The following is a 57671-nucleotide window of genomic DNA, read 5'->3' on the forward strand; positions in this document are numbered from 1 at the left end:
GCATATCCCGCTCCGCGGGATATGCAGCGCTGGCGCGCTGCATAGGACACGGCTCCGCTGACGCTCCGCCAGATTCCCGCGCAAGCGCGTGAATCGAATTCCGCAAGCGGAATTCTGAGTGCATGTCAATTCGCGCAAGCGCGAATTGACGGAATTCCGCAAGCGGGATTCCTGAGGCTGGCCGTAAGGGGGGTGCATCGGGCGCGGGACTGTGTAGGGCTTGGGATTCCCAGCTGCCACCCCTGTAATGGATGTGACGGACCGTCGGCCTGACGGGGTGCCGGCCTCGTTGTAGTGACGGGTTCCGCTGCGCTCCACCCTGAACCCCCTCCCCCACTATCTACCTGTCCCGGCATGTTCACCTAATCGCCCTGTCGGCATAAAGGATAGCCGACTGTTCGTGGGTGAGATTGAGTCACTGTGCCACCCTCGGGTGTGAAGTTGGCGACGGCTGATGCATCACGAGTCATGACTGTGTAGAGTCTGGGATAAGAGGCTACACCCCTACCGCCGCGCACCTTGCGCCTGAATTCTATTTACCATTGCGCGCCGCATTCCGCGAAAAAGGAGAACACGGGGCATGGTTGTGAAGCTGCATGATCACCAGATCGAGGCCGTTGCCGCCATTGTGCGGGGTCTTGATGTTCCGCCGGGCGGTATTCCCTGGGATGGTCTTCGCGGGCAGGTGCACGCGGCGTGTGGCACGGGGAAGACGATGATGGCCGCGGCGTCGGCGAAGCGGCTTGTGCCTAGGGGGCGTGTGCTCGTGCTGGTGCCGACGCTGGACCTGCTGGCGCAGACGGTGAGGGCGTGGCACGAGGCCGGGCACAAGGGGCCGGCGGTTGCGGTGTGTTCGCTTCAGGACGATCCGGAGCTGTGGTCGTTGAAGGTGCGCTCCACGACGAACCCGATCCAGTTGGCGCTGTGGCACGGGCAGGGGCCGGTGACCATCTACGCCACCTACGCGTCTTTGGGTGTTCTGGCGGAGGCGTTCGAGGGTGTCTACGGTCAGAAGCTTGATCGAGTAGACCTCGCGGTGGTTGACGAGGCCCACAGGACAAGTGGCTCGATGGGTAAGGCCTGGGCGGCCATCCACGATCAGAGCGTCATCCCGGCAGCACGCCGGCTGTACCTGACGGCCACCCCGCGGATCTGGGAAGAGCGGCTCAACCGCGAGGTCGCCGAAGGAGTCCGTGACCCGCTGCCGCGGGAGATGGCGGCGAGCATGGATGACGAGAAGGTCTTCGGTCCCGTCCTGTACAAGCTCTCGCTCGCATCTGCTGTCTCCCGGGGCCTGTTGGCGCGGTACCAGATCATCGTCCTGGAGCTGAAGGACCCCGTCGTCACTCCCGAGCGGCTGATGGGCGAGGAGCGGCACACCGAAGAGGTCCGCGGGCAGCGCCTTGGAGCGCTCCAGGCCGCGTTGCTGCACACGATGGCGCAGCACGACCTGTCGACGTGCATCACCTTCCACCACCGGACGATCGAGGCACAGGCGTACGCGGAGGGCCTGGAGCGCGTGGCGGCGAAGCTGCACGCGGACCAGCCGGAGACGTACCCGAAGCGGATCTGGGCCGACTGGCTCTGCGGCGAGCACGTCCCCGAACGTCGGCGGGAGGTTCTCGGCTCGTTCGGGTCCACGGCGCAGCGGGCCGTGCTGTCCAACTGCCGGGTCCTGGGCGAGGGCGTCGACATCCGCGCGGTGGATTCAGTGGCCCTGCTGGATCCTAAGGGCGCGCCGCACGACATCGTCCAGGCCATCGGGCGCGCTTTGCGGCAGAAGCCCGGACAAGGGAAGTTGGCTTCTCTGATCGTGCCGGTCTTCCTCCAGCCGGGGGAAAAGCCGGAGGACATGTTCACCTCGGGGTCGTACCGGCCCCTGGTGAAAGTCCTGGAAGGCCTGCGGGCCCACGATGAAGAGGCAATCGAATTGTTGGCTATTCCACAGGAGCCACAGAAGGACATCGCGCAACCGTCCGTGAACATCGGTGCCGCGCCAGGAGACGGTGAGGAAGAATCCCGGCTGCTGCTCCGTTTCGCGGCCCCCCGGGATCCGGTGATGGTCGCGGACTGGGTCTCCTTCAACGTGATCGACACCGAACGCCAGGACTGGGCCCGCGGCTGGGCGAAGCTGAAGACGTACGTCGAGCGGACCGGGAACGCTCGCGTGCCGTACGGACACCGCGAGGGCGCGACACCCCTTGGACAATGGGTCGCGGAACAACGACGCGCCTACGCAGCCGGGCAGATGACCGGCCAGCGCGCCCGACGGCTCGAACAACTCGGCATGGTCTGGTCCCTGGCCGATGAGCGGTTCCAGGAGAACCTGGAGGCCGCCAAGGCGTACTACGAGCAGCACTGGACCCTGTGTGCTCCGAGGTCCGCCGTGGCCCTGGACAGGCCGGTAGGACAGTGGCTGAGCAATTTGCGCCGCCCCGGTGCGCTGGAGGGCCACCCCGAGTGGAAGGCGGCCCTGGAGGCCGTGGACAAGGACTGGAACCCTCACTGGCCGACGGACTGGCAACGCCACTACGCCGCCCTACGCGAACTCGTCGCCGACGAAGAAGGCCAGCCGGAAGTCCTGCCAGGCGTCACCGTCCACGGCATGGACGTCGGCAAATGGCTCGCCAAGCAGCAGAAGCCGGAGGTCTGGCAGACCCTCATGGACGGGCAGCGCGAGCGCCTGGAACAACTCGGCATCGTGCCGCTCGCCCCGGAGCCGGAGGAGCCCGCAAAGCCGTCTAGGGCACCTGTGAGCGCCTTCGAACGGGGCGTCGCGGCCCTCGCGCAGTACAAGACCCGCACCGGCTCCCTGACCGTCCCACGAGGGCACGTAGAGGCATTGCCGGACGGAACCGAAGTCCGGCTCGGAGTATGGATCACCAACACCAAGACCCGCCGGGCCAAGCTCACCACCGACAAACTCACCGCACTCGCCACGCTGGGACTGGAATGGGCGCGATAGGGTTAAAGAGTGGGCTAAGTTGTTGGTTAAGAAGTCTCGGGTTCTGACGTGAAGGTGCAGGGAAATGGCATCTGAGGAAGAGCTGTTCGCGTCCGTCGACGCTCTGTTGAACGAGGAGCCGCACCTGCCGCCTCCGGCGGAGCGTGCCCGGCTACGTGAAGCCGCGGGCATCACTCAGGCCCGCCTCGCCACCGCGTTGAAGACCACGACCCAGTCGGTGAAGAACTGGGAGAACGGCCGCTCGGAGCCGAAGCCACCGCGCCTGGACGCCTACCAGCGGCTGCTCAACGGGTGGGCGGCGAAGTACCCCGCCCCCGGCGCAGCCCCGGCAGCCTCGGTTGCAGCAACGGCGCCCACGGCATCTACCGAACCGGCTGCGTCCACGGTGGAGACGGCACACGCCCCGCAGACGCCCGCTGTCCCAGTAGCGGGGCCGGCGCGTCCGGCCGCCTGGCCCGCCGCGGCAGCGCGGCGTCCGGCCTCGAGGAAGGCAGCGCAGCCGGCAGCCGATCCGCGGTTCCCGCATGGCACGCTCGCCGTGCTCGACGGTGACGGCTGCGCGTACGGCGTGGACGGCATCGTGCTCGACTGCCCCGCGACCACGGTGGTGGAGCTGGTGGAGTGGACGCTGGGCGAGTCCGGCCTCGGTGCGGCGCGTCTGCACCGCAACGGCAAGGACAGCGACCCTCTGATCGTCCTCACCGCCGCGGCCGCCGTGAAGCTCGGACTCCCCGAGCGCCTGGAAAGCCACGAACAGCGCCGCTCCCTGCGCCTGCCGGAGGACCACCCGGTGGTCAAGCAGGTGGTGAAAGCGAAGTGGCGGCTCACCCAGCGCGGGTTCGGCCCGTGGGCAAGGATCTACCGCAAGATCCAGGGCCGCGAGCGGCAGTGCGTGCAGCTGGCGATCCTGTCCTGGGACGCCCTCGATGAGCGGTCCTGGCCCGGCGTTACGCAGATGGAGCCGGCCGACATCGCCCGCGTCCTGGGCGTCTATGCCCAGCGGGTCATCACTCCGCGCGGCTCCACGGCCGTGTCCGGGCTGGAGCTGATGACCGCGCTGCGCCCGCCCACCCGGGCGGTGCGCGACGAAGCGAGCGGGAACTGGGTGCCCGGCCACAACCCCGGCTCGCTCGGGACGGAGCCGATGGACCCGGCACCGCCGGAGGCCACCCCGGAGCACCCCGTCGTCGTGGACAGCGGCTGGAGCGGCGGGTTCCTGAACGAAGAGGCCTACCAGTGGGTGCGCGACGTCAGCCTGCTCACCGATGAGGAGTGCACGCTGCCGTACGCGGTCGGCCTGGACCTGAACACCGCCTTCCTCGCCGCCGCGGCCCGCCTGGTCGTCGGCCTGTCCGCCCCGGACCATTTCCGCGCCCCGACGTTCAACCCGAAGATCCCCGGGAGCTGGCTGGTCGACCTCTCCCACGTCGAGGTGGACCCGCGCCTGCCCTCGCCCTTCACCCCGGACGGCAGCCGCCCGACCGGCCCGGCCTGGTACCAGACGCACACCGTCGCCTACGCCCAGGAGCTGGGCTACAACGTCGCTCCCGTGGAGGCGTACCTGCGCCGTGAGACCGGCGCGTACCTGGACCCCTGGCACGACCGCCTCAAGAACGCCTACGTCGACACCCTCGCCGACCTCGGCGTCACCAAGGAGCTCACGGACGTGGAGTTCCTCGCGGCGATGGAGCAGCACAAGGACGTCGACCCGGCGATGGCGGCCGTCCTCGCCGCCATCAAGGCCACCGTCAAGGGCGGCATCGGCAAGCTGCGTGAACGCCCCCAGGGCAGGAAATACAAGGAGGGCGAGCGGTGGCCGGCCCTGCAGCGGCCGACGTGGCGCCCCGACATCCGGGCCGCCGTCATCTCCAAGGCCCGCATCAACATGCACCGCAAGCTGCGCAACATGGCCACCATGACGGGCCTGTACCCGCTCGCCGTACTCTCCGACTGCGTCGTCTACCCCTCCCCCGGCGACAGCCCGCTCGACTTCCTCCCCTACGCCGCCAGCGGCAAGCCCCAGCCCGGCGCCTTCCGCCTCGGACCCACCCCGGGCCTGGCCAAGCTGGAAGGCGTCCAGTCGATGCTCTGGGCGGTCGACCTCATGGAACAGGGCTACAACCCCGCCCGCCACATCAAGGGCGGCGACGCCGTTCTCGACGAAGGAGAGTAGGCCGTGGCCGGAGAGATCGACGACGCCATCGAACGCGCCGACCGCGAAGCGTTCACCCGCCAGCCGCCCAAGACCCTCCAAGCACGCATCAACTTCCTGATGAAGCAGCTCAAGACGACCAAAGCCGTTGCCCAGGAGATCGGGGTCAGCCAACGGTCGGTGGAGCGCTACCGCAAGGGCGAACGCAAGCACCCACCCCGGGCCATCGCCGAACGGATCGACGACGCCGTACGGCAGCGCTGGCAGCCCCAGGTCCGCAAACGCCGCCAGAAGCAGGCCGCCACCACGCGCGGCATCACCGTGGAGACACGGGCCCGCTTCGGCTACACCGCGCCCATCGGCACTACCGACGACGGAAGATTCCGACGACTCACCGTCCACCTGCCCCCCACCTACGCACAGCGCCTGTTCGACGCCCGTGACACTGGAGCCAGCGACCAGCAAATGCGCCAGATCATCGCCGAAGGACTCAAAGACATCTACTTCCAAGACGGCGGAGCCCGCGCCACAGGACTCTCCGATGTCACCCTCAACGACATCGACTACCTCGACCTCGACTACTAACCGGACGCGGTCGTCTTCGCCGAGGTGGTCGCCATCGCGGACGCGCTGCTGGATCCGGCCACATGGCCGAGCTGGTGTGGAGGGACACGGGGCCGGGCGGCCGCGGCCCGCCGACGGTGCGACAACAACCCGTGGTGGCTGTGCTAGGAACATCAGCCCGCCACCAGCCGGGCAGCTGCGCTGGGCAAGGAGAAGACGGCGCCCGGCTCGGGGAGGATGTGGCGGGCGGCCGTGCCCGAGGAACAGCTCATGCGTGTCCGCTGTTGCGGTCTGCACCCGACCTACGGTCGGGTGCTACTGACACCGAAGGGCGGCATCCGGGGCAGGATCGTGTCCGCCGTCATCGTCTAGGTGGGCGCCATCGTTGTCGGAGTCGACTCAGCAGCCCGGGCTTTCCCTCGCTCACAGCCTCGATGAGGTGGCGGCGGTCCCGTTCACGGTTTTCAACGATCTCTACCGAGGAGTACCGGCGGCTCCAGTGCACCTTGCCCTGTCGGATCCAGTAGTGCGCCTGGCATGGAAGCGCCCAGTTGCCGATGGACGGTGCCAAAGAGATGCTTTCGCCGTCGTAGGTGATGGACCACTGTGCTGGTGACAGTGGCGTGATGACCTCGTGTCCGCATCCGCAGGCGCACAGGTGGCCGCATGTGCCGTAGGGGATCGAGACGTACAGGATGGCCGGTTCCATCGGTGTCGGGAAGGTCTCGATGAACACCGGGCGCAGGTTGTTGACCGGGGTCATTGCCGGTCCTCGTTGGCGATCTCGTTGGTGATCAGCGAGTAGGTGGAGAAGCCTTCCTCGGTCAGGTCGGCGTAGACGCCGATAAAGCGCTTGAAGCGGTTGACGGCCAGGACAGCGTTGAGCGCGTTCAGGTCGGCGGTCTGGATGTTGCGTGCGTAGGCGTCGCGTTCGGGTGCCGGCTGCGGGATGCGTCGGCGGGCTTGTTCGCGGCGTCCCGGCAGGCTTGCGGTCACGCGCAAGAGTCCGCTGAGTCGGCCGTCGATTTCTTCGATTCCCATACCTACGTCGATGAAGGGCACTTTGTGGGATTCGAGCCAGTCCATGACGGCCGGTTTGCTGGCTGCGTCGTCGGAGGCGAGGAAGACGAAGGTGGCTCCCTCGAGGAGGGCAAGGTTGTCCTCGTCCAGGTACTGCTCGCAGGAGGTGACACCGCGGTGCATGTTGGCGTAGAGCGAGGCGAAGTAGGCGGCCTTGTTCGGGCGGTTGCGGAGCGTCTCGACGGTGGGGGCGCCGGGTGCCCTGAAGGCGTTGTGGTTGTCGAAGGTGTCGCCGTCGATGAGCAGGATCGTGTCGACCTCGGTCTTGGCGATCTGGTCGAGGATGTAGCTGCCGCTGCCGCCGAGGCCGACGATCACGATGTGGTGGCCACGGTAGCGGCGATTGACGGTTGCCAGGCCGGCGCGTGAGGTGGCGGTGTCGCGGTAGACGAAGGGGCTGCCGTCATCTACGTCCTGCCAGGCCGCTCCTGGGGTAGGCGTGAACGACGGGTCGATGGCCTGTGCCTGGTCGGCGAGGATGCGCGCGTATGCCGTGATCTTTGTGTACTCGTCGGGATAGCCGTCGGGGCCTGGCTTGCTGGAGAGCATGAACTGCGCCTGTAGTCCCTCGGCGATGGCGCGGGACTCGGGGTTGGCCAGCCCCAGCGGCCGTCCGTGCTCGTCGCATGGGGCGGACCCGCCGAACCAGATGCGGTGGTCGGTGTCGGAGACGATGCAATCGCCGCTGACCGTCACGGGGTAGGCGAGGAAACCGTGATTGACGGCGCGCCCTGAGGTGACGTACGGGATGTGGCGGACGATCAGGTGCCCCGCTTGCAGGACGACGTCGTAGCCGTCGTCGAGGAGGCGTGAGAGGTCGGGGTCACGAACGAGAGGTGCGGTAGACATCGAAGACCATCCCCTTCTTCACTCGCACGCTGTGGCCGGCCGTCAGGCTGCCGGAGCCGTGCCCGTCGTGTCCGCGGCTGTAGCGGACGGTGTAGGTGTCCTGCTCGGTCGGCGGCTGGCCGGGGAAGGCCAGGTCGACGACCTGCTCGAAGGTGATCTCCTTCGCCTCCCACGGGTGCGGTCGGGTGTTGACGATGATCGTGACGGGCTGAGGCCCGTGGTCCTGCGGCATGGGTGCCTCCAGACGTGCGGAACGACCTGGCCGAGACAGTCCGAAAGTCGACCAGTGCTCGAAGTTTCGAGCAGTTAGACTGTAGCAGAGGTGATCGACAAGTTGAGCGTTGCGAGAAATCAGGGACACCGATGAGCGAAAGCCCGACCGTGGACGTGCAGGCTCTGCATGCGGCTCTGGACGCCGCACGGGAGGAAAAGGGGCTGTCCTGGCGGCAGTTGGCCAAGGAACTCGGCGTGAGCGCATCGACCATCTCACGGATGGCCAACGGACTGAAGCCGGACGTCACCGGCTTCGCCGCTATGACGACATGGCTGCGCATGCCGGCGGAGACCTTCTACGTCGCCCCCGAAGCCACCTCCGCCTCTCTCTCGCAAGAGGAGCCCGAGCTGGTGGCATCGCTGGTGCCCCTCCTGCGCGCCCGCAGCGATCTCAGTGAGGGGGACGTGGCCTACCTCCAGGAAGTCATCGGAGCCGCCGCCCGCAGATTCCGTGCCGAACGCGCGTCCGGGAGTAACTGAGTGCGCTGGACACAGGCGCTGATGCGCGAAGTGGCGCAGGAGGAACGCGCCGGACTCGGCCTGGGGCCGCGCGACCCGCTTGACCCCTATGCCCTCGCCGAGAAGCACGGGATCAGCGTGTACACCCTCAGCAACCTGCGTGAAGCCGACATGAGCGACGAGGCGTTCCAGTACTTCACTAAGCACAGAACATCGGCGTGGTCCGCCGCACTCGTCCCCTTGGGCACCGCCAGGGTCATCATCGAGAACGAGTCACACCAACTGGAGCGCCGCCGCTCGAACATCGCCCACGAACTCGGCCACCACCTCCTGGAACACTCCTTCGACAGCGTCATCCTCGGCGAGGACCACAAGCGGCAGTTCAACGAGCAGCAGGAGAAGCAGGCCGCCTTCATAGCCGGCGAACTCCTGGTACCACTGGCCGCAGCCGAACGCATGGCCTTCAATGGCTGGGACAACGAACGCGTCGCGGCCGCCTACGGGGTGAGCAAGCAGTTCGCACAGAACCAGATGAAAGGCCAACGCGTGCGAGCCAAGCGCGCCGCTCAGAAATACGGGTTCGGAACCCCCGCCTGAAGCACCCGCCGGCTCCGGGGAAGCGAGACCCACGGCCCGGGGAAGTAAGCAGATGACGGGCCGAGGACCGGACGGCTACTGCGAAAACGCCCGCCCGGATCGGCGAATACGAGACCGTGGTGGAGTGACCCATCATCCTGGTCTGTTGCGGACAGTCCCCCTGCAGGGGGAGACGACCTCGTCGCTGATCTGCCGCATCGCCAGCCGCTACGGGATGGAAGCGACGGTGTTGCGGTCCTGCTGGCAGTGGCGCAACTACCCGCCGGGGCACGAGGGCGGAGGCGCACGGGCCGACGCCGAGGTACTGCTGAACGCAGCCGGACGCCAGCTGCTGGCCGGCCTGTGCGGCACCGAAGAAGACGTACTGGCGCGGGCTTTGCCGTCCTGGGGACAGGAGGACACCGAGTTGTCGGCCGGAAAGAACGGGGTGCCAGCGGCGGCGTGGCGGACCGGGGGCGCGGTCGCCGGGCCGGTGGCGTTCGGCTGCCGCCTGTGCGCTGCCCGTCGCACGGGGACGGTCGTGCGGGTGGTGCGGTACGCGCCGCGGTGGGAACGGGCGTGTGTCCGGCACGGGCGGTGGCTCCTGGACGCGGACGCCCACCAGCCGCTGGAGCACCTCAACCTGCGTGGGCTGCCGGAGGTAGTGGCGGCGCAGCGGCGGTGGGCCAAGGTGGCGCGGCGGGCGGTGCGGGCCGGAGTAGAGCCGGAGCGGGTGTTCGCGCTGGCGTGGGCGGTGGTGGTCCGGTGGTGGGAGCAGGCCCTGCAGTGGGAGCGGGAGACGGTCTGGCCGCGGCGTCTGCACCAGGTGGCGGGCGGGGATGCCGGTGGTGATCTGGAGCGGTGGCGGATCGTGGGGCGGGACGCGGCCGTCTTCCCGGAGGTGGTGGCGGTGGCCGAGGCGCTGCTGGACCCGGCCATGGCCGAGCTGGTGTGGGCCGACAGTGGTGCTGGGCGGCCGCGGGCGCTGCCCGCCGACGGGTTGTTCTGCCGCAGGCTCGGTGAGCGGCTGGGTCGGGAATGGCTGGGGCCCCTGGCCGCGACCGACCACGGGGGGCCGCTGATCTCCTGGATGGGCAGCGTCATCCGCCTTCGCCGCGGCGCTGGCGGGCCGCCTGGGTACGACAACGACCCGTGGTGGCTGCGCCAGGAACACCAGGCCACCACCATGGCTGGCCAGCTGCGGGTGCTGGGCAAGGAGAAGAAGGCGCCCGGCTCGGGGACGATGTGGCGGGCTGCGGTGCCCGCCGAGCAGCGCAGGCTGATCACCAGCGCTATCGACAGCGCCGAGGAGCAGCTGCTGCAGCTGCGCGGGGTGCAGACCGGGCCGACCGCCGAGGTCGCCCGGCGGCTGCTGCGCGGGCTCGGTCACAGTGCCGGTCTGATCGAGAACGCCTGGAAACGGACCGCGGTGGCGGCGGTGAACGGCGGGGTGCCGCTTGAGGAGGTGGCCCGGTGGGTGGACATGCCCGTTGAGATGCTCAGCCAGATACTGACGGCGGGCAGGCAGGACGGCGGCTGACAGCCGATGCGCCGACGGACGGGTCGGCTGTTAGCTGATACGGCACTCGTTCGTGGCAGAAACACTGAAAACGAAGGCCTGGACCGACGGGAGCAACTTGGCTAGCGCGGGTGACCAGCACAGAAGCGGCCCAGCCCAGGAGCCGGGCAAGGCGAGCGGCCGTGGACCAGGGCGGCGGGTTCGAGGCGGTGTTTCTCGACCCGGTGGGGCAGGTTGTGCAGCAGCGGTGGGCGGATGCCGCCATGACCGTGGCGTTCGAGGAACTGCCACCAGTGTCGGCGTTCCCGGTCGTCCCGGGGCGCCGCTGGGGGCCGGGCCTGTGGTGGTCGGCGACCACCGGGCGGCACGTGACCGCGGGGTCGAACGCGATGCGCGCCCAACTGATGGTCCTGGACCGCGACCCGGACGTGACAGGCCTGGCAGGGCGGCCCGTGCGGCTGCTGTGGCGTAACCCCCGCGGGCAGGTGCGTTCCTGGGTGCCGCAGCTCTTCGCCCGCCGTGCCGACGGCACCGCCCTGCTTGCCGACTGCCTCAGCCACCCGGACTCGGGCGGGGAACGCGCGAGGAAGGCCGCCGAGGCGGTGTCGCAGGCGTGCGCGCACATCGGCTGGACCTACCGGCGCCTGACACCGCTCGACGACGTCCTGGCCGCCAACCTGAAATGGCTGGCCGGCTACCGCCACCCCCGCAACGCCGGCCGCCTGGGCCTGATGGCGGCGGTCATTGAGGCGTTCACGCGGCCGCGGCCGCTGATCGAGGGCGCAGAAGCAATCGGCGACCCGATCGAGGTCCTCCCGTGCGTCTTCCACGCCCTGCGGCACGGACAGCTGACGGCCGGCCTGGACACGCCCCTGCACGAACGCGTCCCCGTCGGCCCGCAGGGCTGGAGCGGCCCCGAGATGGGAGATGCCGGATGAGCGCGCGGCGCAATGCCCGGCCGGCCGTGAAGGTCGGTGCTCACGTCCGCTTCCGTGGCGTGACGTGGCAAGTGGTCGCCCTTTCCGGGCAGGACATCCACCTCGTCGGCCCGGACGGCGGCGGTGAGGCCGTGCTCGCCGGGCACCTGTTCGCCGACCCCGGCTTCACCGTCATCGGGGCCGACGTACCCCAGGCCGCCCCGCAGTGGGGCCTGTTCGAGACCGCCCCCGCTGCGGCGCGTGAGAAATCGCTGGCGTGGCAGCGGCATATCAGGGAAGTCGAATGCGGCCTGCCCGGCGGGCCAGGCAGCGACGGGGCGGTACGGCCGCAGTACGACCCCGAACAGCACACGCTGGCCCAGCGGGAGCAGGCCAAGGCTCAGGAGCTGACCGCGCTCGGGTTCGGCCGGGTCTCGCGCACCACGGTGCAGCGCATGCGCCTGGCCTACCGCAAGCAAGGCCTGTGGGGGCTGCTCGACCACCGCACCACCCGCGCCTCCAGCCCCACCGGCCGGGCCGACGAACGGGTCGTCGCCGCCGTCCGCGAGGCGCTGCGCCGCCGCCGCGGCCGCTCCAAGGGCACCATCAACGGCCTGTTCCCGCTGATCAACCAGATCCTTCAGGACCGGCACGGGCCCGGCACGGTGCCCGCGCCGTCCCAGGCCACGCTGTACCGGCTCGTCACCACCCTCGCCCGGCCCGGCGAACTGCCCTCCGGACCCGTCCGGCAAGTACCGGCGAGCGTCGACGGGCGGGCGTTCACCCCCGCCACGGCGCTGCGGCCCGGCGAGCAGGTCCAGGTCGACACCACCCGCCTGGACGTCCTCGCCCTCTTCGACGACGGGCGTCTGGCCCGGCCCGAACTCACCATCGCCGTCGATGTCGCCACCCGCGCCATCCTCGCCGCCTTGCTGTGCCCCAGCGCGACCAAGGCCGTCGACGCCGCCCTGCTGCTCGCGGAAATGGCCGTCCCCCACCCCGCCCGGCCCGCCTGGCCCGACATCCTGCGCATGGACCACGCACCCGCACTCCCCCACCAGCGGCTGGCCGCACTCGACGAGCGGCTGGCCGGCGCGGCGGCCCGGCCCGTCGCCCTGCCCGAGACGATCGTCGTCGACCGCGGCAAAGTCTTCGTCTCCGCCGCGTTCACCGCCGCCTGCGAACACCTCGGCATCAGCGTCCAGCCCGCCCCGCCCCGCGCCCCCACCGCCAAAGGCATCGTGGAGCGGACCTTCGGCACCATCAATGCCCTGTTCTGCCAGCACCTGCCCGGCTACACCGGATCCGACGTCACCCGCCGCGGCCCCGACACCGAGAAAGACACCTGCTACAGCGTCGCCCAGCTCCAGGACCTCCTCGATGAGTGGCTGGTGCACTACCACCACCGCCCCCACGAAGGCCTGCGCCACCCGATGATGCCGAAGAAGGCCCTCACCCCCAACCAGATGTGGGCCGCGCTCGTCGCCGTCGCCGGGCACGTCCCCGTCCCGCTCACCGGCCACGACTACCTCGAACTGCTCCCCGTGCGCTGGCAGGCCATCACCCCCGCCGGCATCACAATCCACCACCGCACCTACGACCACGATCTCCTCGCCCCGTACCGCGGCCAGGCCTCCCCCGTCGCAGGCCGCGGCGGGAAATGGGAAATCCACTACACCCCCCACGACGTCCGCCAGATCTGGATCCGCCTGCCCGACGGCGAGCTCACCGAAATCCCCTGGATCCACCGCGACCACGTCCACCAGCCGTTCAACGACCACACCTGGCAGCACATCCGCACCCACGCCCACCACAACCACGACGACAGCCAGCAGCATGAGGCCGGCCTGGCCGACGCCCTCGACCAGCTCATGCGCCGCGTCCACAGCGGCCACGCCACCACCACCGAACAAGCCCTCCTCGCCCGCGCCACCACGCTGCCGGTTCCCGCCGCACGGCACCCCCGGTACGGCACCGGCCCCACAACCGGCGAGTCGGCGCAGCACGGCGAGGACGACAGCATCGACGACCTCGACGACCTCCCCGAGGACGACACCCGCCCCGCCGCGGCCGCCGGATTCGGGATCTACGACGCACACGAGGAAGCCGACAAGTGGTGAACAGCCGCCCCCACCCCGCAGCGCACCAACCGTCCAGCGCACCCGCCGACGCAGGCAGCGGCAACACGGCCGAGCCGTCCTGGCCCCTGACCACCTGGCAGGGCTGGCACCGCTTCGCCACCACCGACCCGCCCGCACCTCCCCGACCCGACGACCCGCCCCGCAGCCGCGACGAACGCCTCGCCTACCACTCCGCGTTCGTCACCATCCGCACCCCCGCCATCAGCAAGCTCGCCACCCAGGTCCGCACCCTGATGATCCTCGGCCGCCACCAGCAGACCACCGCACGGCCCTCCCTCATCGTCACCGGACCCGCCGCAGCCGGGAAAACCACCGCCCTGCTCAACGTCGGCCGCACCTGCCACCTCGCCCACACCCGCAAGAACCCGCCCCCGCCCGGGTCAGCCCACGCCACGGCACCCGTGGCGTACGTCCTCGTCCCGCCCGGCGCCACCGCGAAAACCCTCATCACCGAGTTCGCCCGCTACCTCGGCATCCCCGTAACCGCCCGCATGACCCAGACCCAGATCACCGACGCCGTCTGCCACACCTACACCCAAGCCGGCGTCCAACTCGTCCTCATCGACGAAATCCACCGCCTCAACCCCCGCACCACCACCGGCGCCCAGGCCGCCGACCTCCTCAAAGACCTCACCGAACGCCTGCCCGCCACGTTCGTCTACGCCGGCATCAACGTCACCGACACACCCCTCTTCACCGGCACCCGCGGCGCCCAACTCGCCGGCCGCGCCACCCTCATCACCTGCGGCCCCCTCCCCGCCCGCCACGGCACCAGCGAACCCTTCCGCGACGTCCTCACCGACATCGAGAACGCCCTCGACCTCACCCACCACAAACCCGGCACCCTCCCCCGCCACACCGCCTACCTCCACCAACGCACCGCCGGCCGCATCGGATCACTCACCCGCCTCATCCGCCAAGCAGCCATCACCGCCATCCACGACGGCACCGAACGCATCACCAAAACCGCCCTCGACGCAGTACAACTCGACCACCTCGCCGAACAACACAACCGCCCCACCCGCAGCCGCTAACCCCCACCCACCGAACAGGAAAAACAGCGCTGACCAGCACAAACACCAACCGGGCCTTTACACGCTAGCGAAACCCACAACCAACCCGGTCCCACTCAGCACACACGACACAACCCCAGCTCACACCCCGAACTGCCCGCTGGAACCGTGCACCCGGCCTCTCTCAACGAACCCACAACACACCAGGCCAGTAAGCCCGCGATACACCAACAAGCCCCCTCCGAGCGTTACGGGCGTCCCGGATGAACGTGCTCGCGGCCATCGCACACGAGTGAGACGTCCGTGAGCGGGACCGGCGGGGCGGCGAGCGCCGCCCCGCCGGTCGGGGCGCCTGGTCAGAACAGGGTCACGCGCAGTAGCGTCCGTTGCCGTCCGGGCCACCAGCGGGGAACACGATCAGGTTGCACGGGGTGAAGTAGTTGACGAGCGGGTTGTACCCCTCGGCCTGGAGCACCACGTGGTCGGCGGACACCCCTCCGGAAGTGCCGTAGGGCACGTTCCAGGTGTAGGTGTAGCCGCTCCTGCTGATCGACACGGTGCCCATCGGACTCCACGACCACTGCGAGTCCGCTGTGCCGGTGTACTTGTACAGGGTGGTCCCCTCCACCATGTAGTAGCCGCAGACGTACGACGCCGTTTGGTAGTTGATGGTCCAGGCGAAGGCACCGCAGCCGGTGAAGTCGGCGACCGGGGTCCAGAAGTAGAGACGGCGGAACGAGTACGGGACCAGGAAGTCCGCGGAGATCGTCGCGGTCGTCGCCGTCGCGGAGACCTTGACGTTGCTGACAGTCTTTCCACCGGGCAGCGACAGGGTCGTCACCGTGACGGTGTTGCTGGGCGCCGACTCCGTTCCGCCGGAGCTCTGGGCGAGCACCTTGATCTGGTAGCTGCTGCCGCCCGGCGTCAGTCCGCCGACCGTCGCGGTCGTCATCGAGCCGGGGACGGTCGTGATCACGCCGTTGACACTGATCTCGTAGCGGGCGGCGCCTGCGACGCCCGTCCAGCCGAGCGTCGCCGAGGTGTAGTCGTACGACTTCACAGTCAGACCGGACGGTGCGGCGGGCGTACCGGTCGCGCCGGCGTAGGGGGTGGGGCCCGCGACGGTGGGGGTGCCTCCGTCGACCGCGTTCTGCTCGGCGTTCCAGTAGCTGTCGGCCGGAAGCGTGTCGTACGGGTTGGCCATGACGTCGTCGGTGATCTCGACGTACCCGGCGCCGCGCGCCTTGGCGACCGCGGCCACCTCCGCGATGTGGTCGGCGCTTACGCCGTAGATGATGTGCCAGATCTCCGAAGGGCTCTTCGGATTCCAGCCCAGGTCCTTGTAGTTCAGGGCCGGGTTGGAGTTGGTTCCGACGTAGCCGGTGTAGTCACCCTCGTAGGTCAGCAGCACGTCGGCCGTGCCCTCGTAGCACTGCGGCACCACCGTGCCGGGGTTGAGGACGGTCAGCGCGCCGGGGTGGGTGCGCTTGACGTAGTCGTTGATCTCCGTGTACCAGGACGGGACGACGTTGCCGGCACCGCACTCGTTGTAGCCGTCGTCGAAGAAGATGCCGCCCATGGAGCTGCCGTACAGGCTGTACCAGGCGTTGACGTCCTCCTCGATCTGCTGCGTCCAGTCCGCGGGGGCTGTCGAACCGAGCCGGGTGGCGCGATTGTCGGCCAGACCGAAGTAGCCGGTGTCGACGTAGCCGAGCACCTTCTTGCCGGACGCCGCTGCCCTGTCGATCACATCGCCCCAGGAGCTGTCCTTCGCGGACCCGGGGCCGTTGAGCACGTTCGCCACTACGACGCTGGTCTTGCTGGAGGGCGAGTTGATCAGCCGGGTCCAGGCGCTGTCGGTCGGGTAGATGTACGAGGCGACCGCGATCTGCTGGTTGGCGACGGTGACCCGGCTGCGGATGGCGTTGACGAGTTCGATGTCGAAACCGTCGAGGGTGCTTCGCACCAGGTTGAGCGGGTTCGCCCAGGCCTTGAACTTCGTTATCAGGTCCTTGAGGTAGGTCTGGATACTACTGGTGATGGCCCGGCTGTTGCCCTCGGCCCAGTTGAGTACCGCACCGCTGGATCCGCCGATGGCGGCGCCGAGAAGAGCGACAGCGAACGTTTCGGCCAAGACGGAGCGGTCGGTGATCGGCCTTTTGTCGAAGACCACGTTCTGCATCAGTTCACTGGCCATGCTGCCGAGGAAACCTCCGGCCGCTCCGCACAAGGGGGCGGCCACCACGGACCCGACGTTGAAGAACGCCAGGCACCCCGCGGTGACGATCACGCCGACCGCCCAGCCGACGACGCCGGCGACGACCTTCTGCCAGAAGTTCGCCGTGGCCGAGACCTGCGCGGCAGGCACCACGACCACCAGGCTGTTGCCGACGGCGTACACGTTCCCGTCGAAGGTGACACCGTCGGCGCTGGTGGCGCCGTCGTACAGGTGCAGTGAGTACTTGCTCGCCCGGGCGTCAAAGTACTGGCTCAGGGTCTGCCCGCCGGCCTGGGCCGTGTGGAAGGCATCGACCTCCGCCTTGATCTCCGCCGACGCGTCCCCGCCGGTGTAGTCGGCCGTCATCACGACGTCCTTGCCGCTGGTGGTGAGCGCGGCGATGTCCGAGGGGGCGTCGGACGCGCAGCCCACGCGGCTGGTCACGGCGAAGCCGTCGACCTGAGTGGACGTGAAACCGGTCGCCGAGTCGACGTCGATCCCGCAGCTGCTGGTCGCCGCCGTGGCGGCGGGGGCCTGCAGGCCGAACACCGTCAGAGCGACCGAAAGGACGAGCAGAACCGCGCGTATACCGTTTCTCCGCCGTCTTTGGCGCAGGCCCAACGGCCGTTGAGTGTGTGACATGGAGCCTTTCCTTTGTCGGCAGCACAGGTGCCGCGGCCAGGACGGGGAGCGCAGATCGAGAGTCCCCGCCCGCCCCTTCGCTTGGGCGTGACACGGGGAGGGCGGCTCGAAGCGCCGCTCCCGGCGGTCCCGGACGGGGGTGCACCGGCGCTCACCGCGGAACGCGGGCCCCACTCACCAGTGCGGCTCAAGAATGAGGCCGGGCCCGGAAGTTTGCAACTTCAACGAAAGTGGGGGGGGAGGACCGGCCGGGCACATCGCGCCCGCCCGCGCCGACTTGGCTGCTGCCTCCCCGCGCAACTCCGCGACATGCACACCGAATCCCTGCAGGCGGACTCGGCGAAGCATCCCGACTTGTCGTCAGCAAGGCCTGCCCACCGCCTACTTGGGATCCGGGCAGGCAGGGACAGTACACCGCGCGGCCATGGCCGGACCCGCGGATCACCGCGGGGACGGCTGCGTTGATCCCGGGGGACTGCGCCCCCGGACTCCACCATGTCGTCCTGCACGGTGGAGTCCCCGGGCCACCAGCACTGCCCCCGAGGACACCGATGGCCCCGACACCTGCCCTTGAGGGCAGGCGTCGGGACGGAGATCAAGTGGCGGGGCAAGGTGGGTCGAAGTCCGCCGCCGGGAAGTGACGTGCCCATTCGGCTCTGGTGATCCGCGGGTATGCACTGTCGCAGATGCGGGCGGTGACCTTGTCCAGGCCAGTGCCCCACAGCCGGACGGTGAAGTCGTTACCTGGTAGGGAGCGCATGCCGCGTCCCGCCAGGGCTGAGGCGGTGTCGGAAGGGACCCGTCAGGGACAGTTCGGCAGTGCGAAGAGGTTGTTGGCGGGGTTGGTGTCCGGGACGGTCTGCAGATAGGCGGGGCGCCCATCCTGCTGGACAATCCGGACGGCTGCCCGTGAGCCGCCAGGCGCCACCGATGTGAAGACGGTCCCCGTCCTGGCCGCGGCGATGGCCTCGTCAATGCTCATCGCCCACGGCCGGCCGTTGGGCAGCAGCCCTCCGACAGCGTCCAGGCGGGCGCCGGGGTCGGCGGAGTCCTTGGTGGTGCAGGAGATCTCCAGGACTGCAGGCAGCCGGGCCGCAGTCAACGTGATCACCAAGTCTTGTCGGCGGGTGACCGGGAGGTCGTCGACCGCCGCGTCCTCCTCCGCGCCGGGCTGGTTGAGGCTGAATCCGGCGACGGTGAAGTCGACGCCGCCCGGGATGGCTACCTCGATGGGGTCCTGAGAGGGCATTTGATCTAGGCGAATTGCCCTTTATGTTCTAGTAGGCCCCTCGCCAGGTTGGTGTCGTCTCGTCTGTTATGCGCTTGGCGAGGTTGTCGATCGAGGCGACGTGGATCATGGCCTCGGAGCTGGCGGGAAGGGTCTCGTAATCGCGAGAAAGGCGCCGGTGCAACATAAGCCAACCCAGACTTCGCTCGACTACCCAGCGCCTTTTGACGACGTGGAAGCCGCGAACTCCTGGGTTTCTGTTGACGACTTCGACGTCGATTCCGAGACGTGCGCCGTGCTCGATGACGGCGTTCTTGAAGCCGGTGTCGACCCAGCTCTTGGCGATGGTTGGATAGGTCTTCTTGGCTTGGTCGAGGAGACGTATTCCTACGGCGTTCTCGGAGAGGCTCGCGGCAGTGACGGTCACGGCGAGGATCAGTCCGATCGTGTCGGTGAGGATGCCTCGCTTCCGCCCGACGATCTTCTTGGCGGCGTCCGTTCCCTGGCTGGTCAGGGGCACGTTGGTGGAGGTTTTCACGCTCTGGGTGTCGATGACGGACCCTGTGGGTTCGGGCTTGCGTCCCTCCTTCACGCGGGCGAGCACGGTCAGGTCGTAGTTGAGCTGGGCGAGGATTCCCTCGTCGCGCCAGGCGGCATAGTAGGCGTAGACGGTGCCGTAGTTCGGGAAGTCGTGTGGGAGGTATTTCCAGGGGATTCCCGTGCGGTTGATGTAGAGGAGTGCGTTGAATACGTCGCGCAGGTCGACCTTGGCCGGCTGCCCGGTGGGTCTGCGGTCGAGCCGGGCTTTTCTCCAGGCCGTCAACGTCGGCTCGATCAGGGCCCATCGGGCGTCGGAAAGGTCGCTGGGGTACGGCTTCCGCTGGCTCACCTCCCAGAGGGATCATGGGCGGGACGGAAGATCAGGTTCCGCTGACCATTGGGCGGTTCTGGGCCATCTCTACGTCAGACGTACTTCGAGGATTGAAGCCGCGCGAAACGGGCGGGCAGGTCTGGAAGTCTGGAGGTGATGAAGCGCATCGATCCACTGAAAGGCCTCAAACTGACACAGCGACAGAACTCGCATACCGGCATGAGGCATACCTGAACGCCCACTCAGAGGACGTTCTGCGAGCTTTTCGCCGCGCTCTAGGTTGAGGCGGACTATGGGGCGGGTCGAGTGGATCTCAGCAGGGTGAAGAGGCCGGGCTCGGGTTCGCTGAGGATGCCGCGGTTGACCAGGCTTTTCAGCTTGGCCCGGGCACCTTCGACGTGACGGGGCTCCGTCCCGGTGCCCAGCGCGAGTGACCAAGGCCCGGACCAGCGGTGACGTGCTTCGCGAGTCACGTCAGAAAGACAGCCGCGAGAAAAGAGCGAAGGTCCTGTCTACGGTCGACAACATGAGGGCCGAGGGCGACCCGATCACGATGCTCGGTGTTGCCCGCGCAGCTGGCGTCTCGAACTGGCTCGTCTATCAGCCAGAGATCAAGGAGTACATCGAGAATGCCCGCAAGGGCCAGACCCGTAAGGCTGCCCGGGGCGAGACCGGCGGACCACGGGCGAGCGCAGCCGGCCTGGCCGTCGACCTTGAACTCGCCCGCGGTGAGATCCGCACGCTCCGAGAGGAGCGCGACCACCTCAAAGGAGTCGTGCGGCGAAGCCTCGGACAGCAGTTCGACCAGGCCGGCACAGGCGATCTGATCACGCGGGTGAACGAACTCCTGGCTGCCAACCGGCGGCTCGAGGACCAGCTCGCCACAGTGATCGCCGTGCGGGACGAGCTGGAGCAGAGCCTCGAAGCGGCCATGGAGGAAGTGGCCACCGTTCGGATGGCCATGACACAGATCATGCGAGACGCCAACCGCTGACAGCATCGTCGGGGGCCCTGGCCGACGAGGCGGCGGCCAGGGCCTAGGCGCATGCGTCAGAACGTGCGGTCGCTGCGCCAGGTGGACTGGCTGGACGGGTTGTTCAGGTCGACGGTGAGGCCGGAGAGCCGGCCGTCCGCGCCGCGCGTGCCGGTGTAGCGGCCCCTGGGGCCATGGTTCCACTGGACGACGAAGTAGATGTCGTTCCCGGTGACGGCGCCCTCCTGCAGGGTCCCCACGGTGTTTCCGGACGATGTGGATCCGAAGAGGTTCCCGGCGGCGTCCTGCCTCAGATCCACCCGCACGGTGGCGTTGGTCTGGAAGATGGTCCAGACCCCACTGGCATTGAACGCCGCCGCCCGGGCCTCCCGCACCGCACTCGGCGAGCTGGCGGGGGCGGCGTTCGCGGGGGCGGTGAGCGCCCCCGCGACGGAAAGGATCAGGGCGGCGGCGGACGTGGTGAGGAGCTTGCGCGTACGGCGTGACATGGACATCTGCCCTCCAGGGGCGGCCAGGACGATCGATTCCGTTGCGTGATGCACGGAACCTCGCGGCTGGACTACCCATGATCAACTGGGCCGAGTCCTTGATTCACTCGAACGAGAATCAGGCCGCGGCCAGGAGCGTTACGCCGCGCGACGTCGCGTCGTAGCGGCGCAGGAGCAGGCGGGCCAGCTCGGGCGCCGCACCGAGGACGCCGGACACCAGATCCGCCCCGGCCGCTTCGGCGCCCGCGGCGATGCGGTCCAGGAGACGCCCGGGGACGATGACGTACGGGGCCATCACCACGCGCCCTCCGGCACCAGCCGCTCAACGATCCCCTCACGGTCTTCCCGGGCTCGTGACGTGGGGCTGACCTGCGGTTCTTTGAGCCGGATGGGCGTCCGGGTCCGGGCTTGGAGGGTCTGGGCACGTCGGCGGGACGGGCGGTCTTCGCGCGGAGGTGGCGGAACCCCCGGCGGACCCGGGCAGGGGTGAGCCGACGAGGCTGCGCCGGCCGTTCCCAGGGGCGGCGAAGATCCTCGGCGAGGGGCCGGGCAAGGCGGAGTTGGGTGTGGGCGGCGATGATCAGCCACGTCCACAGGTCGGCGGTGTGCGGATCGCGGACCTTGGGGACGGTCCAGCCCAGGGTCTGCTTGAACAGCCGGAATGTGTGTTCAAGATCGAATCTGCGGAGGAACGCCTGCCAGCGCAGATCGACATCTGCGCCGGTCATCCCGGTGCGCGAGGACCACAGCCACACCGGCTTCGGGTCGCGGTCACCGGGCAGGTGCTCAACCTTGAGCCGGATCAACGTGCCGTGGATCAGCGGGAGTTCACCGCAGTGGTCGAGCCAGGGGCCACGGGCCTGCAGTCGGGGGTGCATCCGGTCCCAGGCGAGGGCTTCGGCCGTGCCGTAGCGGGTGGTGTCGCACGTCGTGGCCTGGTCGGGGGTGTGCCAGGACTCCGGCTTGGAGAAGGTGAGGACGCCGCCGTGCTTGCGGGGCTGCCCGCCGCGTGGGGTGGAGCGGCGTGGGCCGGCGTCCCGGAGCATGACGCGGTCCGAGCGGAGCCGGCCGACCAGCTCGACGGGCAGGTCGGCCAGGACGTGGGCGAGGCGGGTGACGTCGTAGCCGGTGTCCATGACGACGAGGATGTCCGCGTCGCCCGGCCGCCACTGCCCGGCGTGGACCAGCCGGGTGACCACCTCGCGCAGCTGGGCGGCGGTCACCGCAGTGGCGTCGTCGGCCGGCCCGAGCCGGATCGCGTCCAGCACAGCCGTCCAGGACGTGCGTCCCGTCTCCAGCGCGGCGACGAAGGAGTAGGGCCAGCCGGGGATGAACTGATCCGCGCTGCGACCCCGCCCGTAGACGTGGCAGAACAGCAGCTCCGGGCTGGTGGGCGCGTCGGGACGCAGCCAGTTGCTCACGTCCACCGCGAGCACGATCCGCCCGTCGGCGGCACGGGGCAGTGGCGTGGAGGCCAGCAGCCTGCGCAGGCGGCGCGGTTCCAGCCAGCCGTGGTTGACCGCGTCGTACATCGCCCCGTGCCCGCGCCGGTGCTCGGCCGTGAGCGTCAACTCGACCAGCGACGTCACCGGGCCGTCCGAGCACAGCACCGCGTCGGTGAGCTCGAAGAGCGCATCCGCACGGGAGTAGAGGCAGTCGTAGAACTCGACACGAAAGTGGGACAGGACGCCCAACGCGGCGTCAGCGGACTGTTCAGCGGCGAGACTTTTCACCAGCGGCCGTTCCTTCACGCGACGTTGCTCGACACCTCGAAGCGTGAAGAACGGCCGCCCTGCTGTCCCGGGAACGAACCAAGATCAGCGGGTCAGGTGAACGGCCGAGGTTAAACCCCAAGCTCAGGCCGACGCCGCCATCGCCAGTGCGGATACCTCCGATGCCCAGGCCGCGCAGCTCGCCTCTCTTCGCAGCGCGGCCTCCACCCTGTCGCCGGACGTTGCGGACAACCTGAGCCAGCGGCTCCACCGGCAGCAAGGCCTTCAGCTGCCCGATGCCGTGCACGACTTCGTCACCGCCGCAGACGTCTCCGTCCCCGCTCTCCTGCTGCGCATGCTGCAGTCAGGAACAGGGCGATGACACGTCATGCGGCCCCAGCAGCAGCTCCCGACGGTCCTGGCTCACTTCTCTGCTGGCCCACACGGAATACTGGGACCATGGTTCAGCAGCCACGCCCTGGTGCCAGGCCGCCCGTCGCCGCGGTGCTGTACGAGCGGTATGCGGGACGCCTTCCCGACACGTTGGAGGCCCTCGCCGGACCAGAGCACGGCTTCGTCGATCTGCCGCTCCACATCGCCTGGTCAGGACTGCGCACCTACGACCTCGACCGGCCCCGCCAGCGTATGAGCCTCTACCGCTCCGTGCTCACCGAAGGGCAGCGCGAGGACATCACCTGCTTCCTGAACCGCGATCTCCTGCTCGCGCTATGGCCCACGATGAGGACCATGATCAGCAGGCACGTCCGCGACGCGTGGGAGACCGCCTTCCCCGAGCTTGAGAGCTGGGCATCCGGCGCCGGGTGAATGATCCAGCACCCCCAGACGACCACCGATACGAGCGTGGATGCGGCGGCTGACGCCGTTCGGGCCCAGAAGCGTGGCGCCGCCGTGCGGCACGTCGCACCAGACTGCGAGCGTGACGTGCCGGCATCACGACAACGGGCTCCACCGCCGGGAATGACGCCTTCCCATCACACAGCGGTACGTACGTTCCGCAGTAGTGCGGCGGTCATCGCCAAGAGCGTCTCGGCCTCGGCCCGGTCGTATGCGAAGTCCCTGGTGACCGCGTCATTGTGCAGAGCGCCGCATGTCTGGCCGTACAGGGCGTCCTGGATCCGCCACCACCGCTCGGTCTGGCTGCACTGGCTGGGGACCTTCCTGCCGGGGTTGTCCCAACCCGCGTTCTCCCGGACCCACTCAAGTGCCCGCCTGATCTGCAGGATGGACGCGGGGATCTCACCCATGGTCAGCAGACGCTGCGCTTCCCGCAGGGTCCGGCCGACGTCGTCCCTCTCCGGGTCGCCGAGCGGATACGGCACGGCCATCTCGAACGCCGCGGACGGCCCCAGCTGCGCAAGCTGCTGTTCCCACCGGCTCTTGGCGATGGTGATGTGCGCCGTGTCCTGGGCGCTCCCCGGGTAGCCGGGTGCCTGCGGCAGCGTCGCGTTGAGGTCGATCTCGAACCGTACGTCGCCGGTGCGGCCTTCCTCGATCGCATGGACCTGCAGTGATGTCAGCGGGAAGGACAGGTTCACGCGGTGGACGGTGATCTTCGGGGTGTACGCCAGGTTCGCCGTGGTCCGGGCGAGCCGTTGGCGCTGCACTGTCGTGTCGAAGCCGAACAGGTCCGTCTCCAGGGCGAGGATCTTCCCGGCCTCGGTGAAGGGCGACACTCCGACGGCTAGTTGGACGCTCAGCTCGTGGGCTCCCAGCGCACGCTTCAGCCACGTCTGATCGCTGCTGACCGTTGCGGTGAACCGGATGTCGTCGTCGAAGCGAAGTTCCTGCATAGCTCCCCCAAAGGGACGTGTCGATCACCCGATTCTGCCGGGCTGGACGTCCCGCCACCGCCCCTTTTCCAACTGGCCATGAGCCCCGCCGCGCATGCGAAGGGCCCCGTCCATGAGTCACGGACGGGGGGCCGGTTGGTCCTGTGAGGTCTACCGGATCGTGCGGCGGCACGAGGATGAGCTCTGCCACCACCGGGGCCGTGCTCAGCGCTCTTCGGGACCGCACCACTGACCGGGCGGGGCCTCACGGCCCGGTCGCGAGCCATGATCGAAAACGCCCCGACAATGCGAGACGCCTGCCGCCTCTCAGGACGGCCGCCCACGAAGCAGCAAACCACCCCTGCACTCCATCAGCTCCCTGACCTGCGCAAACGCCGCCACATTCACAGGAGTTCCCGAGGTATCCGCGACATTCCAGATCTACCACGTATCAGCAGGTCACAGACTCATGCACCTCTAACCAGAGGTCAACACTCCGCAGTTCAAGCTGGTCAGATCAGCACACCAACACCTCATGAGAATCCAGATCTGCCCCGACGCCCCAGCTCAACGCCCCCTCAGACACAGCACAAAGCCGGGAACTCACACTGGCCAGGGACTGCGCCCGCTGCGCGACCCGAACACGCCGGAGCCGGACGAGGACGATGCGGATCTGGACTGACTGGGCTTTCCGGGGGACTCACGTGTGTCACTGTGCGCGGTCTCGCCAGGGGCGTGATGATGGGAAGAGGACGACGCCCTGCGGGGGCCTGGGAGTGTCGTGCGGGCTTCCCCGCCAGCCCGCCTGGCGGACGCGACACCTTTTGCGAGGAATACGGCCGGATTCGACCTGCTAGCGGCCGAGTCAACGCCCACTTGCACGCCCACGCGACGCGCCTCACCCGAACAGCACGTCGGCGCTGCAGTAGTCAATGACGAGAGCGTGATCAGGCCGTGAGCGCAGCCTGGCGGGCATCGGGGCGCCAGCGGAAATTACATGGACCGCGGGACGCGCTCGATACCGAGAAGCGGCGATCTTTGCTGACACGGAGTTCGATTATGAACCAGACATTGAATCCGCGCATTGTGGGGACTGCAGAGACCGTCGCAGACCTGCAGTCGATGCTCGGGGCGTTCAGCATCAACGACGAGGCCGATGTGGCCGGCTACTACTCGGCTCGCGACGGAGGAGGAGGCAGCTTCTTCTTCGAAGGGACGCCGCTCCCGTCCGCGACGCTCACGAACGCCACGTTGGCCACAAAGGAGATCACCGGCGTCACCGGCGGCAGTCCGATTGTCATCACCGCCGTGGGGCACGGTTTCACCACAGGTCAGAGCGTCCGCATTTCAGGCGTAACCGGCATCGCTGTGAACGGCCCATGGCTCATCACCGAGAGGGATGACGATAACTTTGCGCTCAATGGTTCCACCGGCAATGGCACGTGGGGCGGGAAGCCGAAAGCGACGAGCGTTACGGTGACGACGTCGGCACCGCACGGCTTTACGAGCGGTGTGCAGGCGATGATCGCTGGGGTTCGGGGTATGCCTGGGATCAACAGGACATGGGGGCCGATTGGAGTCATCGGGTCCGACACCCCCACCTTTACGATTCCGGCTTTGGAATCGGATGGGGCCGGCACCTACATGAGCGGCGGCCTCGTCGGGAATGGCGGGGTAACGATCCCATCGGCCGTCGTCAACGGCCGATGGCTTCGCCGCTTCGACACTCCGGGGCACTACCATTTTCAAGATTTCGGCGGCGTGCCCGATTGGAACGGAACCAGCACCCCCGGAACTGACAACCTCGCCGTAATGAACACCGTCCTCGCAGCCATCCACGCTGAGGCAAACAAAAGTGCAAAGATCATCCTCCGCGGCTGGCTCTACTTCTCGGACACCATCATGCTTACCCGTGGCGTCGTCATCGAGGGCACCGGGATGAGCGACCCAAACATACACCTCGGTGGCCCCGGGGACCGAGTATCTCCTGGTACGTGGCTCGGCTTCCCGAGGAACAAGATAGCCTTCCGAATCAAGGGCGGTAACCCCGAGCCCGAGGGCTACACGTCGACTGCATGGTTCACAACCTTCCGCGATCTCACAATCTCCTGCGAGGATTCCGGGACTTCAAGTGGGTACGGTGTCCACGCCACGGCACCGATCTACATGTATAACGTGATCGTCGGCAAATTCGGAGGCGCCAACGTGTTCCTGGACGGCGTCAGCCCGTCGCCGCAGTCGGCCAAGAACCCGGGCGGAAGCGTCTTGACGAGTTGCCTGTTCTGGCTTGGCAAGAGCGAAGGACTCCTCCTCGCCGGGGCTGGTGCCACGGTGTGCCTCATCCAGGGGTGTTACGCGATAGACAACTACGTCGGCTTCCACGACATGAGCCCGAAGAACGTTTTCGTCGCATGCCACGGCGAAGGGAATACAACATACAACTTTCATTTCGAAAATGATAGCAATTCAAGCCTTCATGGATGCTATTCAGAGGGTGAAACACGCGCAAGTCTGACGAGTTTGAACAGTGTCTTCGGCGGAAGCATCAACTCTGGGCCGCATTTCGATATCCTCAGCGGCGTCATGCGGGGGAGGCCGCTCATGTACGAGAACAGGCGAGGCGAGGCTCATCTTGTAACGCAAATAGGTGAGGACTATAAGCTTAACCAGCTCGATATGATCTTCGGCGAGATGGCTGTATATACAAAGGCGCCGAATCCCAAAAATGATGTCCATAAAGACTCACTGCGGTGGCGGTTCAAAGGGTTTTCAAACCCGTGGATCAATCTCGAGAGTTGGGCTACCAAACTCGAAGTGTTGCGACTCCCGACGATAGACCTGAACCTGCGTCGAAGTGCGCCGTACTTCCCGAACGGCATCTACCTAGGAAAGCCGCCCCCGGTCGAGCAGCCACCCAATCAGATGGTATTTCAAGCGGGTCCCAGCCCTGAGCAGGCGGCACCGAGTCCGAGTAGCTATCCTCAGAGCTACGAGGTTGGGGACACGATCTGGAAGAGTAATCCAACCGCGGGTGATGGCATCTGGGCGCAGCGTTGCGTCGCGGCAGGAACCTTGCACGCCGCTAATGCCCCGGCGACGAAGCCGAAGGGGCACGTTAGCGAAGCGGGAACATTCGTCGTCAGCTCGCCGTGGAACCTGTCCTACTTGGCCGTCGGGCAGTACATCTCAGTCGCTCTCCTCGACGGCGGTGCGACCAAAAAGATTACCGATGCCAATAAAGTTCAAAAAACTGTAACCTACACGCCGGCGGACGGTACCGTAGGCGAGACAGAGATTACGTTCGTCCCACCGGTGTTCGAAACGCTCTACGCAGCGAACGGTCCCAGCGTCACGACGGGCACGAGCGCAATCCTCAGGACCGATCAACGGTTCGTCACCGTCACGGCGGGACAGTGCCTGATCACCCTGCCGGAGTCGCCGTTCGATGGCGAGACACACGAGATCAAAGGCAGGGGCGATTTCACCGTCACCATTGCCGGTCACGGCGCGAACATCGACGGAATGGCCACCTACGCGCAGTCGACGCACCGAAGCAACACGCGCGTCCGTTTCAACATCTTGACCGGAGAGTGGGAAATCAGGTGAAGCTCGATCATTGAATTCTCCAGCGGCGGTGTCGGGAGCGCGTCTGTGGCTGGCCGGTGACGCTGCCCCGGGCAGGTGAAACGGCACGTCTGGCGGCACTCGTGCGGGCCGGTTGTAGCGCGCAGCCACATCCGGTCAGTCTCTCAAAAATGACCAGTTGCGAGAGTTCTGCGAACACCCCGGAGCCGCACACGAACCCGCAGGTCGCCGTTCGCAGAACCCCTCTCAAAACCGGCGCGTTGTGCGAGACTGTTCTGACACACTGTCCGAGTGGACCTGACGCCCGATCAAGCCGCAAACACGGTAGAACGAAACGACTGTCCGAAGTGTGAAGCCCCGGCCGGGAGCCCGTGCCGCACCCGCAGCGGGAAGTGCGCGACGAAGTACCACACCGCACGCTTCATCCTCGTGACCGCGCTCCGCGAGGAGCTGGAGGTACTCGTACCGGAGGACCGCGGCCCCGGGCGCCCGTGGAAAGCGGGCCCACCCGCCTCGGCCCTGCCGGCCGCCGCCGCGGCCAAGCCGATCTGGATCGGGTACGCCCGCTGCTCGACCGCCCAGCAGGAACTCGCCTCCCAGCTCGCCGCGCTCGAACCGGTCTGCAAGCGAATCTTCTCCGAGAAGATCTCCACCCGGATCAAGACCCGGCCCGAGCTGGAGAAGGCCCTCAAGCTGGCGTACGACATCAAGGAGGCCGCCCCCGACCAGGAGGTCATCCTCACCGTCCACGAACTCAAGCGCCTCGCCCGCAACGCCGCCGAGCTCATGACCCTCTCCGGCCATCTCCAGGACGCCGGCGTCCAGCTCGAACTCCTCACCGGCCCGCTCACCGGCATCTACGACCCCAATGGCATGGGCGCGATGTTCTTCGCCGTCCTCGCCGTCGCCGCCCAGCTCGACCGCAACTACATCCGTGAGAAGACCCTCGAAGGCCAGCAGACCGCCGCCGCCAAGGGCAACCACGGCGGACGCCCGAAGGTCATCGACGACGACTCGCTGCTGTTCGCCCGCGCCCTGAAGGACCGCGGCGTCCCCGTCCCCGAGATCGCGGGCAAGCTCACCATCAAGACCGGCAAGAACGCGGGCAAGCGCCCCTCTGTCGCCTCGCTGTACCGGGCGCTCGCCGAAGCCGAAGAAGCCACCGGGTCCGACGCTGCACAGGTCATCAGCCCCCGCCGCCCGGTCCGCGCCCGCATCCCCGGGCCCGGCATCGGCACCGACCCGGGGCCGATGGAACGGCTCACCGCGCAGGTCCTCGACGGCGACACCGTGCTGGACGACCTGGCCCGCCAGACCGAAGGCGGCTCCGACGACCTGGTGGCCCAGCTGCTCGCGCAGGCCCGGAACGGCGACCGGTAGGGGAAGCCCAGCAAGATCAATCTCACCGGGATTTCCTGTACCTCAGCTACTCACACCCGGCACACCTCGCCCGCGCCCTGCCCCGCCGGCCCCCACCCGCCGCCATCGGCACAGCCCACGCCGCCACCGCCCGCTGGCAGCCCGCCCCGCCCGCGATACAGCCGCTGCCCGCATGCACCGCCTGCACCATCCGCCGCAGCCCCCACCAAACCGTCCCCGCATGGATCCACCCGGCACCCGACCTGCCCAGAATCATGATCTGCACCCGCCACCAACAGGCCTCAAGCGACCCCCGGCATCCCGCGCCCCTCGACATCCGAGCTGTCCCCGAACTCACCCAAGCCCACCTTCGCGCGCGGCGCCCGGCGACACCGGTCTCCCTGAGCTGGGCATCGACGATCACGACACGCTGGTACGACCACCACCAACACCTGCACGAACGCTGGCACACACGCCTGGGCCGGCTCACCACCGCCAACCCCCACATCCCCCCAGGCCCAGCCACCCCCACACTGACCTGCCGGAACCTGATCACCTACCCCGAAACCCTCACCCTCGCCACAGCCCTCGACCGCCTGCCCCCCCAACTCGCCAGCCGCCTCCAACTGCCCCGCCTCGCACCAGCCGACCACGACCTGCTCTGGAAACGCCTGCACACCCGCTGAACCACCCACGTACCCCTGCAGCCCTGTCCTCAGCACACCGGCCGACCAGGCCCCGTACCTATAGACGCGCCAACCTCCCTGCGCAAAAACCGCTGCCCCACCCAGCACACTGCGCAACACCAAACAACCAGCTCAGCACACGTATCCACCGACGCCGGACACCCCGGCTTCGCGTAGACCTCCCCCACGAAACGAACACACCGCTCAGCACAACTGAGCAACACCAGGCCACAACCAAGATCAATAAGCAGACGCGTCAGCTACGCCACACCAGTCTTCCGGGGAGGATCCATGTCAGCTTCTCGAAGAGCGATAATTCTCGGCGCCGCGCGCCGGGTACTTGGCAGGATCGGGCGCGTGAAAGCAGCTCGCATAACCCGGCAACAGCACGTCGTCTCCAAGGTCCTGCTCAAGCAGTTCGCCATGGACGAGCCGGATGACCGAGGACCCCAGGTGCGCCCCGTCGACGTGCACTTCCCGGATCGCTCGAACAAGCTGAAGAGCGCCAGGGCGTGTGGGTGGGCCGACAACTTCATCGCCTTCGACTCCGCTTCTGCCGAAGATCTGTGGAACTCCGTGGAGGTGCGGGCTCCTGCTGCCTTCAAGGCTGTGCACGCTGGCACGCCGTTCGCTGACCCCCTGCACGTGGAGACCCTGCGCGACCTGATCGTGCTGCACTACGTGCGGTCACATCGCTACCGTGATGTGTACGCCAACGCGTTCACGACCGTGCGCGCGAAGATCCCCGGTGAGCTCGTCGAACGGTTCCCGGAGCCACTGCGCCGTGAGGCGTTGCGACAGACCGGGCTGCACCTGACAGGCGCAGATGCCCTCAACGCCTACGCCGAACGGCTCGTCGAGCAGTCTGAGGTCACCCAGGACTTCGGATCGGGCGCACTGTTTCGCACCAGCATCGAGAGCATGTTCCACAAGGTGCGTGCCGAGTCCTCGAACTGGCACCTGGAGGTGCTGAGGCCGGAGAGCGGGCAGTTCCTGATCGGGGACAATCCGGCGCTGTCCGTGCGCACGGACACCTCACCTTGGCTGTGCAACATGGCCTTCGGCGACGCGCACTCCATCGTCCTGCCCATCACTCCCCGCCATCTGCTGGCCCTGGGAAGGAAGAACGCCGTCGGCGCCATCCCACGCGCCCTCATGGACAAAATCAACACCGTGCAGATCCTCGCCGCCGACCACTACGTCTACATGCATCCCCGGAGCACGAGACTGGAGGCGTTCGCGAGGGAGACGGCCAAACGGTGGCGACCGGACCCCGTAAGCCCTTACCGCGCGTCGACGTCGGCCACGGGAAGCAAGAAGTCGTAGGCCGGGCGGCCGGGGGGCCCTCGCTGTCCGGGGCCAGCGGCATCGTGCACAGTCCCTACACGCACCGAGGTGCGATGCCCGGGGGTTCTGAGCCGCGGCATCGCACTGGTGTGCGTGTAGTCCCTGGGATCTTAAGCCGCTCCCCCCGGCGAACTACGTTGCAGCAGGGGCGGGATCGGTGAACGAAATCGGCTTGCCGGTGGCGCGGGCATAGTCGATTTCCCTTCTCGTGGACTCGCCGATGTACCCACCAGGGTTGACGACCAGAACCCGGTCTGCCAGGTCGATCTTGCGCAGGTGGAGGGCGTCCAGCGCCGTTTTCTGCTTGTCGGTGATCAACTCGTCTGCTTCGCCTGGCGCAACAACAATGACCCCGGCGAAGGTCAGATCACGATTCACCGCACGCATCTCGTCCACGAACCGGGTAGAGCCGCAGATGCAGACGATTTCAGGTCGGTCGGGCACAGCTCAGCCCTTCACTCGAACGGGACACCACCAGCGTGCGCGTTGGTCCGGCCGGTCATCCGTCGGCTCGTTCCTTCTCGATCGCATTCATCCTGCGGACCATGTCGATCTGCGCGCGGATCATCGTGTCGAACAGGCCCTCCGGATCGCCGTCGGGTCCGGCGTTCGCAGCCAGCAGCGAGGCCACTTGGCTGGCGAGGACGGTGACCACGTCGGCCGTCCCCACCGGGCCGCGGACCTCGATCAGTTTGCGCACGGCGTCGTCGATGCGGTCCATGGCCTCCTCGCCCTGGAGGAACAACCCGAGCCGGTCGGCGAGGAACATGCGGACGACCGCCACACCGTCGGCCAGGGCGGTGTCCACGTTGAAGTCGGCGCGGGCCTTCTCCGACTCCTTGAGCACGGCCGGAATCGTGTACGTCCGCTGCTCCGGGATGAGGCCCTCCTTTCGCCACTTCGCGTACGGGATGGGGCCGACGGCGTCACGGCGTGCACGGTGTTCGTTGGTCGGGCGGCCGCCCGCAGTGCGGCAGGCCCGCCCTGCGGCTGCCTTGCAGGTCGGGCATTCGACACGGCGCTTCCACGAGCGCACGAGATCCCTCTCGGCATCGGAGCGGAGGTGGCGTCGCCACTCGCCGCCCCACGGGATGCTCTGCGATCCGTTCTCCACGCCCATTGCCCCCTGGGTCCGGTGGTGTGTGCCGTCGTCGGTGCCGTGATGATGACCGTACCTGCGGTGGCTCCCCTCAGCGGTCGATCGGGAGAATGCCGTCCAGGCCGCTCTCGGAGAGGATCTGTTGGACCGTGTCGTCCAGGGTGCTGGCCACGTCGACAACGGTCTCCAGGCCGTTGGGGAGCAGGTCCTTCTCTCGGTGCCAGTCGCGTAGGTGGCCCTCATTGACGTGCGCGAGGTACTCGGCATCCGGTTTCGTCGCGTGCCGGAGCACTGTCTCCTCGAAGGGCACGTGGAGGTAGTAGCACCGTGTGACGCCCTGGTGGGCGCGCACCAGGTCCTGGAGCATCGTGCCGTAGCGGTCGGCGTACAGGATGCCTTCGACGACGACATGGAAGCCGTGGTTCAGGGCGTAGCGGGCCGTGAGGTCGATCAGGCCGATGTTGGCGCCGCCGGGCCGGTCGCGTTCGCGCAGCACGATGCGGCGCAGGTTGTCCTGGGCGACGATCGCGAGGTTGCGGCCGAACTTCTCGCGCAGGCCGGCCGCGACGGACGACTTGCCCGAGGCGCTGTTGCCGCGGAGCACGATCAGGCGCGTGTCGCTGGTCCCCACGGTGCCGTGCGCGGCCTCAGTCACCCGCGGCTCACCTGGATGCGGTTCTCGTGGAAGTGCTCCCAGTCCATGACCAGGCGGAAGCGGCGGTGGGCCTCCAGGCGCTCCGCGTCTGCCGGCTCCTCGCCGCGCTGGACGCGGGCGTCGCCGGATTTCACGAGTTCCGCGAGAGCGAGCCGGACGTCGTCGACGTCCTGGCCCGTGGCTGCCGCCAGCCGGTCCAGGGAGGTGAGGGTCTCTGCCGGTTCACCCAGATCGTTGACCAGGTGGTCGATGAGGGTGTCGAGGAGCGGGCCGGTGCGCATCGTCCAGCGGATCCCGTCGAGGCGCTCGGTGAGTTCGGGGTCCAGGGGCAGCAGGTCGCCCGGCAGTGGCAGCGCGGCGGGCATGGACCATCGGGTGCCGTCCGGCGTCTCTTCGCGGCGGGCCAGGCCCCACGTCAGGTAGAGCTCGGACAGGTCCCGCACGGTGGTGGGCACCGGGTAGCCGGCGGCCGTGAGCATGGCGCCGAACGTCTCCCAGCGGTTCGCCTCGTTCGCTTCGCGCCCCTCCGGCGCCTCCTCGTAGTCCCACTCCTCATCGGGCCAGGAGAAGGTGAGCGCGCCGTCGAGGTTGCCGCCGATCATGTCCCAGTGGCCGTCGAAGAGCTCCTGAAGGAGGCCGTCCAGGGAGCCGGTGACACCGGGCTGACTCGCGGTCCCGATCAGCATGGTCAGCGGGAAGCCCTGTCGGGGCAGAACATGATCCCAGCCCGAAGCCCACCAGTCGTTGTGCATCGCCAGGTCCCGGCGCGGCCCGGGCACAGACGGGTTCTCAGTCATCCGCAGCTCTTCCTCGCAGAACGGTCAAACGCTCGCAGCGTACGCACTGTGGTGCGCGAAGCGTTGGCGGCCGAGCAGGACACCACCGCGGGCTACGGAGCGGCCGGGACGGGTTCGGTGAGGCGATCCAGCCGCGTGTAGAGCGCCCGTACGAGGCGGACGCGGTTCTGGACGCAGCGGGCGGTGCCTTCCAGCGGGGCGGACAGGCGTCCGTCGGCTTCGCGGAGGACGACTTCGGCGAGGGCGCCGCGGCCGTCGTCCTTGGGCAGGGCCGCGGCGTGGCACCGGACGTCGGCGGCGACCGCGCGTGCGTGTCCGGTGAGCTGGAGGGCGATCTGCTCGTAGTCGCGGGGCGCGAGGTCCGGGCTCTTCCACGCGAGGACGGCGGTGACGAGTGCCTCGTGCGGGGCGCGGTCCAGGGGGAGTTCGGCCTCGATCAGGCCGCGCGGGTCGTAGAGCACGGCGTGCCTGCCTCTCATCGGGCGCCCGCCGCGTCGTCGTCCTGGCCGTGGTCGCCGGTGGCGGCGTCCGGGGCCTGGACGGCGAGGAAGCGGGCGTAGCCGCGGTCGGCGCGGGCCAGCAGCGCCGGGGAGGGCCGGCCGATGGCGGGCGGCTGGAGGTCGGGGCCGTGCGGTGCGGGTCCGGCGGGTGTGGGTGCGCTCATGGGCACCGCCTCCGTGTGCTGGGTGCGTCGGTGTCGTTCGACGCTACGGAGGCGCCCGCTCCGTCCTCAACGACATTGCGGGTAATTGCGGAAGTTCACTCCAGGGAGTCGATCGCGGCCCGGATGAGCGCGCGGGCGGCGTCGCCGTAGACGGCCATCTCCGCGAGTTTGGTGAACGCCTTGGCGTAGTCGGCGAGTTCACGCGGCTGCGTCACCTTGATCTCCGCCGTCAGGGTTTCCACCACGGCCACGTCGTCGTCGTGGAGGTAGAACGCCTCCAGCGGCCACACGGTGCGCTGCGCGGTGAACGGGATGATCCCGAGCGAGACGGAGGCGAGCGGCATCACGGCCAGGAGGTGGCGCAGCTGCCCGCGCATCGTGTCGGGGTCGGCGGTGCGGTAGCGCAGGACGGACTCTTCCATGAGGACGACGTAGCGGTGGCCGCCTTCGTAGAGGAAGCGGGAGCGGGCGACCCGGGCGGCGACCGCTTCGGTGACGTCGTCGGGGGTGCCCTGGAAGGCGGTGATCTGACCCATGAGGGCGGTGGCGAAGCCGGGCGTCTGGAAGAAGCCGGGCGGCACGTTGGAGACGTAGACCCGGCAGAGGCGGGTCTGCTCGTGCAGGGCGTACCAGCCCTCTTGGACCTTACGCATCCCGTCCTTGTGCAGGCGGCGCCATTCCAGGTACATCGAGTCGACGGCGCGGGCGGTGGCGATGAGGTCGTCGGCCTGGTCGTCCGCGCCGCACGCCGCGCACCAGGCCCGGATGTCGGAGTCGGAGGGCGGGGCGTCGCCCTTCTGGATGCGGGTGGTCTTCGCGGGGTGCCAGCCGCACCGGGCGGAGAGGTCCTTCCCGGTGAGGCCGGCGTCCTTGCGCAGGTGCTGCAAGCGCACGGCGAGCGCTTCACGGGCTGCTCGTGCGCTGGACGATGGGGAGGTGCTCATGGGGCTTCTCAGGGGGCCTGGACGGTGTACTTCTCGTGCGGGATGCCGCGCTCCCAGACCGTCTCGAACGCGGTGGTGCACAGCGCGACGGCGGCCGGGGCGGTGGTGCGTTCCCTGCCGTCCGGCGCCCAGTCGCCGGTGCCGGTGAAGTGGTGGAACTGCACGAGGCGGCCGTCCAGGAGCCAGAAGTCGTTGCCGGGCAGCGGGATGTCGGAGGCGCGGCGGCGGGGCAGCCAGCGCACGTCCTCTCCGGCCTGGAGGTTGAGCTGGGTGATGGCGTGCTCGTAGCGGATGTAGTCGGTGACCGGCTCGGAGACGATCCGGGCGCGGCGCATGACCACGCCGCGGGCGACCGCGTCCTTGACGAGCGGCATCCACTGGGGCCAGAACGAGCGGGCCGGATCGAGGTTCGGGACGCCGGTACGCAGGAAGGCCGTGTAGTCGTCCGTCTCGTCACCGACGGCGTAGACGTCGCGCATCTCCAGGTGGACCGCCATCTGGTGGGTGTCGGCGAGCAGCTCAGCGAACGTCGCGGTGTTGAGCGCTTGCGCGTTCAGCGGCATTGCAGGCCTCCCTCAGAATCGGCACCATGCGGGCCGGAATCCGGATCACCCGCTCGTGCGCGGGGATCCCCGTCTTGTGGCCGGCCACCCACTCGGTGGAGCCGACCAGGGCCTTCAGGAGTTCGTCGGCTTCCTCGCCCTGAAGGACCAGGTCCGCGCTCTCCTCTTCCACCCACACCGTCGGTGATCCCTCGCCGCCGGTGTTGGGGTCAATCCCGACGAACCGTAACGTCATGACGGCCTCCCCTGTCGAGCTGGTTGCGGATAGTTGCGCACCGACCGTCCCGCGCCGACGTGACGACGGTCAAGCCCCCGCAACGCGTATCGCTTGCGCGAAAGCCAATGGTGGGTTGCTTGTTCACTGATGTCCGTCCGGGAATTCTGAGGCGGTGCAGGCTGAGCCTGTCTCAGCTGGCAGACGCGCGTCGAACCCGATGGCTGTCAGCCTCCCGTCCACGGCGGCTAACGGTCCTTTTGCTGCTTCGGGGAAGTGATCAGTCGACAAACTCCATCGCGGGGTATTGCTCTGATGGTCCTCTCAGCAGTCGGCCGGAGCGTCCGCGTAGCCAGTGGTCGAAGTACGCGGACACGTAGGCTTCGTTGGTACGGATCGCCGTGGCCGGGTCGATCGTGCCGATGTCCTCCGTCTGGGTGGCCGACGGCAGGCCCAGCTGCGGGAGCAGCGCTTCGGCGTCCGTGAACGACGCATGTTCCGAACCGCGTAGTGTGAGCTGGCGTGTCCAGCCGGGGGTGTGCGCGCGGAACGCCTGCCAGCCGGGGCCGGTGTCCGTGATGCCGTCCTTTCCCAGGAGCAGGAGCGATCGTGTGAGGCCGTGTTCGGCCACGGGCATGAGGGTGCCGTCGAAGTTGGTCAGATTGCCGTCCGTGTTGATGCCGGCGCTGATCCGCGGGTCGGCGTCCATGGCCGTGGCGGCGGCCGTGCCTCCCAGCGAGCTGCCCACCATGCCGACCTTGCACAGGTTGAGTGTTCCGGTGAGACCGCTGGGCAGTGGCCGGCCGTCCGCGTCGGGGTTCTGGCCGGCGTTCATCGCTGCCAGCTGGTCCAGTACGAAACCGGTGTCAGCGGTCCGGACTGCGAGGGACTTCTTGATGAACGCGTCGGGGTCCGTCAGCGAGACCATGGTGGCCAGCGAACCGTCGGGGAACTGGACTTCCGGGGATTCGTAGGTGTGGTCGATGGTGACCACGACATAACCCCGGCTGGCCAGATCCGCCACCAGCGTGGTGCCCCAGGTCCGGGGCTCGCCCAGTCCCGGGGAATAGATCAGCACCGGCCGCTTCCCTTCGCCGCCGGCAACCGGTGCCCCCTCTACCACGTGCGTGGCGGTGGCCGCCCAGTCGACCTGTCCGGTCGGCAGGTTCATCCCGAGGTAGTCGTTGGTGGTCACCGAGTCGAAGTGTGTTGCCGCGCGGGGAAGCATGTAGGGCGCGGCGGGGTGGCCCGCCGCCTGCCTCGTGGGGTAGAACACGCTGGCCATCAGCTCGCGGTGGTTGTGACCGGTCTGCCAGGGGTCGGGCCGGGAGTGGTCCACGAGATGCACAGGCACTTCGCCGACCATGTACGGGCCAGTGGGGACGGGGAGACTCAGCTGGACCGGGCCTGAGACCGGCTCAACCGCGGCGGTGGCCTCGGCGGGCAGAGCGGCAGTCGGAGTACTGATCGAGATGGCGGCGCAGGCGACGGCGGTCCGCAGGCCGCGCCGCAGGGTGGTTCGTCGCTTGATCGGTTGTTCCTTCGTCATGTGAGCCCATGCTGCGAACCGTGAGGTGCCCGTACCATCGGCGCGCCCCCATTTCGCTCCGAAGTCAACCCGTAAGTGTTGGTCGCGGTCGGTCCTCGTCCCCTCTCAAGGAGCTGTTGCCAACCGCGGACATCTCGGCGCGCGTGCACATGGCCGTCCTCGTCGTTCACACCACTGAACCCCATCTGACCTGGTCTTGGCCCGCTACCCACCTCAAGCGTAATCACATAGAGTATCACTCTCATTACTGAGTGCTTAGAGTCGTGTGAGTGGACGCACAGTACGAGTACGGGATCCTTGGACCGCTTGTCGTCGCGCGCGACGGTCTGCGTGTGAGCGTGGGCGCCGCTCAGCTGCGCACGGTGCTGGCAGCGCTGCTGATCGACGCCGGTGATGTCGTCTCTGTGGACGCCCTGGTGGGCCGGTTGTGGGGGGAGTATCCGCCGCGGGGGGCGCGGAACGCCGTACAGAACTACGTTCTGAGGCTGCGGCGGGCGATCGGACCGCAGGCTGTGCGGACCGATCGCCGCGGCTATGCGCTGGATGCACAGGCCAGGAACGGGCTGGACGCGCACCGGTTTGCCGTGCTCGTGCGAGAAGGGCGGGCCGCGCTCGCCGAGGACCGGCCGGACCGGGCGGTGGCGCTGCTGAGCGGTGCCCTGGACCTGTGGCGGGGCGAGCCGCTGGCCGATCTGCCGCCGGAGCGGTTCGCGGATGTCGTCCCTGGCCTGTGCGAGCAGCGGCTGGCGGCGCAGGAGTCGTGGATCGACGCCCTGATCCGGTCGGGACGGCCCGCGGAGGCGCTCCCGGAGCTGCGCCGGCTGACCATGCTCCATCCGTTGCGCGAACGTTTCTGGGCGCAGCGGATGTTGGCGCTGTACCAGCACGGCGGGCAGGGCGAGGCTCTGCAGTGCTTCCGTGAGATCAGCGGGCTGCTCGCCGAGGAACTGGGCATCGATCCGGGCGCCGAGCTCAAGGCCCTGCACCAGCGCATGCTCACCGCGGCGCCCGATCTCGCCCCGGCCCTGTCCCGGGCATCCGGTGCGGGGCCGTGCGGGCTGGGGAACCTGCCTGCCGAGACCACATCCTTTGTCGGGCGGGAGAGGGAACTGTCCGAGGCGCAGCGGCTGCTGGGCCTGTCCCGCCTGGTCACGCTGACCGGTGTGGGCGGGGTCGGCAAGACCCGGCTCGCGCTGCGTACCGCGCGGCGGTCGACGTCGGCGTTCCCGGACGGGGTATGGCTCGCCGATCTTGCAGTGCTCACCGATGCGGCGCTGGTGGGACGGGCGGTCGCCGAGTCACTGGGATTGCGTGATCAGTCCACGCGGTCCGCGGCCGATGCGGTGGCCGACCATCTGCGCGAGAGACATCTGCTGCTTGTACTGGACAACTGCGAGCACTTGGTGGACGCCGTGGCCGTGCTGGTGTTGCGGCTACTACAGGCCGCGCCGGGACTGCGGGTACTCGCCACCAGCCGCGAGCGACTCGGGGTACCGGGCGAACACGTGCTGTTGGTCCCCTGTCTGGCGCTTCGGAACGGGCCGGACGGCACACCGTGCGAGGCGGTACGTCTCCTGAACGAAAGGGCGACGGCCGCCGCGGCCGCGGGCGGGCGCCCGGCATGGCGCGGCGGCAGCCGAGCTGTGCCGGCGTCTGGACGGTATCCCGCTCGCCATCGAACTTGCCGCGGGGCGGCTGAGCTCACTGACCGTGGAAGAGGTCCTGGAACGACTGGAGGACCGCTTCCGCCTGCTGTCCGCTCCTCGCTCAGCCGCGCGGACAGCACCCAGGACGGGACCGGTGCCGTCACCCGCCGCCGGTCGTTACCTGCGCACACTGCGCGGCGTCATCGACTGGAGCCACAGTCTCTGCACGCCCGGGGAGCGTCTGTTGTGGGCCCGGTTGTCGGTATTCGTCGGCTGCTTCGACCTCCGGGCGGCCGAGGCCGTGTGCGCGGGCGACGGCATCGAGCCCGAGGACGTGCTGGACCTGATCGACGGCCTCGTGCACAAGTCCGTCATGACGGTCGAGTCCCTCGGATCGGGCGGCCGGTACGAGAGCACCACCCGCTACCGTCTATTGGAGACCATCCGCCAGTACGGCACGGACCGCCTGCGGGCGGAGGGAAACGCCACCGGACTGCTCATCCGGCACAGCGACTACTACCAGGCGCTGACTGCCCGCGGCGCCGCCGAGTGGTGTGGGCCCGACGAGGTGGGCTGGCTGGTGCGGCTGCGTCGCGAGCTGCCCAACCTGCGCTCCGCGCTCGACTTCTGCCGTGTTCACCCCGGCAGGGCGCTGACCGGCGCCGCCATCGCCGTCGACCTGATGCGCACGCGCTGCTGGTTCTTCGGCAGCACTCTCGGTGAGGCCCGCCACTGGCTCGAGAGTCTGTCAGCGCTGCTCGACCCCGCCCTCGGTGAGCCGACGGCCCTGGTGACGGCCATGAAGGCGTTCGTCGCCATCATCCAGGCGGACCATCCGGCAGCCGACGTCTTCCTCGACGAGTGCCGTGCCGCATCCGCGTCCCCGAAAGCCGCGCCCCTCGTCTACGCCGAGGGCGTGTACGCACTGCTGGTGCGCGGAGACCCTGCCTGCATCGGTCGGCTCGCCCATGCCCGGGAGGCATTCCTCGCCGCGGGACACACCGGTGACGCACACATGGCCACGATGTTCTGGGCCCTGGCCGCCGTCTTCCTCGGCGATCGCGCCACCGCCCGCTCCGCATGCGACACGTATGTCGCCGAGGCCGAGGCGGCCGGCGCGCCGTGGGCACACACCTGGGCCCAATGGTGCACCGCCCTGGCCGAACTGCTGCACGGAGAGCCGTCCCGCGGTCTCCTTCCCCTGTGCGACGCACTCGTACGGCAGTGCGCCGTCGACGACAACTGGGGTCCCGCGTGGACGCTGGAGACCCTCGCATGGACACTCGGCGCCCTCGCCCACCACGACCGGGCGGCTGTCGTCCTGGGAGTGGCACACCAGTACCGGCAGGTGACGGGAGCCGGAATCACCGGGCTACATCCCGTCACCACGCTTCACGCCCGCACCCAGAACCTTGTCCAGAAGCACATGACGGCCGAGGCCTACACCGAGGCATGGGAGCGGGGCGCGACGACCCGCGACGGCGTCACGCTGGCACTCGCAATCGCGCGCGAGGCCCACCGGGAGACGGGCACGCAAGCGCCGCGCGACCCGTCGCGAACGCAGGCGGACTGTTCCGGGTGAACCGGCACGGACGGCGTGACCAAGGAGTGACCGGGATGACAGCGCCGGCCGGAACGGTGGATCGCAAGACGCCGACCGGCCTCCGTCCTCCCCTGGAAGGGATCTCCCCGATGAACCGTGTCCGAACCGTCCTGCCCTCCCGTACGACCTCTCACCTGTTCGCCGCAGGGCTCACGTTCGTTGCCCTCACCGCGGCGAGCCTCGGTGCGGTGGAGGCGGCACCCGGGGGCCCCGCGGCCCCGTCCGCCCGCACAACGGTCCTCGCGCCGCGCCAAACCTTCCAGAACGACGCGACGAAGCGCTGTCTGGACGACCACGGGGGCCTGGGCAACCTGCGTACGTTCCCCTGCAACAACACCGACTTCCAGAAGTGGGAGGTCTTCACCGTGGGTGACGCCCGTGTCCTGAAGAACGTCGCCACCGCCCGCTGTCTGGACGACCACGGGGGCCTGGGCAACCTCCGTACGTTCCCCTGCAACAACACCGACTTCCAGAAGTGGCGGCCCGCGCCGTACGAGGGCGGCGCCATCCAGATCAGGAGCGTGGCGACCGACCGGTGTATGGACGACCACGGAGACCTCGGGAACCTGCGCACGTTCCCCTGCAACTGGCAGCACTACCAGGCCTGGCGCTGACCGGTTCACCCGGACCGGACCGCCGAACCGCGACTCCCCATCGACGAAAGCCGAGCAGAACACATGCGTCACATCACCGTCGCCGCCACCGCGGCCGGATTCCTGGCCCTGACCGCCTGTCCAGCGGTACCGTCCGCCGCAGCGGCTCGGGCCGCATCACCCGCCACTCTCGCAGACAGCGGCTGCGCCGTCCTCGCACCAGGCGCTGCACCGGTCGCGGAACGCGCCGTACAGGCGGCCTGCGCGCAGATCGGCGTCTGGTACAGCTGGAGTGGCGGCCACGGTCCGCAGCCCGGCCCCACCTACGGCAAGGTCGACCCCAACGACCCGGGCAGGAGCTCCCATGACCCCGAACGGCGTGGCTTCGACTGTTCTGGGCTCGTTCGCTACGCCTATGCCCAGGCCACCGGGCAAGACATCCTCAACGGCAACTCACGCAGCCAGTTCGGCACGAGCCACGCCTCGGCGCGCTTCGGCGCCGACCAGGGCACCGGTCCGCTTCTCCCAGGGGATCTGCTGGCGTGGGGGCGTTCCGGCAGGATCCACCACATCGCCATCTACCTGGGCGCGGGCAAGATGGTGGAGGCCCGGGAATCCGGGACCCGCGTCCAGGTCAGCAACGTCCGACTCGGGGGCGACTACGCCGGCGCGGTACGGATCGCAGCGGGCACCGGCCCGGAGCCCGGGCCCGGTCAGGGCGGCACCTTCAGCACCTGGGGCACCAATGTGTGGACACACACCGAGCCGTCCACGACCAGCCCCAGGGCTCACAAGTTCACCGGACCGACTTCGGTGCGCATCGCCTGCCAGAAGCATGCCCAGACAGTGACCTCCGAGGGCATCACCAACGACGCGTGGTCCTACCTGCCCGACCACCGGGGGTGGATCACGAACATCTACATCAAGGGACCAGCCTGGCTCGACGGCGTCCCCACCTGCTCCTGATCTCAACGGCGTCGCTCCGACCACTCGAAGAAAACCCTCCCGGCAGGACGTGAGCTACAGCCGGCCGCAGCTCACGTCCTGCCGGGGAAGCCGCCCCGTGGCCAGGTAGGCGTTGACGGCCTCGTCCGCGCACAGGCTGATGCCGTAGCCGTACACCCCGTGCTGGTCCGCGCCCCGCAGGGTGACCAGGCGGGAGCTGCGCCACTTGCGGTGCAGCAGCAGGGCGCCGTCGTAGGGGTCACGCGGGTCGCCGGTGGCGTTGACGAGCAGCGCCGGGAAGTCGTCCGTGACGGTGGTGGGACGCTCGCGCGGCGGGGCCCAGAAGGCGCAGGGGGTGATGTTGTGCGTGGCGGGGCCGAACAGCGGGTCCAGGGCGCGGGAGCGCTGGACGTCGTGCCAGTAGACCTCCGGGTCGCGCGAGTCGGGGACGTCGCCGCACAGGATCGCCGTCTGCGCGCTGCCGTAGGGCGATGAGGCGCCGGTGAGCAGGAGCGTCAGCATCTCCGTGAGGACCGGTGACGGGGTGACCTGGCCCCCTTCGGCGGCGCGGCGCATGCCACGGACGGCCTGTGCGAGGTTCCCGAAGGCCGTGTCGTTGTCCTGGGAGAGGCCGCCCATGATCAGGGGCGCCACGAGGTGTTCGTCCATCCGGAACTCGCCCAGTTCCAGCGGCCGCCGTGCAGCCGTGGCCTGGATGTGGTCCACGACGGCCAGGACCGCGCGCCGGGTGGACCCCAGTCCGTAGGTGGCGTCGCGGGCGGCGGCCCAGGAGGCCCAGTGCTCCAGCGCCCGCCGGTTGGCCGTTTCGCTGCCGCGCAGCAGCCGCGGGGAGTAACGCGAGGCGTCCATCACGCCGTCGACGACCATGCGGTCGGTGCGGCCGGGGAACATCGTGACGTAGACCTGGGCAAGGTAACTTCCGTACGAGTAGCCGAGGAAGGAGATCCGCCGCTCGCCGACCGCGGCTCTGATGACGTCCATGTCGCGGGCCGTGTCGCGGGTGGTGACGTACGGCAGCACGTCGGCCGCGTGTCGGCGGCAGCGGTCGGCAAGGTCCCGGGCGAAGGCGGTCATGCGGTCGAATCCGGCACGGTCGGCACCGGCGCTTCGGAAGAAGCTGCCGGTCGGCCAGTGGCAGTCCAGTGGGGTACTGCGGCCCACGAAGCGGGGGTCCACGCCGATGATGTCGTAGCGTGCGCCGACGTCTTTCATGGTCCGGCGGATCCAGGGCGCGTCGCCGAGGGTCTCTCCGGCGGGGCCCCCGCTGTTGAGGAGGAGGGAGCCGACGCGGTGGGCGGTGTCGGTGGCCCGGATCCGGGTGATGGCCACCGTGATCGTACGGCCGTCGGGGCGGGCGTAGTCCAGGGGCACTCTGACGTCGGCGCACTGCGCGTCGGCCTGCGCCAGTTCCCCGCCCAGTGTGTCCTGCGGGCCGAGCACACAGCTCTTCCAGGTCAGGCGCTGGTGGTGGAACGCGGCAAGGACGGTGGCCCCGGAGGCCGTAGAGGGCGCCGTGGCTGTCACATCCGTCGCGGTCAGCAGGGACAGAGCGAGCGCAGCGGCCAGAGCCGGGGCGGCTGTACTGCGGAAACTCATCACGGCCGGGTCCTTCCGGGAAGCGGGTTCGTGCAGAACGCGGTCTGTACGACGTCGAGGTAAGCCAGGTCGGCCTCGAGCGTGGCGGGTACCTCGGTGAGGACGACGGTGACCGTGCGCCCGCCGGGTCCGACGGCCATGAACGCGCGGTGGCCGCCCGGCACGGTCCCGCCGTTGCCCCACCAGTGGCCGCCGCAGCGCAGCGGCGTGGAGATGACACCGAGGCCGTAGCGGGCACCTGGCCACAGACGGTCGGGATCGGCTGTCACCGTCTGCCGCATCGCCGCCAGCTGGGCCGGGGGCAGCACACGGCGGTCCATGAGCGCTGTGGTGAAGCGCCCCAGGTCGTCCAGGGTGGACACGAGCGCGCCGCCCACTCCGGCGAAGGTCATGTTCCACTCCGTGCCGTCGACACGGCGGTCGTACGCAGTGAAGTAACTGCGGGAGTGCGGGCCTTGAATGCCGGTGTGATCACCGGGCCAGTAGGTGTCGCGCAGCCCGAGCGGGCGCAGGACGCGGCGCGTGATCTCGTCCTCCGGTGCGTGGCCGGTGACGGCCTTGATGATCATTCCGGCAATGATGTAGTTGGTGGTGGAGTAGTACCAGGACGTATCTGGCGGCGGCAGTTCGAGGGCCCGGACGACGAGTTCGTCCGGTTCGAAGTGGCGGTAGCGCTGGTGTTCAGGGTGTTGCCACTCGGGGGCGCTCGTGTGATTGGGCAGACCGCTGGTGTGCTGCAGTATCTCTCGCCCAGTGATGCGGCGGCCGTCGTAGCCGCCGGAGCGGATCAGTCCGGGCAGGTAGCGGTCGACCGGGGCGTCCAGTGACAGGCGGTGCTCGGCCGCGAGCTGGAGTACGACGGTCGCGGTGAACGTCTTGGTGGTGCTGCCGACGCGAAACCGGTCGGTGGTGTTCATGGGGCGGCCGGTGCCGATATCGGCCGTACCGGCGCTCGCGGACCAGTGTGTGCAGGCGCCTTCGGCGCGGCTTTGGCCTCGCCTGGTCATTTCGCTGCCGTCCGAGGTATCCCCCGGCCTCTGGGTGACCAGTACAGTGGCTCCGGCGATTCGTTGTTCTCCCACCAGCTCGCGCAGCTGCCTGCGCAGCACCTGACCGGCTTCGCAGAGCGTCCTGGTTCCCGACGCGGAGGGCTGCGGACGGGCGCCGACCACCGGGGCTGTGGCCAGTACCAGGGATGCGGAAAAAAGTGTGGCACCCAGGCGTCTTGACACAAAAGGTATGAATGTCATGTCCACCGACGTTAGGCAGGAAGCCCGGACTGCACCGGCATGATGCCTGGCGTGTCGTGCGGGGTCGTCCTCATGGGCGCACACGGGACAGCCATCCGTGATCGGAACCACACACCGATCGACCGGGGCTGCGCCTTGCGCACAGCGGCCATCAGGGCAGGGAGGCCGGCCCGGGCTGGCGGTGAGGATCCGAGGAGGAGATGCGCGGGCCCGGTACCTGGAGCGTGTCGGCAAGTCGTTGTTGCAAGCGGGCGTGACGGAACTGGTAGACAGGGCCGACCTGACGGAGAATCCCCAGGCGGTGGGCGTCGCCGAGGAATGCTTGAAGCCGCCAGGGGAGCCGTCCCCGGGCGGCAAGAAGCAGCCGGGCGGCCGTGTAGTGCGGCCACGCGTGCGCGGCCAGCGCGAGGACCAGCCCGGTCGGGCCCACCTTCAGCAGTGCGCAGAGCAATGCCGTGAACAGGGTGTCGTCCGGCTGCCACGACGCAGGCGGCTCGGACACCAGGACGAAGCTGAGGTTGTAGGGCAGCGTGACCAGCAGGGATCCCACGCCGCAACCGACCAGGGTGACGAGCCGGTCGGCGCAGACCGTCGAGACAGGATCAATGACCTCCTCCCTGCCCGTCGTGCCGCGCGTCCAGCACAGCACGACTTGGAGCGCGCCGAAGAACGCGCCGAGGATCAGACCGTCCGTCCAGGGCAGTTCGACCGGGTGCGCGTGCCGTCCCGCGGCATCGTCAGAGGGAGCCAGAACGAGGGCGTAGAGCCGGAACGCTGCCGCGGCAAGGGCCGTGGTGCCGAGGAAAACGACCAGGGCGAGGATCAGCCGACGAGGCCAGTCTCTGGGAGTGAGTGTGCCTCGGCTTGGCGCAGACGGCGGGGCTGGAGGGCCGGCGGGGAACAGGACCAGAAAGAAGGCAAACCCCCAGAAGAGCACACACGCGATCGCGTATGCCTCGGCCAGCGGGGGGTCCTCCCGGTAGACCAGCCCGGGAATGGCAAATGCGAGAGCCCCGCAAACGGCGGTCAGGACAGTGCTGATGAGCCGACGAGTGTCAAATCCGGGTCGCGCGGCGATCCACGCAGCCAGCATGCACATACACGCCAGCGCCACGGCAAGGGATCCCGGATACCACTCCAGACCGGCCAGTTTCTCCGGGGAGTATCCAGGGAAAGCGCGGCCTGTGGCGTAGCCCAGCAGGGTGAGAACGAACAGGGTGACAGTCCAGGCGGCGCAGCGAGCCCAAGTACGGGCCACGGTCGGCACCCAGCGGTAAAGCTGCCACCACGCCAGGTCGTATGTACCCTCTCGCTGCATGCTGCAGGCGATCTGGGTGAGGTAGCGGTGGGCGTCATCCGGATCGCAGGAGCGTCCCGCAGGGGCGCGGCGCCCGGCCGCGGCGTAGACGCTGGGGACGAGGGTGTCGAGCAGGTGGTCCTCGATGGCTTCTCTGGTTGCGAAGTCCCGCAGTTCGCCCGGGTCGCCAGTGCCTTCCGCATAGACCGTCCTGGCGAGGGCCACAGTCAGCGGGCTGGCGAACGCCTCGGCGACGACTCCCTGGGGATTGTCGTTCAGGTGGTCGGCGAGCGGGTCCCAGCGCCGTTGCGCCGGGCCGGGAGCCGTGGCCAGCCGGAGAAGTGCGAGTGACTCCCGCGCCGACAGGCCGGAAGGTTCGACCACCGCCGCGCCACGCAGGACACCTGCAGAGACCGCCGCCGCAGTGTATTGGGCGGTGCGGCAGGTCAGGACCAGCGGCGCGTCGGTGTCGAGGGTCTCGCGGAGCGCGGTCAGGACGTCCGCGTGAATGTGTTCGGGAAGTTCGTCCAGGCCGTCGATGACCGGGAGCACCCGGTGTCCGGCGAGGAGGTCATCGATCGCGCTGGGGCCGTAGGTGTCCGTGTCGGCCAGGGCCGGATAGTCGGCGGCGATACGACGCCGCAGCCAGTCGTGGATGCTCTCCCGGGCAGGATCCCACGACGCGGCCGTGAGCAGGACGGGCACCGGTTCGTCGTCCTGAGGAGTCCGCAGCAGGGCGAGGGACAGCAGCACGGCGAACGTGGACTTGCCGGACCCGGCGCTGCCCAGGACGACCAGCCGACGGCGTGGCAGCCGGCGGAAGGCCTCCGCCAGTTCCTCCACCTGGTCGGCCCGGCAGGAGATGGTCCCGCCGACCAGCTCCACGTGGTCGCAGACTCCAGCCTGAGAAGAGTCCGACCACGACACGGGCAGCGGGACGGGATGGTGAAGCTGCCGTAGCCCCGCCTCGTGGCGCCACTGGCGTTCCACCAGGCGCGCCAGCATCTTCTGCGCCTCCGTCAACTGGTCAGTGGTGGAGCGCTCCTGCCGGGCAGATCGGCGCCAGACCCACGCCGACAGTACGCCGAGCAGGCTGATGACCGTCGCCGCAATCGAGTTTGCCGCCGCCGTGACATCGTCACCCTTCGTAAACCGAAGGATCACCAATACAAGCACCAAAGACCCGCAGAGTGCCCATGCCAATACCCAACGCCCGCGCACGCCGCCCCTCCCCCTGACATAGCCCACTGTTGCTTCGCAGCACTCAACGAAGCCGCCGAGGTGAGGAAACGGCGAGCGCGCGTAGCGCGAGCGCCGATGCGACGATGGTCGAGCCGCCGCAAGGGGGTACGCCAAGCAGTACAGCGACGCCAAGCGGCTGGAAGAAGTTGCGCACCGCCCGCGGCCGCGAACTGGTCGTCGGCGGTGACACCGCCTACCGCTACGACCGCTGGCCCGGCTGGCCCCGCCCCGGTCTCACGCGCTGCCGGGGCGGGTGAGACCGAGCACGACCGGGGCGTCCCCTACGGGACCGTCTTCGACCCAGAACCGGTGCGCGGACAGGATCGTGCGCAGCGCCTGGTGCATGGCCGCCTGCTGGGCGTGGATCAGCTCATCGGGCAGGTGGAGGACAGCCGTAGCGTCCTGCCTCCACAGCACCCGCAGCACATGACGACGGCCCGGGACCGGGGCCAGGCCCACCCCGGTCTCCTCACCGTCCGCTGCCGCCTCGAGGTTGTACGGCGGCAGGCCAGCCAGCAGCACGAGAGGTCAGCTTGACCCGAGTGACCTCGTTCGGTGAACGCGGCGCCTTCCGCCACAACGCGATCATGTGGTGGAGGACCCGCAGGAAGGGGTCACCAAGATCAGACCGTAGTTCGTCCAATGCAAAGGACGCAGCGGCAGTCAGCGCGATCCGCGTGTCTTCGGTGAGGATGTGAGGGACGTGTGTGGTGAACCCGTACGAGAATCCGAAGGATCCTGCGGGGGCCCCGATGCGCGGGAGTGAGTAGAGCACTGCGCGGGGATTCTCCAGTCCGAACGAACTGGCCCCGTGTTCCACCCACTCCCACATGGGCCACTGGCCGTCCGGGTCTTTGGCCTGCTGAGTGCCGATGGTGGCTAGCAGCTCGCATTGCCGCTGATCGAGTTCTACTTCCGTCAGGTCGCGCACGGACATCTTGTCGGAGTCCCCCGGTGTGCCGAAGTGGTGGTATGCCCACGGACGCTAGCGGAAGGAGCAGCATCAGGACATTTGTACTGCTCAAGGGCGTACTGGTGACCGGATGTTGGCACAGGTCCGGCTCTTCAGACGGGAACCCGACGCGAAGGTATCCAGCTTCAGCAAGATGGCCATGTCGGGCCCGGCCGGGAACGGAACGGCATGCTCACAGCTGCGTGTGCCAGATCGGGGAGGGGATCTTGTGCCTACGGGAGTAGCTGTCGTCTGCGACACCGATGGCTGTCTTGCCGTCTACCTGGCGGTGGAGACCGGCGACGACGAAGACGCACGGTCTGCCTCCGAGGTCTCGCAGGTGGCGCGCGACGCCGCCCAGGGCGACGGGTGGGTGGTCAGCTTCGGCTTCCGCCAGCCCGTGATGACCTGCCCGGGCTGCGCGGACGGCCGGGGCCCGGTCCGCGAACGCGGGCAGTGCCGACGGTGCATGGGCCGCGTCGACGAAGCAGGCAGGTGCGTGTACTGCCTGCACAAGGCGGAGCCTTCGCTGCCCGAGGCAGGCTGACCGCCCGCACCCGTAACGTCGGCCTCGCGCCGCCGTTGAACAGTACGACTCATGCGCCGGGCCCCGGGGACGTCTTCTCCCCCCGGGGCCTGTGACGTGTCCGGGCCCGTGTCAGCAGGCGCCGGTGGCCAGCCCGAGGGCTTCAGGGTCGGTCAGGGTCAGCACCTGCGCCTGGTGGACGGTCTCGCCGACCCGCACGACATGGACGCGGCCCCGGTGCAGGCGCGGGCGGCCCTTGGGGGCAGCAGGACGGACTCTTCCGTCTGCGTTCCTCCACCCCCATGGCGAGCTCATTTGCGGCTCGCAACAGAAGTTCAGCGGCCGGCGCACTGTTTGGCGTGCCTTGATCGGGCGGTCAGACAATGCGCCGGACGCGCTGGCCCGTGCCTCCCCCTAGCCGAGCTTTACGTGACTCACTGTGCAGACGCAGGCTTCGGAGAACCTTCGGAAAGTCTTGAATCGGGCTTGGATGGCCTGGTCAGCGACCTGTACACAACAAGGGTGACGTGGTCGTGACTGGGGGTTGTGTGCGGTTCGGTGTGCTCGGCGTCATCGAGGCCTGGCAGGGCACGATGCTGATGGATTTGGGGCATTCGAGGCAGCGGCACGTACTGGGGGCACTGCTCGTGGATGCCGACCGGGCAGTGCCAGCGGATGCGTTGTTGGAGCGGGTGTGGGGTGAACAGCTGCCGCAGCGCGGCCGGGAGGCGCTTTATGCATATCTATCCCGACTCCGCCAGGCGCTGCCGGGGACAGACATTGTGCGAGAGCAACGCGGTTATCGGATCGCGGTGGATGCGAAGGCGGTGGATCTGCACTGGTTCCGTCACCTGTCGAGTCGGGCACGCGAGACGGATACGGATGAGCGTGCGGTTGCTTTGTGGCAGGAAGCGCTGGAGCTATGGCGCGGTGAGGCCTTCGTCGGCGTCGACACCCCCTGGTTCAACGCCCAGCGCGTTCGCCTGGAGGCGGAGCGACTGGCCGTGCAGCTGGATCTTGTGGACGCGCGGCTACGGCTTGGCCTGCACACCCGGATCCTCGCCGAGTGCTCAACGCGAGCGGAGTCGCTTCCTCTCGATGAACGCGTGGTCGGCCAGCTGATGGTCGCCCTGTATCGGAGTGGGCGCCAAGCCGAGGCGCTGCGACACTTCGACATCATCCGGCGAAGGCTGGGTGACGAGCTGGGCTGCGATCCCGCGGTGACTTTGCGGCAACTGCACCAGCAGATCCTCACTGCGGACCCTGCTGTCAGTTCGAACGGTTCAACAACCGATGGAAGCAGAGCCGGATTGGCGCAAAGTCGTCCACAACGCCTGCTACCGCCGAGATCTAGGGCTTCAGATGGCGAGCAGGCTGAGGAGACGGTGGCTTCCGGCCGTAGCATCACTCCTGGTTTCCCGACGCGAAGCCCGGCCGCTGCGTCGGGGCGTAACTGCCTCCCTCGTGGCCTGCCGGATTTCACCGGGCGCGAGAAGGAGCTCGCTCGTCTGGTGGCGTTCGCCCGCAACGGGGCGGCGGTCCACGCGGTGGATGGGATGGCCGGGGTCGGTAAGACCTCACTCGCCGTTCAGGCCGGGCATCTGCTCGCCGACCGGTTTCCGGACGGTGCGCTCTTCGTAGATCTGCAGGGCCACAGCCTGGGCAAGACACCGCTGGCTGCGGACGAGGCGCTGGAGACGCTGCTGGGTCAGCTCGGGGTAGCGGCGCCCACCGACGCACAGGCACGATGGCGGGCGAAGACCGCCGCCCTGCGGCTTTTGGTCGTCCTGGACAACGCCGTGGACGAAGCGCAGGTGGCCCCGTTGTTGCCGACCGGTCCCAGTCAGGTGATCGTGACCAGCCGGGCCAGGATGCCGGCCCTCGCAGGAGCACAACCCCTGTCTTTGGGGGTTCTGCCGGAATCTGAGGCCACGGCATTCTTCGCCCGGATCGTGGGGACCGACCGGGCATCTGCAGAACCGGAAGCAGTGGCACGCATCGTCCGGTTGTGCGCGGGTCTGCCGTTGGCGCTGCGGCTGTCCGGGGCCCGGCTCGCGCACCGTACAGCCTGGCCGGTCGCCCATCTGTCGGCGCAGCTGGCCGATACCCGGCAGCATCTTCCGAAGCTTTTCGCCGACCGGGAGGTGGCACTGGCGTTCCGCATGTCCCACGAACAGCTCTCGCCCGGCGACCAGCGGGTGTTCTGTGCTCTGGGACGGCATCCCGGCACGGACGCGGACGCCGCAGTCATCGCCGCGATGACAGGCATGCCGGTTGCTGGGGCCGACGACGCGCTGCAGAGGCTGGTCGATGTTCATCTGGCCGAGGAAGCCGCCGTCGGCCGTTACCGCCAGCACGATTTGCTGCGGCAGTACGCCCGCAGCCTGTCCGACGACCCGCTGGTGACCGAGCGCATGCTCAACCACTACCTGCAGGCTGTGACGCATGCTGCCGCACACCTTGGGGGTGCGGGACACCAGGATGACGCGGCGCAGGTCTGGCTGATGACTGAGCGGAGCAATGTCCTGGCCGCGACCCGGTGCGCCGCCGCAGAGGGACACACCGACTACGCCTGGCAGCTGGCCATTTCCATGTGGCACTTCCTGGCCCGCAACCTTGCCGGCGATCCGATCGAACTGCTCGAGAAGGGCCTGTCCGCGGCACAGGACGCAGCCGACGGCGGCGAGGCGATGCTCAACACGCTGCTCGCGTTGGCCCACTGGTCGGCCGGCCACACCACCCTCGCCCACAACCTGCTGGCCATCTCGGCAAAGCAGCACGAGAACACCGAGTCCCACGCGCACACCCTCGCCCTGCTCGGCCTGATGCTCCTGCAGCGCGGCGATCACACAGCGGCCTACGACCACGCGGAACGGGCATTCACTACACTCACGCAGCTCGCCGGGCTGTCCCCTCTGGGACTCGACGCAAAGATCATCACGCACTGGACCCGCGGAACCGTCCAAGGACTGCAGGGCGAGCACGAGGCAGCCCTTGCCCACCTCCGAGCGGCCTACACCGGCTGCCAGGAACTCAGCCAGCTCAGCCCCAACGACCATGTACTGACCGCCCTGGCCCGATGCCTCATCGCTCTCGGCACCCACCCCGAGGCCCTCAGCCACCTTGAGCAAGCCCGCAGCCTGCGCCAGCGGATCGGCGACAGGGAAGGCGAAGCCGAGACACTCGTCCTCACCGGCACAGCCCTGCGCGCCTCAGGACACCCCAACGAGGCGCTGACACCACAACGCCTGGCTGTAACGATGCTGGACAACGACACCCGGCTTCAGGCACACGCCAGAATCGAACTCGGCCGGACCCTGCACACACTGGGGCACGAAGCCGAAGCACTCAAACAGCACATGTCCGCCGTCGCCCTCGCCCATCAGGGGCGCTATCTCCACGAAGAAGCACAAGCGCACCAAGCCCTCGCGCGGTTGCTCGCCGCGACCAACCCGAAGAGAGCCCGGCGGCACGAGGAGACCGCAGCACAGATCGGCACCCAGTTGGGCCTGGTACACCCGGCCTCACTGCCGCATCTGCGCCCCGCCGGATGGTAACGCCACAGCCCGGGTCTGTGTAGCGAACGGTGGAACTCGGTCGGTTTTCTTCAGCGGCGGCCGGCGGTGAGCCGGCCGTCGAAGGTGATGTCGAAGGCTTGGAGTGCGGCCTTCCAGCGCATGGTCCAGCGTTTGGATGGTGTCCCACCGCGTGGTGTAGCAGCGATCTCTGTATAGCCCCTGGTCATGTGGCGGCCATCGCGCAACTCTCCGAGTAGCGAAGCTCGTTGAAGCGAGAGGTGACGCGATGGCCTTGTCCCAGCATGACTTACTCCGCCTGATGGAGTCACTGCGTACGGCGGACGGAATCGAGTTGATCAGGGTCTTGGCCCAGAGGATCCTGCAGGAACTCATCGAGGCCGAGGCCACCGTCCGGATCGGCGCGGAGCCCGGGGAGCACACCGAGACCCGCACGACGATGCGCAACGGGCACCGGGAGAAGGTGCTGACCACGCAGGCCGGGGACCTGGACCTGGCGATCCCCAAGGTCCGCACCGGGTCGTTCTTCCCGTCGCTGCTGGAGCGCCGGCGGCGCATCGACCAGGCCCTCTACGCCGTCATCATGGAGGCATACGTGCACGGGGTGTCCACCCGCAGCGTGGATGACCTGGTCAAGGCTCTGGGCGGGGACACCGGGATCTCCAAGAGCGAGGTCTCCAGAATCTGCGGCAACCTCGACGCGGAACTGAGCGTGTTCCGCACCCGGCCTCTGGCCCACATCCGATTCCCCTACATCTACCTCGACGCGACCTACTGCAAGGCCCGGGTGAACCATCAGATCGTCTCCCAGGCCGTCGTCGTCGCCACCGGCATCACCGAGGACGGCGGCCGCGAGGTGCTCGGGCTGATGGTCGGCGACAGCGAGACCGAGGTGTTCTGGAGCGAGTTCCTGCGCTCGCTGCGCGAACGGGGTCTGACCGGGGTCCGCCTGGTCATCGCCGATCACCACTCCGGCTTGGTCAAGGCCGTCCGAAAGGTCATGCTCGGTGCCGCCTACCAACGGTGTCGCGTTCACTGAAGCCGTAAGGAAATAACACGTTGCTTCGCGAGGACGCGTTCGTTGGTCTGCTATGCGAATATCCGAAGAGGCCCGTGTCATGCTGACCCGGCGGTTCGAGGTTTTACTCCCGCACCTGAACGAACGGCAGCGCCGTCTCGCCCTGGCCACCGAGGCCCGGCTGCTGGGCCATGGCGGTGTGAGGCTCGTGGCGAGAGCTGCCGGGGTCAGCGAGACCACGGTCCGCAGAGGCGTCTTCGAACTCGAAGGCGGCACTGGACCGCTGCCCGAAGGCCGTGTTCGGCAGGCAGGCGGCGGGAGGATGCGCGTCGAGGACGTGGACCGCAAGCTAGTCCCCGCACTGTTGGCGCTGGTAGAGCCGGATGAACGGGGCGATCCGATGTCTCCGCTGCGCTGGACGACCAAGTCGCTCCGCAACCTTGCGGAAGAGCTGACCCGGCAGGGGCACTCGGTCTCCGCTCCGACCGTCGGCCGGCTGCTGAAGGAGCAGGGCTTCAGCCTGCAGGCCAGTGCCAAGACCCTGGAGGGGAAACAGCACCCCGACCGCGATGCGCAGTTCCGCTACCTCAACGAGCAAGTCAGGGAGCATCAGTCCGCCGGACAGCCGGTGATCAGCATCGATGCCAAGAAGAAGGAACAGCTGGGGCAGTTACCCAATCCTGGCCGGCAGTGGCGACCAGCTGTGGACGATCGCGAAATTCCCCAGGCGGAAGTTCACGTAATTCCCCAGCTACTGACGTGAGCTGACGGTGAGGCAGTCCGTGAGCTGTTTCAAACCTCAGCTTTAGCGCGCCGGCTCAGACGTGCCTCGCGCCTGGTCGCGGCTGGCGACCACCAGGTATCCATCGCTCTCGGGGTCGAAGGTGGTGGACTGCACCGTGAGCCCAACGCTCCGCAACTGCGCCACGAGGTCCTCGTACCGGTAGGGCCAGTTGGACAACCGCTCCGAGCAGGCTCGCACTGCCCCATCCGGCTCGATCTGGGCGACCACGATCTCGAGGAAATGTTCCTGCTCCCAGCGCTGCTCGATCTGCCAGTAGTAGCTGACGACCGCATCGCGGTCGTTGCGGCGGATGAGTCGATCGCGGACGTCTATCCGTGAGCCGGCGGAGCGCACGAGCTCCCAGTTGCGTGACGTGAGCACGAGGCGTCCGCCCGGATTCAGCAGCCGCGACATCGCTTCCAGTGCGGTCAGGCGCCCGGCTGCGCCCTCAGCGTGCCCGAGCGAGTTGCCGACGCAGAACACCAGATCGAACGTGGAGTCCTCCAGGTGGTCGGGCAGCTCGTCCCAGCTCGCGCGGAGGGCCCGAAGCGAGACACCCTGCTCGTCGGCGGCCTTCTCGGTCCGGCGAACCATCCCATTGCTGGCGTCTGCGGCGACCACGTCAAGGCCAAGACTCGCGAGACCGACGGCGAGCTGGCCGGTTCCACACGCGCAGTCGAGGACGCGCGCGTTGGGCGGCAGAGAGCCCACGACATCACTGTAGTAAACCCCGGCTGCCTGGGCGGGGGTCAACCTGTCGTCCCCAATCAGCCACTCGTATACGTCGGAAAGCGCCCCATAACCAGCCACCGCGATAACCTCCATCACTCGACGACACGCGGGCTAGACCCAATGCCGTGACTCTGCTGGTGATGTTGGGCAGGTCATGCGGTGGCTGAGCACAGAGTGCGGAAGTGCGTGGCCCGGCGTTGTGTTCTGGGTGCGGTGTCGATCCAGTCGGCGATGCGGGCGACGTTGCAGGCCATCGCGGTCAGGACGTGCTGGACGTGGGTGCGGGCCAGGCCGCGGTAGCGGGAACGTCGCAGCCCGTGGGCCCGGACGTTCTGCGAGAGGGTGGCCTCGATGCCGGCGCGGATCGCGTAACGGCGCTGCCATTCCTCGGTCTGCTGATCGAGCCGGTTTTGCGTCTGGATCTCATGCAGGGGTCGGGGCAGCACTGCTATCGAGCGGGGCCGGGTCGCGGAGGACGTGCACTGTGTGCGGTCCGGGCAGGACCGGCAGTCCGCTTCGGCGAACCGGGCCTGCAGATAGGTGTTCCCCTTCATCCGCAGCTCGGTCCAGGACACGCTTGTGGCTCCGCGTGGGCAGATCGCCTGCTCGTTGTCCCAGTCGATGGTGAAGGCCGCCTTGCCGAAGCCCGAACCGGCTTTGGCCTGGCTGCTGTGGTCGGCGACGACCGGGCCGAGCAGAGTGATGCCGTGCACCCGCAGGGCCCGCTCGATGCGTGCCGGGGAGATATAGCCGGAATCGACGACATGCTCGCGGGGCAGCAACTGCCGCTCGGCGAGCTCGTCGTGGATGGCGTCGGTCAGCTCGATGTCCTGGACGGTGGAGATGGTGGTGGCGACATGGACCACCAGTTCGGGGCGTTCCTCGTCGCAGGTTTCCGTGAAATGCGTCCGATAGCCGCTCCAGGCGGTGTCCCGTTTGACGCAGTAGTGCGCGTCGGTGTCGTAGGGAGAGTCGAACCGCAGCGAGGCGGGCGGCAGTGCGTGGCCGTCCCGCCAGCGCAGACATCCGTCCGTATCCCAGTAGTAGTGGTGGACCCATACCTCTCGCAGAATCTCCACTTGTGGAAGAAGTCGCAGGTGGGGTGGGGTATCGGCGGCCCATGCGGCGGTGAGGATCTTCTGTCCGTCCCTGCCGAATTCCTCGGCCCGGGTGGTCACGGCCGCCTTCCCGCCCGGCAGTTTGCCGATCTCAACCCGGCGCCCGTACCGTTTGGCCCACTCGGGCTCGATCAGCGGAGTCAGCCAGGCGGGGGCGGCCTCGGCCAGTTCCTCCAGCGCCGCCCGCAGCGTCTCCCCGACCAGTTCCAGGCGGCTGAGCGTGCGAACCGCAGCCAGCACATGAGTGGCGTCGGTACGCTGCCGGCCCCCGGCCCTGAGCAGGCCGGCCTCCACCAGACGCTCCAGCATCACCTGCAGCAACCGGTCGGCGGCGCCGTCCTGTTCGGCCAGCCGGGCCCGGAACTCGCACAGCACCGAGTGGTCGAACCCCGGATCCTCCAGCTCAAGGCCGAGGGCATACTTCCAGTCGATCCGGGTGCGGACGGCGTCCGCCGCCGCACGGTCGGAGAGGTTCTCCGCAAACTGAAGCACCGACACCAGCGCAAGCTGTCCGGGTGACAGCCCCGGCTTGCCGTCGGAGGGATACAGCCCGCCGAACTCCTCGTCCCCGAACAGGACATCGAGCCGGTCCCGGATGAGCATCGCCGGAGTGCTCTTCAGACACGCCGCCCGCGCGGTCCGCACCGTCCTCACCGGAATCCGCTGGAAACTCCTCGGCCGTAACGACACTGCCCCCACACCCCAAAATCCGAGGCCACCCCGCACTCCTCCAGCGAATCATCCAACGGCCCCACCGTCAGCACCCCGGACAAGATCACCAGCAGAGTCACGGCATTGGGGCTAGACCGCGCCTGCGATTCGGACCTTGCGCCTCGCACTGTGCCGGGCCGTGTCAGCGAAGCATTGAGCAGGACCCAACCACTTCCGGCCGCTGAGAC

At 68.3% G+C, this 57671-nt stretch carries 44 protein-coding genes and 5 pseudogenes; 23 read left to right on the plus strand and 26 right to left on the minus strand.

Annotation, left to right across the window (positions count from 1 at the left end; genetic code table 11):
* The first annotated feature begins 580 nt into the window (after window positions 1-580).
* The 3 genes from ABZ464_RS40320 to ABZ464_RS40330 all read left to right on the plus strand — a co-directional run bounded on the left by ABZ464_RS40320 (window position 581) and on the right by ABZ464_RS40330 (window position 5702).
* On the plus strand, window positions 581-2965 hold the full coding sequence (locus tag ABZ464_RS40320; protein WP_359286504.1) for a Helicase associated domain protein: 2385 nt from the start codon (window positions 581-583) through the stop codon (window positions 2963-2965).
* 64 nt (window positions 2966-3029) lie between these two features.
* Window positions 3030-5138 carry a helix-turn-helix domain-containing protein gene (locus tag ABZ464_RS40325; RefSeq protein WP_359286507.1) on the plus strand — a complete coding sequence of 703 codons (2109 nt, stop codon included), beginning with the start codon at window positions 3030-3032 and terminating at the stop codon, window positions 5136-5138.
* Window positions 5139-5141: 3 nt separating this feature from the next.
* Window positions 5142-5702, plus strand: a complete 561-nt coding sequence (locus ABZ464_RS40330; protein WP_359286509.1) for an XRE family transcriptional regulator — start codon at window positions 5142-5144, stop codon at window positions 5700-5702.
* Between the two features lie 340 nt (window positions 5703-6042).
* Here the strand turns inward: ABZ464_RS40330 and ABZ464_RS40335 are convergent, their stop codons facing one another.
* Genes ABZ464_RS40335 through ABZ464_RS40345 form a run of 3 tightly spaced genes read right to left on the minus strand, consistent with a single transcriptional unit; the run spans window position 6043 to window position 7842 of the window.
* On the minus strand, window positions 6043-6444 hold the full coding sequence (locus ABZ464_RS40335; RefSeq protein WP_359286511.1) for a DUF6527 family protein: 402 nt from the start codon (window positions 6442-6444) through the stop codon (window positions 6043-6045).
* Entirely contained in the window at window positions 6441-7610 is a 1170-nt protein-coding gene (locus ABZ464_RS40340; RefSeq protein WP_359286513.1) for a ThiF family adenylyltransferase, read from the minus strand. Before ABZ464_RS40340 ends, ABZ464_RS40335 begins: the two co-directional genes overlap by 4 nt.
* On the minus strand, window positions 7585-7842 hold the full coding sequence (locus ABZ464_RS40345) for a multiubiquitin domain-containing protein (protein WP_359286515.1): 258 nt from the start codon (window positions 7840-7842) through the stop codon (window positions 7585-7587). The genes ABZ464_RS40340 and ABZ464_RS40345 overlap by 26 nt, the downstream gene beginning before the upstream one ends.
* Before the next feature lie 131 nt (window positions 7843-7973).
* On the opposite strand from ABZ464_RS40345, the gene ABZ464_RS40350 reads away from it, so the two are divergent.
* From ABZ464_RS40350 to ABZ464_RS40375, 6 genes are all read left to right on the plus strand, one after another.
* Window positions 7974-8363 (plus strand): helix-turn-helix domain-containing protein, encoded by a 390-nt coding sequence (locus ABZ464_RS40350; RefSeq protein ID WP_359286517.1) that lies wholly within the window; start codon window positions 7974-7976, stop codon window positions 8361-8363.
* On the plus strand, window positions 8364-8939 hold the full coding sequence (locus ABZ464_RS40355) for an ImmA/IrrE family metallo-endopeptidase (RefSeq protein WP_359286519.1): 576 nt from the start codon (window positions 8364-8366) through the stop codon (window positions 8937-8939).
* Between the two features lie 124 nt (window positions 8940-9063).
* Window positions 9064-10458, plus strand: a complete 1395-nt coding sequence (locus tag ABZ464_RS40360) for a DNA-binding protein (RefSeq protein WP_359286521.1) — start codon at window positions 9064-9066, stop codon at window positions 10456-10458.
* A 110-nt stretch (window positions 10459-10568) separates the two neighbouring features.
* The gene (locus ABZ464_RS40365; protein ID WP_359286523.1) at window positions 10569-11375 is read left to right on the plus strand and encodes a TnsA-like heteromeric transposase endonuclease subunit; all 807 of its coding nucleotides are present in this window, start codon (window positions 10569-10571) and stop codon (window positions 11373-11375) included.
* Window positions 11372-13474, plus strand: a complete 2103-nt coding sequence (locus tag ABZ464_RS40370) for a Mu transposase C-terminal domain-containing protein (protein WP_359286526.1) — start codon at window positions 11372-11374, stop codon at window positions 13472-13474. The genes ABZ464_RS40365 and ABZ464_RS40370 overlap by 4 nt, the downstream gene beginning before the upstream one ends.
* Before the next feature lie 86 nt (window positions 13475-13560).
* On the plus strand, window positions 13561-14529 hold the full coding sequence (locus tag ABZ464_RS40375) for an ATP-binding protein (RefSeq protein ID WP_359286642.1): 969 nt from the start codon (window positions 13561-13563) through the stop codon (window positions 14527-14529).
* Window positions 14530-14875: 346 nt separating this feature from the next.
* Here the strand turns inward: ABZ464_RS40375 and ABZ464_RS40380 are convergent, their stop codons facing one another.
* The 3 genes from ABZ464_RS40380 to ABZ464_RS40390 all read right to left on the minus strand — a co-directional run bounded on the left by ABZ464_RS40380 (window position 14876) and on the right by ABZ464_RS40390 (window position 19485).
* Window positions 14876-17275 (minus strand): spherulation-specific family 4 protein, encoded by a 2400-nt coding sequence (locus tag ABZ464_RS40380; RefSeq protein WP_359286529.1) that lies wholly within the window; start codon window positions 17273-17275, stop codon window positions 14876-14878.
* Between the two features lie 895 nt (window positions 17276-18170).
* Complete coding sequence (locus ABZ464_RS40385; protein ID WP_359286531.1) at window positions 18171-18617, minus strand: DUF3892 domain-containing protein; 447 nt, start codon at window positions 18615-18617, stop codon at window positions 18171-18173.
* A gap of 28 nt (window positions 18618-18645) precedes the next feature.
* Entirely contained in the window at window positions 18646-19485 is an 840-nt protein-coding gene (locus ABZ464_RS40390; RefSeq protein WP_359286534.1) for an IS5 family transposase, read from the minus strand.
* Window positions 19486-19924: 439 nt separating this feature from the next.
* On the opposite strand from ABZ464_RS40390, the gene ABZ464_RS40395 reads away from it, so the two are divergent.
* On the plus strand, window positions 19925-20461 hold the full coding sequence (locus ABZ464_RS40395; RefSeq protein WP_359286645.1) for a DUF6262 family protein: 537 nt from the start codon (window positions 19925-19927) through the stop codon (window positions 20459-20461).
* A 56-nt stretch (window positions 20462-20517) separates the two neighbouring features.
* On the opposite strand, the gene ABZ464_RS40400 is transcribed toward ABZ464_RS40395, so the two are convergent.
* From ABZ464_RS40400 to ABZ464_RS40410, 3 genes and pseudogenes are all read right to left on the minus strand, one after another.
* A complete protein-coding gene (locus ABZ464_RS40400) occupies window positions 20518-20955 on the minus strand; it encodes a hypothetical protein (RefSeq protein WP_358996229.1) in 438 nt (145 codons plus the stop codon).
* A 112-nt stretch (window positions 20956-21067) separates the two neighbouring features.
* A pseudogene (locus ABZ464_RS40405) lies at window positions 21068-21253 on the minus strand (sirohydrochlorin chelatase); the annotation flags it as partial.
* A gap of 28 nt (window positions 21254-21281) precedes the next feature.
* A pseudogene (locus tag ABZ464_RS40410) lies at window positions 21282-22643 on the minus strand (NF041680 family putative transposase); the annotation flags it as partial.
* 477 nt (window positions 22644-23120) lie between these two features.
* On the opposite strand from ABZ464_RS40410, the gene ABZ464_RS40415 reads away from it, so the two are divergent.
* Entirely contained in the window at window positions 23121-23486 is a 366-nt protein-coding gene (locus tag ABZ464_RS40415; protein WP_359286536.1) for a hypothetical protein, read from the plus strand.
* A 167-nt stretch (window positions 23487-23653) separates the two neighbouring features.
* On the opposite strand, the gene ABZ464_RS40420 is transcribed toward ABZ464_RS40415, so the two are convergent.
* Window positions 23654-24472 carry a hypothetical protein gene (locus ABZ464_RS40420; RefSeq protein ID WP_359286539.1) on the minus strand — a complete coding sequence of 273 codons (819 nt, stop codon included), beginning with the start codon at window positions 24470-24472 and terminating at the stop codon, window positions 23654-23656.
* Between the two features lie 1038 nt (window positions 24473-25510).
* On the opposite strand from ABZ464_RS40420, the gene ABZ464_RS40425 reads away from it, so the two are divergent.
* The 4 genes from ABZ464_RS40425 to ABZ464_RS40440 all read left to right on the plus strand — a co-directional run bounded on the left by ABZ464_RS40425 (window position 25511) and on the right by ABZ464_RS40440 (window position 31407).
* Entirely contained in the window at window positions 25511-28057 is a 2547-nt protein-coding gene (locus ABZ464_RS40425; protein WP_359286542.1) for a hypothetical protein, read from the plus strand.
* Between the two features lie 408 nt (window positions 28058-28465).
* Window positions 28466-29416 (plus strand): recombinase family protein, encoded by a 951-nt coding sequence (locus ABZ464_RS40430; protein WP_359286545.1) that lies wholly within the window; start codon window positions 28466-28468, stop codon window positions 29414-29416.
* A gap of 254 nt (window positions 29417-29670) precedes the next feature.
* Window positions 29671-30081 (plus strand): hypothetical protein, encoded by a 411-nt coding sequence (locus ABZ464_RS40435; protein ID WP_359286547.1) that lies wholly within the window; start codon window positions 29671-29673, stop codon window positions 30079-30081.
* 357 nt (window positions 30082-30438) lie between these two features.
* The gene (locus ABZ464_RS40440) at window positions 30439-31407 is read left to right on the plus strand and encodes a DUF4238 domain-containing protein (RefSeq protein WP_359286549.1); all 969 of its coding nucleotides are present in this window, start codon (window positions 30439-30441) and stop codon (window positions 31405-31407) included.
* 153 nt (window positions 31408-31560) lie between these two features.
* Here ABZ464_RS40440 and ABZ464_RS40445 read toward each other — a convergent pair whose 3' ends face one another.
* The 10 genes from ABZ464_RS40445 to ABZ464_RS40490 all read right to left on the minus strand — a co-directional run bounded on the left by ABZ464_RS40445 (window position 31561) and on the right by ABZ464_RS40490 (window position 37913).
* Window positions 31561-31872, minus strand: a complete 312-nt coding sequence (locus tag ABZ464_RS40445) for a hypothetical protein (protein WP_359286551.1) — start codon at window positions 31870-31872, stop codon at window positions 31561-31563.
* Window positions 31873-31927: 55 nt separating this feature from the next.
* A complete protein-coding gene (locus ABZ464_RS40450) occupies window positions 31928-32275 on the minus strand; it encodes a hypothetical protein (protein WP_359286554.1) in 348 nt (115 codons plus the stop codon).
* Between the two features lie 343 nt (window positions 32276-32618).
* A complete protein-coding gene (locus ABZ464_RS40455; protein ID WP_359286557.1) occupies window positions 32619-33182 on the minus strand; it encodes an AAA family ATPase in 564 nt (187 codons plus the stop codon).
* A complete protein-coding gene (locus ABZ464_RS40460) occupies window positions 33179-33979 on the minus strand; it encodes a DUF6042 family protein (RefSeq protein WP_359286560.1) in 801 nt (266 codons plus the stop codon). The genes ABZ464_RS40455 and ABZ464_RS40460 overlap by 4 nt, the downstream gene beginning before the upstream one ends.
* Window positions 33980-34071: 92 nt before the next feature.
* Entirely contained in the window at window positions 34072-34458 is a 387-nt protein-coding gene (locus ABZ464_RS40465; RefSeq protein WP_359286563.1) for a restriction endonuclease, read from the minus strand.
* Window positions 34455-34643: a hypothetical protein gene (locus tag ABZ464_RS40470; protein ID WP_359286566.1), complete on the minus strand. Its 189-nt coding sequence runs from the start codon at window positions 34641-34643 to the stop codon at window positions 34455-34457. Before ABZ464_RS40470 ends, ABZ464_RS40465 begins: the two co-directional genes overlap by 4 nt.
* 95 nt (window positions 34644-34738) lie before the next feature.
* On the minus strand, window positions 34739-35587 hold the full coding sequence (locus tag ABZ464_RS40475) for a helix-turn-helix transcriptional regulator (RefSeq protein ID WP_359286569.1): 849 nt from the start codon (window positions 35585-35587) through the stop codon (window positions 34739-34741).
* A gap of 8 nt (window positions 35588-35595) precedes the next feature.
* Complete coding sequence (locus ABZ464_RS40480; RefSeq protein ID WP_359286572.1) at window positions 35596-36150, minus strand: DUF6879 family protein; 555 nt, start codon at window positions 36148-36150, stop codon at window positions 35596-35598.
* Window positions 36107-36385, minus strand: a complete 279-nt coding sequence (locus ABZ464_RS40485; protein WP_359286575.1) for a hypothetical protein — start codon at window positions 36383-36385, stop codon at window positions 36107-36109. The genes ABZ464_RS40480 and ABZ464_RS40485 overlap by 44 nt, the downstream gene beginning before the upstream one ends.
* Before the next feature lie 259 nt (window positions 36386-36644).
* Window positions 36645-37913, minus strand: coding sequence for a Tat pathway signal protein (locus ABZ464_RS40490; protein ID WP_359286578.1), 1269 nt, complete (start codon window positions 37911-37913; stop codon window positions 36645-36647).
* Window positions 37914-38329: 416 nt separating this feature from the next.
* Between ABZ464_RS40490 and ABZ464_RS40495 the strand changes: the two are divergent.
* The 4 genes and pseudogenes from ABZ464_RS40495 to ABZ464_RS40510 all read left to right on the plus strand — a co-directional run.
* Window positions 38330-39337, plus strand: a pseudogene (locus tag ABZ464_RS40495) (BTAD domain-containing putative transcriptional regulator); the annotation flags it as partial.
* Between the two features lie 376 nt (window positions 39338-39713).
* Window positions 39714-41141: a hypothetical protein gene (locus ABZ464_RS40500; RefSeq protein WP_359286648.1), complete on the plus strand. Its 1428-nt coding sequence runs from the start codon at window positions 39714-39716 to the stop codon at window positions 41139-41141.
* Window positions 41142-41251: 110 nt separating this feature from the next.
* A complete protein-coding gene (locus ABZ464_RS40505) occupies window positions 41252-41776 on the plus strand; it encodes an RICIN domain-containing protein (RefSeq protein ID WP_359286580.1) in 525 nt (174 codons plus the stop codon).
* A 63-nt stretch (window positions 41777-41839) separates the two neighbouring features.
* A complete protein-coding gene (locus tag ABZ464_RS40510) occupies window positions 41840-42721 on the plus strand; it encodes an NlpC/P60 family protein (protein ID WP_359286583.1) in 882 nt (293 codons plus the stop codon).
* Between the two features lie 54 nt (window positions 42722-42775).
* Here ABZ464_RS40510 and ABZ464_RS40515 read toward each other — a convergent pair whose 3' ends face one another.
* From ABZ464_RS40515 to ABZ464_RS40530, 4 genes are all read right to left on the minus strand, one after another.
* On the minus strand, window positions 42776-44317 hold the full coding sequence (locus ABZ464_RS40515; protein WP_359286586.1) for an alpha/beta hydrolase: 1542 nt from the start codon (window positions 44315-44317) through the stop codon (window positions 42776-42778).
* Window positions 44317-45426, minus strand: coding sequence for a serine hydrolase domain-containing protein (locus tag ABZ464_RS40520; protein ID WP_359286589.1), 1110 nt, complete (start codon window positions 45424-45426; stop codon window positions 44317-44319). Before ABZ464_RS40520 ends, ABZ464_RS40515 begins: the two co-directional genes overlap by 1 nt.
* A 292-nt stretch (window positions 45427-45718) precedes the next feature.
* Window positions 45719-48085, minus strand: coding sequence for an NACHT domain-containing protein (locus tag ABZ464_RS40525; protein ID WP_359286591.1), 2367 nt, complete (start codon window positions 48083-48085; stop codon window positions 45719-45721).
* Between the two features lie 255 nt (window positions 48086-48340).
* On the minus strand, window positions 48341-48628 hold the full coding sequence (locus ABZ464_RS40530) for a hypothetical protein (RefSeq protein ID WP_359286594.1): 288 nt from the start codon (window positions 48626-48628) through the stop codon (window positions 48341-48343).
* A 659-nt stretch (window positions 48629-49287) separates the two neighbouring features.
* On the opposite strand from ABZ464_RS40530, the gene ABZ464_RS40535 reads away from it, so the two are divergent.
* The 4 genes and pseudogenes from ABZ464_RS40535 to ABZ464_RS40550 all read left to right on the plus strand — a co-directional run.
* Entirely contained in the window at window positions 49288-49605 is a 318-nt protein-coding gene (locus ABZ464_RS40535; RefSeq protein ID WP_359286596.1) for a hypothetical protein, read from the plus strand.
* A gap of 527 nt (window positions 49606-50132) precedes the next feature.
* Window positions 50133-53141, plus strand: coding sequence for a BTAD domain-containing putative transcriptional regulator (locus tag ABZ464_RS40540; RefSeq protein WP_359286599.1), 3009 nt, complete (start codon window positions 50133-50135; stop codon window positions 53139-53141).
* 280 nt (window positions 53142-53421) lie between these two features.
* A pseudogene (locus tag ABZ464_RS40545) lies at window positions 53422-54156 on the plus strand (IS256 family transposase); the annotation flags it as partial.
* A gap of 55 nt (window positions 54157-54211) precedes the next feature.
* Window positions 54212-54847 (plus strand): annotated as a pseudogene (locus tag ABZ464_RS40550) (ISAzo13 family transposase); the annotation flags it as partial.
* Between the two features lie 96 nt (window positions 54848-54943).
* Here ABZ464_RS40550 and ABZ464_RS40555 read toward each other — a convergent pair.
* Together ABZ464_RS40555 and ABZ464_RS40560 are read right to left on the minus strand one after the other, a co-directional pair.
* A complete protein-coding gene (locus tag ABZ464_RS40555) occupies window positions 54944-55747 on the minus strand; it encodes a class I SAM-dependent methyltransferase (protein ID WP_359286602.1) in 804 nt (267 codons plus the stop codon).
* A gap of 59 nt (window positions 55748-55806) precedes the next feature.
* A complete protein-coding gene (locus ABZ464_RS40560; protein WP_359286606.1) occupies window positions 55807-57417 on the minus strand; it encodes an IS1182 family transposase in 1611 nt (536 codons plus the stop codon).
* Window positions 57418-57671 lie beyond the last annotated feature (254 nt).

Source organism: Streptomyces sp. NPDC005820 (genome assembly GCF_040630255.1).
GTDB lineage: Bacteria > Actinomycetota > Actinomycetes > Streptomycetales > Streptomycetaceae > Streptomyces.

What these genes read in the sequence shown, in the direction of transcription:
- ABZ464_RS40490 (WP_359286578.1), bottom strand. Translation starts at nt 37,913, where the DNA reads ATGACGAAGGAACAACCGATCAAGCGACGAACCACCCTGCGGCGCGGC.
- ABZ464_RS40480 (WP_359286572.1), bottom strand. Translation starts at nt 36,150, where the DNA reads ATGCCGCTGAACGCGCAAGCGCTCAACACCGCGACGTTCGCTGAGCTG.
- ABZ464_RS40340 (WP_359286513.1), bottom strand. Translation starts at nt 7,610, where the DNA reads ATGTCTACCGCACCTCTCGTTCGTGACCCCGACCTCTCACGCCTCCTC.
- ABZ464_RS40510 (WP_359286583.1), top strand. Translation starts at nt 41,840, where the DNA reads ATGCGTCACATCACCGTCGCCGCCACCGCGGCCGGATTCCTGGCCCTG.
- ABZ464_RS40400 (WP_358996229.1), bottom strand. Translation starts at nt 20,955, where the DNA reads ATGTCCATGTCACGCCGTACGCGCAAGCTCCTCACCACGTCCGCCGCC.
- ABZ464_RS40505 (WP_359286580.1), top strand. Translation starts at nt 41,252, where the DNA reads ATGAACCGTGTCCGAACCGTCCTGCCCTCCCGTACGACCTCTCACCTG.
- ABZ464_RS40415 (WP_359286536.1), top strand. Translation starts at nt 23,121, where the DNA reads ATGGTTCAGCAGCCACGCCCTGGTGCCAGGCCGCCCGTCGCCGCGGTG.
- ABZ464_RS40350 (WP_359286517.1), top strand. Translation starts at nt 7,974, where the DNA reads ATGAGCGAAAGCCCGACCGTGGACGTGCAGGCTCTGCATGCGGCTCTG.
- ABZ464_RS40475 (WP_359286569.1), bottom strand. Translation starts at nt 35,587, where the DNA reads ATGAGCACCTCCCCATCGTCCAGCGCACGAGCAGCCCGTGAAGCGCTC.
- ABZ464_RS40345 (WP_359286515.1), bottom strand. Translation starts at nt 7,842, where the DNA reads ATGCCGCAGGACCACGGGCCTCAGCCCGTCACGATCATCGTCAACACC.
- ABZ464_RS40555 (WP_359286602.1), bottom strand. Translation starts at nt 55,747, where the DNA reads ATGGAGGTTATCGCGGTGGCTGGTTATGGGGCGCTTTCCGACGTATAC.
- ABZ464_RS40460 (WP_359286560.1), bottom strand. Translation starts at nt 33,979, where the DNA reads ATGACTGAGAACCCGTCTGTGCCCGGGCCGCGCCGGGACCTGGCGATG.
- ABZ464_RS40420 (WP_359286539.1), bottom strand. Translation starts at nt 24,472, where the DNA reads ATGCAGGAACTTCGCTTCGACGACGACATCCGGTTCACCGCAACGGTC.
- ABZ464_RS40370 (WP_359286526.1), top strand. Translation starts at nt 11,372, where the DNA reads ATGAGCGCGCGGCGCAATGCCCGGCCGGCCGTGAAGGTCGGTGCTCAC.
- ABZ464_RS40325 (WP_359286507.1), top strand. Translation starts at nt 3,030, where the DNA reads ATGGCATCTGAGGAAGAGCTGTTCGCGTCCGTCGACGCTCTGTTGAAC.
- ABZ464_RS40335 (WP_359286511.1), bottom strand. Translation starts at nt 6,444, where the DNA reads ATGACCCCGGTCAACAACCTGCGCCCGGTGTTCATCGAGACCTTCCCG.
- ABZ464_RS40435 (WP_359286547.1), top strand. Translation starts at nt 29,671, where the DNA reads ATGATCTGCACCCGCCACCAACAGGCCTCAAGCGACCCCCGGCATCCC.
- ABZ464_RS40385 (WP_359286531.1), bottom strand. Translation starts at nt 18,617, where the DNA reads ATGCCCTCTCAGGACCCCATCGAGGTAGCCATCCCGGGCGGCGTCGAC.
- ABZ464_RS40515 (WP_359286586.1), bottom strand. Translation starts at nt 44,317, where the DNA reads ATGAGTTTCCGCAGTACAGCCGCCCCGGCTCTGGCCGCTGCGCTCGCT.
- ABZ464_RS40485 (WP_359286575.1), bottom strand. Translation starts at nt 36,385, where the DNA reads ATGACGTTACGGTTCGTCGGGATTGACCCCAACACCGGCGGCGAGGGA.
- ABZ464_RS40425 (WP_359286542.1), top strand. Translation starts at nt 25,511, where the DNA reads ATGAACCAGACATTGAATCCGCGCATTGTGGGGACTGCAGAGACCGTC.
- ABZ464_RS40465 (WP_359286563.1), bottom strand. Translation starts at nt 34,458, where the DNA reads ATGAGAGGCAGGCACGCCGTGCTCTACGACCCGCGCGGCCTGATCGAG.
- ABZ464_RS40320 (WP_359286504.1), top strand. Translation starts at nt 581, where the DNA reads ATGGTTGTGAAGCTGCATGATCACCAGATCGAGGCCGTTGCCGCCATT.
- ABZ464_RS40470 (WP_359286566.1), bottom strand. Translation starts at nt 34,643, where the DNA reads ATGAGCGCACCCACACCCGCCGGACCCGCACCGCACGGCCCCGACCTC.